The 44,741-nt window shown below is 46.4% G+C and carries 46 protein-coding genes and 2 CRISPR repeat arrays; of the genes, 27 read left to right on the forward strand and 19 right to left on the reverse strand.

The features are described 5' to 3' along the window. Positions 1–710: 710 nt before the first annotated feature. On the forward strand, positions 711–3,383 hold the full coding sequence (locus tag RIC07_RS36915; RefSeq protein WP_446398847.1) for a DUF4114 domain-containing protein: 2,673 nt from the start codon (positions 711–713) through the stop codon (positions 3,381–3,383). A 41-nt stretch (positions 3,384–3,424) separates the two neighbouring features. Here RIC07_RS36915 and RIC07_RS36920 read toward each other — a convergent pair whose 3' ends face one another. Beyond that, positions 3,425–4,072 carry a LuxR C-terminal-related transcriptional regulator gene (locus RIC07_RS36920; protein WP_446398848.1) on the reverse strand — a complete coding sequence of 216 codons (648 nt, stop codon included), beginning with the start codon at positions 4,070–4,072 and terminating at the stop codon, positions 3,425–3,427. A gap of 135 nt (positions 4,073–4,207) precedes the next feature. Beyond that, on the reverse strand, positions 4,208–4,366 hold the full coding sequence (locus RIC07_RS36925) for a hypothetical protein (protein ID WP_446398849.1): 159 nt from the start codon (positions 4,364–4,366) through the stop codon (positions 4,208–4,210). A 1,043-nt stretch (positions 4,367–5,409) separates the two neighbouring features. On the opposite strand from RIC07_RS36925, the gene RIC07_RS36930 reads away from it, so the two are divergent. The 5 genes from RIC07_RS36930 (at position 5,410) to RIC07_RS36950 (ending at position 8,022) form a co-directional block, all read left to right on the forward strand. After that, on the forward strand, positions 5,410–5,808 hold the full coding sequence (locus RIC07_RS36930) for a plasmid mobilization protein (RefSeq protein ID WP_446398850.1): 399 nt from the start codon (positions 5,410–5,412) through the stop codon (positions 5,806–5,808). Beyond that, positions 5,783–6,679, forward strand: coding sequence for a relaxase/mobilization nuclease domain-containing protein (locus RIC07_RS36935; protein WP_446398851.1), 897 nt, complete (start codon positions 5,783–5,785; stop codon positions 6,677–6,679). Before RIC07_RS36930 ends, RIC07_RS36935 begins: the two co-directional genes overlap by 26 nt. 565 nt (positions 6,680–7,244) lie before the next feature. Continuing rightward, a complete protein-coding gene (locus tag RIC07_RS36940) occupies positions 7,245–7,496 on the forward strand; it encodes a hypothetical protein (protein WP_446398852.1) in 252 nt (83 codons plus the stop codon). 29 nt (positions 7,497–7,525) lie between these two features. Continuing rightward, positions 7,526–7,720: a hypothetical protein gene (locus tag RIC07_RS36945; protein ID WP_446398853.1), complete on the forward strand. Its 195-nt coding sequence runs from the start codon at positions 7,526–7,528 to the stop codon at positions 7,718–7,720. Between the two features lie 53 nt (positions 7,721–7,773). After that, on the forward strand, positions 7,774–8,022 hold the full coding sequence (locus tag RIC07_RS36950) for a hypothetical protein (protein WP_446398854.1): 249 nt from the start codon (positions 7,774–7,776) through the stop codon (positions 8,020–8,022). 118 nt (positions 8,023–8,140) lie between these two features. On the opposite strand, the gene RIC07_RS36955 is transcribed toward RIC07_RS36950, so the two are convergent. The 5 genes from RIC07_RS36955 to RIC07_RS36975 form a co-directional block, all read right to left on the reverse strand. Continuing rightward, positions 8,141–9,031 carry a hypothetical protein gene (locus tag RIC07_RS36955; RefSeq protein WP_446398855.1) on the reverse strand — a complete coding sequence of 297 codons (891 nt, stop codon included), beginning with the start codon at positions 9,029–9,031 and terminating at the stop codon, positions 8,141–8,143. Next, positions 9,031–9,630, reverse strand: a complete 600-nt coding sequence (locus RIC07_RS36960) for a hypothetical protein (protein WP_446398856.1) — start codon at positions 9,628–9,630, stop codon at positions 9,031–9,033. The genes RIC07_RS36955 and RIC07_RS36960 overlap by 1 nt, the downstream gene beginning before the upstream one ends. Positions 9,631–9,639: 9 nt before the next feature. Next, positions 9,640–10,377 (reverse strand): hypothetical protein, encoded by a 738-nt coding sequence (locus tag RIC07_RS36965; protein WP_446398857.1) that lies wholly within the window; start codon positions 10,375–10,377, stop codon positions 9,640–9,642. Between the two features lie 205 nt (positions 10,378–10,582). After that, a complete protein-coding gene (locus RIC07_RS36970; protein ID WP_446398858.1) occupies positions 10,583–13,243 on the reverse strand; it encodes a DUF3987 domain-containing protein in 2,661 nt (886 codons plus the stop codon). Between the two features lie 166 nt (positions 13,244–13,409). Beyond that, a complete protein-coding gene (locus RIC07_RS36975) occupies positions 13,410–13,790 on the reverse strand; it encodes a hypothetical protein (RefSeq protein ID WP_446398859.1) in 381 nt (126 codons plus the stop codon). A gap of 201 nt (positions 13,791–13,991) precedes the next feature. Here RIC07_RS36975 and RIC07_RS36980 point away from each other — a divergent pair, with 201 nt between their 5' ends. Further along, complete coding sequence (locus RIC07_RS36980) at positions 13,992–14,294, forward strand: hypothetical protein (protein ID WP_446398860.1); 303 nt, start codon at positions 13,992–13,994, stop codon at positions 14,292–14,294. Here the strand turns inward: RIC07_RS36980 and RIC07_RS36985 are convergent. Genes RIC07_RS36985 through RIC07_RS37005 form a run of 5 tightly spaced genes read right to left on the reverse strand, consistent with a single transcriptional unit; the run spans position 14,286 to position 18,105 of the window. After that, positions 14,286–15,143, reverse strand: coding sequence for a hypothetical protein (locus tag RIC07_RS36985; RefSeq protein WP_446398861.1), 858 nt, complete (start codon positions 15,141–15,143; stop codon positions 14,286–14,288). The two genes, RIC07_RS36980 and RIC07_RS36985, sit on opposite strands and share 9 nt — an antisense overlap. An 8-nt stretch (positions 15,144–15,151) precedes the next feature. Further along, positions 15,152–15,841 (reverse strand): DUF6753 family protein, encoded by a 690-nt coding sequence (locus tag RIC07_RS36990; protein WP_446398862.1) that lies wholly within the window; start codon positions 15,839–15,841, stop codon positions 15,152–15,154. After that, positions 15,834–16,580 (reverse strand): mobilization protein, encoded by a 747-nt coding sequence (locus RIC07_RS36995; protein WP_446398863.1) that lies wholly within the window; start codon positions 16,578–16,580, stop codon positions 15,834–15,836. The genes RIC07_RS36990 and RIC07_RS36995 overlap by 8 nt, the downstream gene beginning before the upstream one ends. 18 nt (positions 16,581–16,598) lie before the next feature. Then, positions 16,599–16,988 (reverse strand): hypothetical protein, encoded by a 390-nt coding sequence (locus tag RIC07_RS37000; protein ID WP_446398864.1) that lies wholly within the window; start codon positions 16,986–16,988, stop codon positions 16,599–16,601. Then, the gene (locus RIC07_RS37005) at positions 16,975–18,105 is read right to left on the reverse strand and encodes a ParM/StbA family protein (RefSeq protein WP_446398865.1); all 1,131 of its coding nucleotides are present in this window, start codon (positions 18,103–18,105) and stop codon (positions 16,975–16,977) included. Before RIC07_RS37005 ends, RIC07_RS37000 begins: the two co-directional genes overlap by 14 nt. Positions 18,106–18,294: 189 nt before the next feature. Here RIC07_RS37005 and RIC07_RS37010 point away from each other — a divergent pair, with 189 nt between their 5' ends. The 17 genes from RIC07_RS37010 to RIC07_RS37090 all read left to right on the forward strand — a co-directional run bounded on the left by RIC07_RS37010 (position 18,295) and on the right by RIC07_RS37090 (position 36,344). Further along, positions 18,295–18,795 (forward strand): hypothetical protein, encoded by a 501-nt coding sequence (locus tag RIC07_RS37010; protein ID WP_446398866.1) that lies wholly within the window; start codon positions 18,295–18,297, stop codon positions 18,793–18,795. Beyond that, positions 18,788–19,084: a hypothetical protein gene (locus RIC07_RS37015; protein ID WP_446398867.1), complete on the forward strand. Its 297-nt coding sequence runs from the start codon at positions 18,788–18,790 to the stop codon at positions 19,082–19,084. Before RIC07_RS37010 ends, RIC07_RS37015 begins: the two co-directional genes overlap by 8 nt. A gap of 11 nt (positions 19,085–19,095) precedes the next feature. Continuing rightward, positions 19,096–21,816: a hypothetical protein gene (locus RIC07_RS37020; RefSeq protein ID WP_446398868.1), complete on the forward strand. Its 2,721-nt coding sequence runs from the start codon at positions 19,096–19,098 to the stop codon at positions 21,814–21,816. Positions 21,817–21,818: 2 nt separating this feature from the next. Continuing rightward, positions 21,819–22,517: a hypothetical protein gene (locus tag RIC07_RS37025; RefSeq protein WP_446398869.1), complete on the forward strand. Its 699-nt coding sequence runs from the start codon at positions 21,819–21,821 to the stop codon at positions 22,515–22,517. A 6-nt stretch (positions 22,518–22,523) separates the two neighbouring features. Then, positions 22,524–23,555 carry a hypothetical protein gene (locus RIC07_RS37030; RefSeq protein ID WP_446398870.1) on the forward strand — a complete coding sequence of 344 codons (1,032 nt, stop codon included), beginning with the start codon at positions 22,524–22,526 and terminating at the stop codon, positions 23,553–23,555. 2 nt (positions 23,556–23,557) lie between these two features. After that, positions 23,558–24,277: a hypothetical protein gene (locus RIC07_RS37035; RefSeq protein WP_446398871.1), complete on the forward strand. Its 720-nt coding sequence runs from the start codon at positions 23,558–23,560 to the stop codon at positions 24,275–24,277. 26 nt (positions 24,278–24,303) lie between these two features. Then, positions 24,304–25,770, forward strand: coding sequence for a TrbI/VirB10 family protein (locus RIC07_RS37040; protein ID WP_446398872.1), 1,467 nt, complete (start codon positions 24,304–24,306; stop codon positions 25,768–25,770). Further along, positions 25,767–26,234: a hypothetical protein gene (locus RIC07_RS37045; RefSeq protein WP_446398873.1), complete on the forward strand. Its 468-nt coding sequence runs from the start codon at positions 25,767–25,769 to the stop codon at positions 26,232–26,234. The genes RIC07_RS37040 and RIC07_RS37045 overlap by 4 nt, the downstream gene beginning before the upstream one ends. Before the next feature lie 2 nt (positions 26,235–26,236). Next, positions 26,237–27,997, forward strand: a complete 1,761-nt coding sequence (locus RIC07_RS37050) for a hypothetical protein (RefSeq protein ID WP_446398874.1) — start codon at positions 26,237–26,239, stop codon at positions 27,995–27,997. 67 nt (positions 27,998–28,064) lie between these two features. Beyond that, positions 28,065–28,556: a hypothetical protein gene (locus RIC07_RS37055; protein ID WP_446398875.1), complete on the forward strand. Its 492-nt coding sequence runs from the start codon at positions 28,065–28,067 to the stop codon at positions 28,554–28,556. Next, entirely contained in the window at positions 28,510–30,318 is a 1,809-nt protein-coding gene (locus RIC07_RS37060) for a type IV secretory system conjugative DNA transfer family protein (protein ID WP_446398876.1), read from the forward strand. Before RIC07_RS37055 ends, RIC07_RS37060 begins: the two co-directional genes overlap by 47 nt. A gap of 18 nt (positions 30,319–30,336) precedes the next feature. Beyond that, complete coding sequence (locus tag RIC07_RS37065) at positions 30,337–31,197, forward strand: hypothetical protein (protein WP_446398877.1); 861 nt, start codon at positions 30,337–30,339, stop codon at positions 31,195–31,197. 172 nt (positions 31,198–31,369) lie between these two features. Beyond that, positions 31,370–32,929, forward strand: coding sequence for an ATP-binding protein (locus RIC07_RS37070; protein WP_446398878.1), 1,560 nt, complete (start codon positions 31,370–31,372; stop codon positions 32,927–32,929). A gap of 125 nt (positions 32,930–33,054) precedes the next feature. Further along, entirely contained in the window at positions 33,055–34,008 is a 954-nt protein-coding gene (locus RIC07_RS37075) for a tyrosine-type recombinase/integrase (protein WP_446398879.1), read from the forward strand. A gap of 228 nt (positions 34,009–34,236) precedes the next feature. Next, entirely contained in the window at positions 34,237–34,452 is a 216-nt protein-coding gene (locus RIC07_RS37080) for a hypothetical protein (protein ID WP_446398880.1), read from the forward strand. Between the two features lie 339 nt (positions 34,453–34,791). Further along, positions 34,792–35,341: a CRISPR direct-repeat array (repeat unit 36 nt; unit sequence CTTTCCAAACACACTTCCCCGAGAGGGGATGGAAAC). A 550-nt stretch (positions 35,342–35,891) separates the two neighbouring features. After that, positions 35,892–36,068: a hypothetical protein gene (locus RIC07_RS37085; RefSeq protein WP_446398881.1), complete on the forward strand. Its 177-nt coding sequence runs from the start codon at positions 35,892–35,894 to the stop codon at positions 36,066–36,068. A gap of 120 nt (positions 36,069–36,188) precedes the next feature. Continuing rightward, positions 36,189–36,344, forward strand: coding sequence for a hypothetical protein (locus RIC07_RS37090; protein WP_446398882.1), 156 nt, complete (start codon positions 36,189–36,191; stop codon positions 36,342–36,344). A 264-nt stretch (positions 36,345–36,608) separates the two neighbouring features. On the opposite strand, the gene cas6 is transcribed toward RIC07_RS37090, so the two are convergent. From cas6 to crn3 (RIC07_RS37115), 5 genes are all read right to left on the reverse strand, one after another. Beyond that, entirely contained in the window at positions 36,609–37,766 is a 1,158-nt protein-coding gene (cas6, locus tag RIC07_RS37095; RefSeq protein WP_446398883.1) for a CRISPR-associated endoribonuclease Cas6, read from the reverse strand. A gap of 129 nt (positions 37,767–37,895) precedes the next feature. Continuing rightward, on the reverse strand, positions 37,896–38,471 hold the full coding sequence (locus RIC07_RS37100; protein ID WP_446398884.1) for an HD domain-containing protein: 576 nt from the start codon (positions 38,469–38,471) through the stop codon (positions 37,896–37,898). A 154-nt stretch (positions 38,472–38,625) separates the two neighbouring features. Further along, positions 38,626–38,832, reverse strand: a complete 207-nt coding sequence (locus tag RIC07_RS37105; RefSeq protein ID WP_446398885.1) for a hypothetical protein — start codon at positions 38,830–38,832, stop codon at positions 38,626–38,628. A 124-nt stretch (positions 38,833–38,956) separates the two neighbouring features. Beyond that, the gene (gene crn3 / locus RIC07_RS37110; RefSeq protein WP_446398886.1) at positions 38,957–39,856 is read right to left on the reverse strand and encodes a CRISPR-associated ring nuclease Crn3/Csx3; all 900 of its coding nucleotides are present in this window, start codon (positions 39,854–39,856) and stop codon (positions 38,957–38,959) included. Positions 39,857–39,977: 121 nt separating this feature from the next. After that, positions 39,978–40,304 carry a CRISPR-associated ring nuclease Crn3/Csx3 gene (crn3, locus tag RIC07_RS37115; protein ID WP_446398887.1) on the reverse strand — a complete coding sequence of 109 codons (327 nt, stop codon included), beginning with the start codon at positions 40,302–40,304 and terminating at the stop codon, positions 39,978–39,980. 88 nt (positions 40,305–40,392) lie between these two features. Between crn3 (RIC07_RS37115) and RIC07_RS37120 the strand changes: the two genes are divergently transcribed. Next, complete coding sequence (locus RIC07_RS37120; RefSeq protein ID WP_446398888.1) at positions 40,393–41,721, forward strand: TIGR03985 family CRISPR-associated protein; 1,329 nt, start codon at positions 40,393–40,395, stop codon at positions 41,719–41,721. Continuing rightward, positions 41,711–41,986, forward strand: coding sequence for a hypothetical protein (locus RIC07_RS37125; RefSeq protein ID WP_446398889.1), 276 nt, complete (start codon positions 41,711–41,713; stop codon positions 41,984–41,986). The genes RIC07_RS37120 and RIC07_RS37125 overlap by 11 nt, the downstream gene beginning before the upstream one ends. 131 nt (positions 41,987–42,117) lie before the next feature. On the opposite strand, the gene RIC07_RS37130 is transcribed toward RIC07_RS37125, so the two are convergent. Beyond that, on the reverse strand, positions 42,118–42,948 hold the full coding sequence (locus RIC07_RS37130; RefSeq protein ID WP_446398890.1) for a CRISPR-associated protein: 831 nt from the start codon (positions 42,946–42,948) through the stop codon (positions 42,118–42,120). Between the two features lie 153 nt (positions 42,949–43,101). Further along, a CRISPR array of direct repeats spans positions 43,102–43,796; the repeat unit is 36 nt; unit sequence GTTTCCATCCCCTGACGGGGAAGAGGTAAGTGTAAC. A gap of 194 nt (positions 43,797–43,990) precedes the next feature. Between RIC07_RS37130 and RIC07_RS37135 the strand changes: the two genes are divergently transcribed. After that, complete coding sequence (locus RIC07_RS37135) at positions 43,991–44,137, forward strand: hypothetical protein (protein ID WP_446398891.1); 147 nt, start codon at positions 43,991–43,993, stop codon at positions 44,135–44,137. A gap of 42 nt (positions 44,138–44,179) precedes the next feature. Here the strand turns inward: RIC07_RS37135 and RIC07_RS37140 are convergent, their stop codons facing one another. After that, positions 44,180–44,383, reverse strand: a complete 204-nt coding sequence (locus tag RIC07_RS37140) for a hypothetical protein (protein ID WP_446398892.1) — start codon at positions 44,381–44,383, stop codon at positions 44,180–44,182. Positions 44,384–44,741 lie beyond the last annotated feature (358 nt).

Raw genomic sequence — 44,741 nt, forward strand, 5'->3', positions numbered from 1 at the left:
GCGTATAAGCCTACCTTTCACTCTCACAAGCCCGGAAGAACATTCCTGTATAACCGTTTGCATCTCTATTATACTAAAACCGCCTTATATCCCACCGTCAAATTTAAAATTATGACGGGGGACTTACGGCGGACAAGTTAACAAACTTGGAATATCAAAAATCAGGTATCAGGGTTCTCGATGAAGCCTTCTACTCATTATATAGTGTTTACATTTGAGATTTAAACAAGCAACCCTTACCCAGTAAGGTTTTCAGTGCTTTGGCTGTACACGAATCATCTGAAAATACTATAGTCGAAGGCACTCAAGTTGATATTAGATGGAGCGATATCAAGTCCCTTTTTTTTTCTTCTGGGGGGTTCGCGGGTTTAAATGACTACGTTGTCAGATGTATCCCTTCGCCCTTCCCGCGACCGGGTGCTTTGCTGCAATTCTGTCGTCGGAGAGCCTAGCCATTCCTAGCTTAAGAACCCCCTTCTCACGGCGGTGGCTCTTAACGTCGCCTAATTGGGCGGTCATTCAGGTCATTCGTGCCTCATGTCCCTCGGTTCCTCGCCCTCTTTACGGCTTCTAGCAGGAATGGCTGGCTCCCGGCTCCGTCATTTCCGCGTCGCCCCCTACCCCATCACAAATATCCAATTGGGTGTAATTTTCCTTAAAAATAGTTCGCATAATCCGAGAGTCCAAAGTGACCCAAGGACCCACAAGTTATGCCGACACTAACAATACCCAACAACCAAGCTTCTGTAACAGAAGACGAAATTAAACTCAGTGGAATCCTCGATGACTTAATTGTCCCAGCTTCTGAACTGAGTCAGCCAGAATTCAACGGAATTGCCGTCGTCCCTGATCCAGTAACTCCTTACGTTCAATTATCCACAATTGTGGAGCATTTGTTCAACAACAACGGACTATTTACTCTAACCATACAAGTCCCTAGTGTTTTCAGTGCTACAAATGACGGAGTTGAAATCACCCCATTAACCATTGGAAACGAGAACTTTTACAACCTAAACCCGATCAAGTTTTCGGATGCCGACGATATCGAGTTCAAGTCCTTTGAAAATGACGATGGTGCTTTTAATACAACCGTAGCCTTCACCGTAACACAAGACCTAGGAGGAGGAGTAACCAACCCAATAGACTTTGGGCAGATTAATTTTACCACAGACATAGAATCAGTTCCTGATAATCCAGTTATCCAAAAAATCAACACTCCAGACGGAATACCATCAACATCCTCTCAAGTTCAATATATAGGGGAATTTACGATCGCTTCCACTGACGCTTCAGAATCGTTGTGGTTTGATGTAGTCGGAGTACCGGAAGGCGTTGACATCTACACACTTGACGAAAACGGGGAACCCGAATTCAAATTTGCCCCAGTTCCCACCAATAATTCTGGGGGGATAGAAAAGGGAAGTTTAACCAAGAGTATCAATGCACCAGCAGCGGCGAACTCTCCTCAGACAATCCGCCTAGGAATAGTCTACAACGAAATTACATTCCCCGATGATCTAGATTTAGCCATCCGAGGGCGCTCACTAGAAGGAGAAATAATTGATGAGGTTGGGTTAGAGGCAGCTACGGCTTACTCATCGGTGCAGCCGTTAAACATTAAACTATCACCCACACAAGTCGCGCTCGATATTCCCAACGATGCCGCGATTAATGAAAACGATTCACTGACGAACCTATTGACGGAGGTTTCAATCACCGGAGATCACAGTGATTACCCCGACATCGGAACACCCCAAAACCTATCGGACTTAATCGATAATCTAAACACTAAAAATCTACCCTTCACTGTAGAGATTACCCCCAGTAACGGAGCAATAAAAGACCAGAATGGGATGACGTTGCCAAACACTAACGGTGTTTACTCAATCGATGAACGTTCACCGTTAAACAATTTAACGGTAGAGATACCCGATAACGGGCAAGTTTCCATCAAAGTAACAGTTCCCGATTTAAGCAACACCAAGACTGGAGGCACAAACCCAGTTGTCTTTGGGGAAGTTTCTGGAGGTGTAGATGTTTTGCCCGTTGCCGATAAACCAACCCTGAACCTAACAGTAAACGATGACTTAACGATTAACCCCGATGACGACAACCCATTGGTGGAGATCGGTGACTATACCATACAACCGAATGACGACGAAACCATCTCGCTATTCGTTGACGCCATCCCACCGAATTCATCTTTAATCATCTTAGACGATGATGGGGAGACACAGGCAACATTTACGCCGACAGGGAATGGGTTTAGCACCAATCTCAACGCTGACACATTCCAGGGAACACTGGCAGTGCAATTCAACGATCCCCCTCGTGACTTGGAGGACTTTAACTTAAACTTATTTGCAACCGCGACTGAGCCTGGAACCAATCTAACCGCCTTCTCAGACACATTTAATCTCAATATTGATTTACCCGATTTGATTGAGACAGGTGATAATACTGAAACTGGGGATAGCAACGGAACAAAACAGTTACTGACCTATTCCCCAGGCAAAGGTGCCTTTACCTTTGAGAACGCCAAGGGTGCAATACTGGGACAAGAGTTATTGGACGACGGTGATGGCGGGTTAACAGAGGTTGGCTTTGTCATCACCGATGGCAACCCCCAGGACATAATCACAAACAGTAAGGCTGTGTTCTCCGTCTTACCAGACAGTACAATCATCGGGAATCAAGAGCGGCTAACAGAACTAACCCAAGACACAGGGAACATTCACTTCTTTAAAGTAAACGGTGGCTCAATCGATGACCTAATTGACGGACGGATCTCCAGTGACACGGTAGATTTTAACCTTGAAGTCACCGCCACTGATTCAGCATACATATTGAAATGGGCTGATGGGTTAGAGATTGGTATCGGCTTAAATGACAAAGGGCAATCCCCTCTCGCCCTATTCCAAGGGCAACATGAGGGCGAGATTTTAACCAATCAGTCCAATGAAGCAATTAACGTCGGTTTTAGCATTAAAAGCTGGGCGGATTATGAAAACACCGTTGGATTATTCGCGGTTAACGATGAAACCGGAGCCGTCACCGACCCACTCACCGGAGAAACTATACTTCCTGGAGAAAACGGTTACACCCAAATCGTCCTCTCCCACAACCTGCTATTTGAAGGGGAAGCAGGAGAGTCCGGCACAGTCGCGCTCGCGCCAAGTACTATCTATATGCCATTCATCGTGGCAGATGGCTCAGTCTCAGACGGCTTGGAAGGAGAAGCCCAAGTCTATTTTTCTGCGATCGCCGCTAACTCAGATAATTTTGACCATGTTCGCCTGCTAGGAGATAACATCTTTGCTTTTGAGGATCTCCATGGTGGCGGAGACATGGACTTTAACGACATTATCATTGAGTTTGTTTGACCAGTGAAATTGGGGGAATAGCAGGACTCCCCCACTATACCTCAAGACACAATGCCACAGCGCAAAGCTTGAACAACCGCAGCCACTCGGTTATTCACCGCCAGCTTGCTATAGATACTTTTCAACTGAGTTTTAACCGTCGCTTCGCTGATATAGAGCTTCTGAGCAATTTGGCGATTATGATACCCCAAAGAAACCAAATTTAAGATCTGTAACTCGCAATTACTCAAAGGGTGAGCCTTGACTAAACGTCGTTGTTCTCTTGGGAGAGCCTCTATGGAAACAACATCCTCCTCTACGGGCAAGGCAGTAGGTGGAGCGACAAAAATTCTCCCAGAGTACGCCGCCAGAAAAACAAGCAGTAGCTCCTCTGGGGAAGCTTCACTGAGACAATAGCCATCGGACATAGATAAGGCACGACTAACAAAATGCCGACTCTTGTGCCGCCCCAAAAGAACTAAAACCGCTCTTGAGAACCGACGAATAGTCCGAGTCAAACTGAACCCCTGCTCTCCCTTATTTTCGACATTAATCAAAAAGATATCAACCCTCATACGAGCAAGGTTTTTAGTCGCACTCAGGCAAAAAAGGCTAGACGCATCCACAGGGTAAACACTAAAAAACTGACTACTCTCAAGGCGTCTGATGTACTGGGAAGAGCAACCGATCGCTGCCGCCTTAATTAACATAATCTTTGTTTTTAACGACCATTCGATTAGTTTAGGCTCCAGAGATTGAACGGTGGCTGATTGTGTTGATTGAAGAAAATTGATAAGTTTTTCTAATTGATGATTCTGTTGATTTTTTATTGAAGAATCTGTTTTCTATTCATCATCGGGCAGATTGTCCGCACGAACACGTAATTCTTGCGCTTGGTCTAATAGCTCCTGTTTTTTGGTTTTATCATGCTCTTTATCAGCCGCTTCCTCTAATTCTTCAGCCGCCCTGACGAGCATTTCGTAATCTTTTCGATTTTGACCCATAGTTCTTTTCCTGATAGACGACACCCTACAATAATCTACCTTTTCAAGTGGAATGCCAAGAGAAAGGAACAAGGTGCGGATAGTCCGCAGGTTGACGGGCTTCTCTCCCTGTAAAGCTTTGGTTATGGTCGCTCGGTCTAGACAGGTCTCTAGACTGATTTGTCTTCGGGATAGCTTGTTTTCAACGGAGATGAAATTTTCCACTTTTTCAAGTCCCACTTGACTTAAAACGTAGCCACGCATTTTGCTTTTCACCCTCAAACAATCAACAAAATCATCAATCGCTAAATATCGATAAAATATACAGATATTATAGTGTGACTCGTTAAGGACAGTAAAACCCTAAGCGCATAAGGATATTTTATTCAAAGTGGGTGCTTTGAACAGCCAGCCTCTCGTCGGGAGATCCTCCCCCAGCGGGCGCGTCAATTCATTCTTCTGTAGAGGTAGTAGCCCAAAGAAGAAGCGCCTTCAGGAGTGGCTATCTTCTTAGTCTGACTTGGGAATTCCTCAGTTAGGATAAACCAAGTACAGAACTACCTTGAACTATTCTTACCCTTGAATATGGGGAATGGCTCACGCCCCCGTCAGCAAAAAACTGGAAGTCCATAAGCTCCAATTCGGCTCAACACGCATAGACCCAGATATTTATTGAGGAAAAAACAGAACATCCTGTTTTTTTCCCTCAATGAACCCTCAATGAACCCGAAATAAGCTCTCAATAAATCCAAGGAAAACCTCACTATTCCCTCGCCCAAGACTCAGCCCTTTTATCACAAGTTTATTCATCCACAAATTAGCGATAAAAATTTCATCATTTTTCCCTCATAAATCCCTCACGTTAACCTCGTTTTTGCATCATTTTATTTTCCGTCCTTGTGTTTGTTTTTTCAGCTAAAATAAAGGATAGGCTCTTCAGTTTGTACCCTAAGCAAGTTGTGTCGCCTGTATACGCTGAAGCGATACTTCGCTGCGCTCAAACGGCGACAAACTTGCCCCTGCGGGGGGCTGATTGAGTGGTTATGTCGTAAAAGGGAATCAGTATGCGCGGAGCTAAGACCAAGCGGGGTGATGGAGTTCCCAGGAAAATTGCCCACCCAGTTCGTTTTGCCGCAGATGAATATGAGGAATTGAGAAGGAAAGCCAACCAAGCACAGATCTCTATATCTGAATTTATTCGGAGGGCGGCAATCAACAAACAAATCCGTACCTATAAACCACCACCCCAAGTGAACCGAAAATTCTATCAGGAATTAAGTGCCATAGGGGTCAACCTGAATCAGTTGGTTCGAGCAGTAAATACAGCAAACAAGGCGGGGAAACTGGTGGAGGTTGATGCTAATGCGATCGCGGATTTAGTAGGCAGCATAATTCCGGTAATAAAGCAAGCCCAGCGAGATACTTTGGTCTGTTTCAATGATCGGGAAGATAATCAAGAGTGAGAATTTTCGGGCGACGTTAAAATACGTCCTGCAAAAGGAAAAAGGGGAACTGATCGGCGGTAATATGGGCGGCAGAAGCGTCAACGAACTATCTGATGAGTTTCTTCTAATCCGAGGGCTTAGACCCAATCTAAAGAAAGCTTGTAGCCACATCATCCTCTCCATCCCCCACCGGGACGATTACCATGAACACCTAGATGATGAACGATTCACCGAAATCGCCGAGCGCTGGCTAGAGGAAATGGGATATTCAGGCTCCCAATACGCGATCGCACGCCACCACGATACAAACCATGAACACCTCCACATCATCGCCAATCGAATCAGACCAGACGGATCGGTTGTGCCAGATTCCTTTGACCACACGCGATCGCAGGTGGTGACACGGAAACTGGAGCATGAGTTTGAATTAGAACCAACCCCCTGTGCAAACGAGAAGATCGCTCAAAGACTTAGGGCTGAGGGGATTGAGGTAACGGTGAGCGATCGCAAGTCACCAACCCAGCGCCAAACACATCATGAAAGCGGGAAGCCCTCGGTAAAGGAACAGTTACAAGAAGCGATTGACCGAGCCAGCCGGGACAAACCAACCATGACTCAACTGATTGGGCGACTCCAGCGCCAGGGGGTAAAAGTTCATCCTACGTTCAGCACCAAAGGTTTATTCCGGGAAGCGATCGCCTTTGAGCTAGATGGGGTGAAAATCGCAGGAAACAAGTTAGGGAAAGCATATAGTTTTCCCGGACTACAGCGAAAACGCGGGGTGAGTTATGAGTGCGATCGCGATATGAAAGCCATTAAAAAAGCCGCAGTGGGTGAACTAATACCACAGCGGCAAAGGAAGAAAAAACCACAAATTGAGCTAGACTGAGCTTTTCTCTATTTCTGCCTGACTTGTTTATGCGGTTTCTTCCATCCCGGTAGGTAGGTTTGTCGAAATCGCGATCGCACCTCCCACGCTTACCAGCCAATCACGTCCTTTTTCTCAATGTCTGCGAAAGGTTTCTTAGCCAATCTTTAGGGAAGTTTACGAAGGTTAATCAATAATGTAAGCACCGCCAGGGGTGCGATGGAGGTTTGGCGATCGCTCAGTTGAGCGGGGGTTAATTTTCCTCTCTATTCTGAACAGGTCTTCGTATGTGGTGTTGGTTTGATCTGCTAGTAGCTCAGTGTGGAGGGTTTCGGCTTCTGTGTCACCGTGGCTGGAGAGAGCGCTTCAGGTAGGTGAGTATTTGATGGACGATTTCATTCCTTGTACAGACGCCCCGGCGGGGCGTCTCTACCATGGCTGAGTTATTAGGGCGATAGGGGATTTTATTCGATGTTATCGTTATCATGTCTCAAGGTTTTCTTAATATTTGGTGGAAGGGTTGGGCGCAAGCTAGCCAGGAGGGAGAATGGATTAAGATGTTAAAGCAAGTGCGTAAATCCCCTCAATGCCAACATCTGTAAGAGTTCAACCCCAAGGTTTTCAGGTACAGTACCCCAAAACGTCCTGGCGCGTGTCCTATGTGGAGGAGTTGTCGGGGAAGTTTCGCTTTGTTCTCAGTGGTCAGGATTTCCAGTTTGAACCCAGAGATAAGTATCGCTACCCGACTCACGATGACGCTAAACGCGCGGCGTTCTGTTTTCTGGAGTTGATGAAACGCTTGGAACGTTCTCTCTTCTCGGTTGGGGATTTTAGCTGAGATTGGGGTGAGTAGCGTTTTTCCAGCAGATGTACCGTTCCTATCAGGTTTGGCTTTTGGTTGACCGGGTTCGGTATAGTTGGGAGGCGGTTCGAGGGGATGGCGTGTGCATTCGGTCACAGCGTTGGTATAAGCGACCGGAGAATGCGTTGAGTAAGGCTTTTGCCCATGTTGATTGGGAAATCGCTAGAACCCAGATTAAGGATGTGATTGGCTGGGTTTAGGAGGTGCGATCGCATTACTTCGTCCCAATTCTGAGGCGGCGCGAGTTGTGTCTATGGTTGACCCTTCGGCTCCGCTCAGGGTCAACACCGAGCGAAGCCGAGGTGTTGAGGGGAAACCGTCTCAGGCTCATCAAAGTGTTAGCGCTAGTCTCTGTGAGATGATTAGGGTGGCGGATGAGGAAGAACTGGAAGCCGCCATGCTGCAAATTGTCCGTCGTATGTTCGGGCGTCAAACAGAGGTTGAACGGGTTAAACGGCTATTCTATGTGTCTTCCGCTATAGCAATCCTAAATAGGATGTAACAAGTGAACGGCTTTAAACCCAGGTATGGCAAGGATTTAATTTTTGAAAATTGCCACAACCCAAATAGGATTGCTATAGTTATAAAAATTAATTTGTTTTGCAAAAAATTACTGTTTGCTATTGTCCTGTAGTGTTGGGGAAAAATACTTCTACATTCAAAGTGAACTTCTCAATTTTTTTTACATGCTTCTTCAGGCTTGCGTTCAAGGATGAAAGATACTGAGGTATCTTTATTTGGGCTGCGAGACTTAAGCTTGTTGTGACCTGACTAAATAAATCTACTGTGTAGCTTTCACTTGTTGTCGGATTTGTAAATTCGCTAAACCTTTTCAAGGCTACTTTACGAGCATTGATTAGGTTCTTAATGTCTTGATCCTCTTGCAATAATTCATCTTCAACATACTCTTCAGCTTCTTTAATGTTCGGTAAACTACCACCCATTTCCCGTGTTCTTGAACGATAATCTTTAATTATCTCATCACAAGAAGAACCTCCACCAAGTTTTATTGGAAAATTTCCAAGATTAAATTCCCAATTCTTTTGTGCAGCACTTCGTTTTTCATCAATGATGTTTACAGAAACTTTTTTTGCTCCCAGAAGAGTACAGACTTGAAGATAGTGGTTATACTTTCTATCTATTGCATTCATCCGCAGTTCAGATGCGTGTAAATAATATGGAAGGTGAAATCTTTTATGAACCCTCTCTGAAAGCTTTTTATTTTTCTCATTTGGATACTGATACCCATACTTACTTTGAAGAAGAATATTGCCTACTCTGAGGAGACCCTGACTCTTCAAAATTTTTAAAAAAGCTTGACTATTCTCATCATAAAAATCAATATCATCTCTTACAAAACAAACTCCTCCCACTTGCTCAATGTTTTCTTTGCTTGCTAAACCTGGATACTTAAGCCTTTCTCTATGAACATTCGATACAACTATAATAATCTCTCTCTCGTCTGGGTTATTAAGAGGGATTGTCTCAATACGATTTTGAATCTCTGACATTAGACTTTCTCTTGTATTAATAGGATTATAAAAATATTGTTAACGGAAGTAAAAAAACTTAATAACAAAGTTGTATCAAAATTGAAGACAGGGGAAAGTTGCAATAATAAACCTAGCAAAATAGGAATTATAAAACCTATAATAACCTTCACTATGATCAAAAACATAGAACGTTTTTTTTGCTTGTAGTGAATAGATTTTAGCCCTAATCGTATAACTTGTAACTGTTCTTGTGTAACTGAACGGTCAATTTTAATTGAAAACTCCTTAACTCTATCAAATACATCAAAAACCCAGTCTTCAAAACTATATTCCCAAGATAAACTAGGTTTCCTACCATAAATACCAATTTTGGCAGGACGGTTAGATGTATCTAGTTTATCTGTGATTAATTCAATATAAAATTCTGCGTTTTTTTTGTATATTATACGTACATTTGATTTGTCAATTAACTCAAAACCATATAGAGCGAGGTTATCAATTTTTCGTATTATTTCTTGACCTTCTACCTCAGAAGCCCCAATACTTCTTGATTTTTTTACAATTAAAGTTGAAATATCCTTTGAAAAATTTTGAATAAGAAAGACTAGATAAACCATATTATTCTCCTAGATTAGTTTATGAAAAATGCTTATCACCAATTGGTTTCCAAGTTTGTTTGAGGCAAGACTTCCAACTACGAATTGTACATCATTAAGTAGTTGCCCCCCTATTATTTCTGATACAATTTTCTTGAATGTTCTAGAGTAATTTTGTTTGACTTCTCCATCTAAAAAATTAGGTACAAAAAAATCCTTGGTTTTTTCGTCGGGTATGGGTATTACTATCTCCCCATCTGTGCTGTGGGCAAAGTGATTAGCGACAACAATAATCTGCCTTCTCTTCTTAAAAAGAAAATCATCATTTGCCCAGGCTTTAAAGTTCATAAAATCTTGCCTTAAGGCAAGTCTAGCCGACAACCTGTCTTGATGCATCTCTCCTGTAACGATTATGTTTTTATTGAGAGGTACTATTAGGTCGCTTCTAATAAAATAGATAATATAATCCAGTGTTCTAAACACTTTTTTTCGTGTATTTGGTCTCTCCTTGTCCCCAGGAGTATCAATGATTTTCTTGATTAATATGGACTTCTTAGAACCTTTGTACTGAAAATTAGTTTTCAGTGTTTCACTTTTTATGGGAAGGTCAGTAGGACCGTTACTTGGTTTTATTTCTTTTTCCTGAATTAAATGAAATAGTACTGACTTACCACACTTATCATGTCCTAAAACTCCAACTTTCTTCCCGATAAAAGAGATGAAAAACTTATCAATGAAATTTTTGTCTATATCCCATTCCATTCCCATTTCATATTTAAGGTTAGTCTTATAAGAAAATCAAAAACCCATAATAATCAATACAGTAAACACATGATCAATCAGGATTATTTACAAATTCTTCTAATTTTATCCCAACTGGGATCGTCAATTTCTACCGATTCTATCGGAATATAGCAATCCTAAATAGGTCGCAACAGATATAATAGTAAGAATTTTTTCGCGATCGCACTCCCTACCCAAACCCGTCAAACTCCCAACCCGACAGCGTTTCAGGTTTCGGGTAAAGTAGCGATCGCACTCCACTCGCGTCCACTGTCACATCAGTTTCCGGGGAATTGTCACATATTTGGGGAACCTGGGGAATCGTTGGGGAATCGTTCCCCAGGTTGTCCTCAACTGCTGAAACGCTTTCTAGTTCTTGGCTCTCTTGCTCTTGGGTCGGAGTTGGGGAGGGTTGGGAAACTTCACCCCCCTCTAAATCAGATTGAGCTAAATCATTCCCACTATTCTCAGGGGGTAATTCTTTCTCCTCAAAACTTGGTGAATTATCAGAAGGTGTATTTTCTTCGTTCCCCAAATTATCCTCAACCCCTTGATAATTGGTTGTTTCAACTTGAGGAACACTATTCCCCAACTGTTCCCCAAGTTTCCTGGAGTTCCCCAAGTCAGGGGGAGAGTCAGAATCGGGATCATTGTCTCCGTCGTCTTTGCGCCAGTGATACTCCAGCCGATTACCTGAATTGCGGGTTTGACCATAGCCCATGTTTACAGCTTCATTCATCCAGTCCCTTACTGTTTGAGCCTGTGGGCGTTTTTTCTTGGCGAACATTTCCTGAACTTGCTTTGCCTTAATCCAGCCGCTTTTGCCGTTGGCTTCCAGTCGCTTGGATAGCTCAATCATTTTTAGGATGTGACTGGGTAGGCTATCATCATCTGAGTTGGCGTGGATGACCTTGACCTGCCCCATGTAAAAACGGGCAAGCTGGATCGCCATCTCCATAATATATAGTGGAATTTCTGCTGAGGGGCAGTCTTTACCCGCTGCCAATTCCCAGAGAACGTGCAGGTTGAGCGCCAATCGCCCAATATACCCTTCCATCTTTGAGTAAACTGCTGCCATGCCTGAGTGAGCATGAGTTACTCGCAACCGCTCAAGCTGTTTATATACTGCCTGATAACGCTTGAAAGCCTTACTGGATAAGTGATACTCCATCTCTGGCAGTCGGTCGATCTGGCGGTAAAACTGGGTAATGCGATCGCTGATTTGAACTGCCATCCCATCATCATCATGAAGCACAGAGGCTTGTAAGGGCTGATTGACAAATAGGAATCTTGCCCAATTTCCATCGGGGTCTGAGCAGTCTTCCATGTATTTCTTTAATATTTCCGGCTGAATCGTTCCGAAGATGCTGAGGTAAAGATTTTTGACATTAACCTTTACTCCACTTGCTCTCAAGATGGTTTGACCCGAACCATCAAAGTAGGATAGTAAATCCTGCTTATCGCTTCCCCGTCCATTACGATAGGCGTTGCTGGAATTGAAATATCCGGCTAACTCATCAATCAGCGCTAATAGGCATTTTTGCGGGTCTTTCTGTGCCTGTATTGGGATAGCTTCCCCGGTGGCATTGGTGAAGTAGTAGAGCGTGGGGTCTTTGGGTTTCTCTGGCTTTTGCCCTTTTTTCTCTTCCTCCCACTGTTCCAGGGCGACCTCATAATCTTCCAGCGCTGCTTGGTAAGCGTCTTGTTTTTCCTTTTCTAGTTGGTTCAGCGGCTGACGGACGATGTTGTTGAAGATTGGGGATTTCTTCTGCCCACTGGGAGAAACGATTGCACTATAGATAGTAGATGGTACTCGGAAGTTTTGATTGCGGTGTAGTACCAACCCGGTACCCGTTTTATGCAAGCTGGATGCTCCGGTGAGTAAAGCTGTAAGGGCAACCGTTTCCCGGATATTAAGCCATTCACACCACTGTTTTAGGGGAGTGGCTAAATCATCTGGAAGATAATCTGATAATTCCAGTTGGGCATCTACTTTTTTGAGTAGCTCCGCAACCTGGGAGTGATTATCTGTTCGTTCAGCTTCTGTGTCCGCTTCTCCTAAACGTTCGTGGTAAAGCTTTCGTAGCTCGGTTATAGGGTATTGATACTCTCGTGCGATTACGTTGAGTTGTTTGGTTAACCCCGACCCTGTGAATCCGAGCTTGATTAAGCGGTCGATTATTCTCTCAAGCTTGGGTAATTCAGATGATTTTGAGAGCGCCCGCTCTAAGCTGGCTCGAATTTCTGCTATGTACTTCTTATCCCAGGTGTACTCATTCACGCCTGCCCGTCTCCTTAATAGATCTAAGGCAATCGTAGCTTGGACGGGATCACAAGGCTCTAAGACGGCGATGATTAGCTGAATGATTTTTGCCGCTTCCCTGAGTGAAAGTCCGTAGCTTCGGTAGGTTAGATCGTCTTCCCAATCGGTAAAGGGTCGTGGTGCGATGATTGATTCGACGGGCAGCAGCATCAACCCGATCTCGTTCAGCTTTTCGTCATCCTGGGTATATTCGAGAAGTGATCCATCAATCCCTAGTACCCTGATTTGAGAAAAGGGAACACCTTTGGCTCGAAGTGCATAGGCGGTTTCCCTGATGTAGTATTCGTCCGACTCTTTCACCCAGCATTCATTGGCGTTTATTTCCTGAATGATTATGTGTTCGTCTCCTGGGTTGAGGGTTAAGAGCGCTTCTGCTGTTCCAAGCTTGTGATACAGTCCGCCTTTCTCTAGGAGATTGCAGAGTGCGAAGGTGTCCCGTGTCCATAGATAGGATTTTGAATTTTCCTGAGACTCGGAAAAATCTTGCGATCCAGCTACAATAGGGTTGTTAGTGCCATTTAATGGCATGATGACCTCTGTGTTTGATAATCCTTCAGCTTTGGAATTGGAACTTCGCTGGGCTGAAGGGTGTACATGGAATTAGAGGTAATGAAGGAGGGCTAGTAAAAAAGCTAGCCCCTTCTCCTCTAATCTTTTGGGTTTATCAGTTTAATATACTGCTTATTAAATCCCATTAAGAATCAGTCGATCCTTTTTCAAACCTCTGTTTTCTGCGTCTCCCAGCATCCTTGAAGCAGCCGAAGACTTTACTCGCTACTTCACTTTCTGAGACGTTATGCTGCTGGGCTTTACGCTTGAGAAAGTTTTCCTTGGCGGCTTGGTTGCCTTCCGAAGCAACCCACTGAGACACCGCCTCGGTCAATCCCTGTGACTTGTTGTAACCCTTCGAGCCGCAAATAAGCAAAAACTCGTTGTAGAGGGTTCGGGGAATGCTACCTGATAAGTCCTTGGAGTCAAACCGAACAACAGGCTCTCCATCCAGCTTGCCTCTGTCTGGGTGGTTCTCAATATCCTTTTGCAACTCTTCGGCTGTTTGAGGTTGCTTTTTCTTCATGTATGATAGCGCGAATGTACTTCACTCTCATATTACGCCTATTAGGGTATTTAGCAGAAATCCTGTTAGAGGAGTATGATTATTTTAAATAGAGAGAGCGACCACTCCCGAAGGAGCGATCGCACCACGCCTAGCAACTGGTACCAACAGAAACTAGGCGCTACCACTCCACTGTGATTGCCAATGGAGGGCAAATTTATCATGCCATATTCTCACCGAGGCGGAGGACGCTCACCAGCTTCCCTGTCTCCCGTACCCCAAATTGCTGCTTATTCCAATAAACCCTGGGCGATCGTTCACAGTCCCCCAGGACAAAAGCCGAGAATTACCCAGGCTTACGTTAACCGCCAAGACGCCGAGGACGCCTTACGCTTCCTCAAGCGCTGGGTGAAAAACCCAAACAATTTCTCGGTTGCGTTCATGGGAGAAACTGATACATCGATTGACCCTTCGACTTCGCTCGATGTTGACCCTGAGCGAAGTCGAGATGTTGAGCTAGATTGAGGATTTTCTCTGTTTTCGCTTGACTTGTTTACGCGGTTTCTTCCTATTGTGGTTCCATCCCGGCAGATAGGTTTGTCGAAACCGCGATCGCGCCATCTTCTTCGCCTGTGAGATCGTCCACAGCTTAACTGGGGGCAAGGGTTTATGAATGGACAACCTGGGCTTACTTCCTGCAATTTCGGACAACACTCGCTCAATAACCGCCGCACACTCGTAAGGATACTTAACTACCTGAATTTCAGCAAACCGCACCACAATCCAGTTCCCTTTCAAGAAAAACTCGTTGCGCCGCTGATCCTTCCCTTGATCTAAGCAATGGTGCGGCTGTAAGGAGCGCCCATCGTAAGGTTCGTCCACTTCGATATCAATCGCGATTCCGCATCCGTAAATAATTTGAAGATCGGCACTATAGACATATTGAGAGTCAGGAATCGGGAACTCTCCCCCAAACGTCACTGGGAAAAATTTTCGCAATGTGTCATAAAATTTCTGCTCACTCACCCCACGTTGAGCGGAGCTTACACCAATCGGACGCATCACTTTTCCTACTAACAATTGTTTGAGTCGCCTCATCCGCTCACCTCCATCGACTTTCGGTTGCTGTGGCGGCGGCTGTTGTGGTGATTGACGCCGTTGCTGTCGCGGTTGAGGTTCTCCCCAAAACCGACTCCAAACACTCTTAATCCACACTAAAATCCGAGCCAATAGACTAGGTTCTGAAGATGGTTGATGTGGACGCGGCGGTTGAGGCTTGATGGAATATCTACTTTTTAATACCTCCTCTCGTTTTGACTCGGAGGCGATAAACTCTCGAATCAAGGGAGGGTAAAGAACAACTGGATAATACATTGGCTTTATCACTGCTTTTCCTTAAACTCACGCTGATCCGGTGACACAACCCAGAGAACACAGTACCCAGAAGTAGCAACGCGATCGCCAACGGTTAACTCAACTCCTAAGTCTTGAACCTCTTTCGTACAGCGACGATTTTTCAAATAATCAGAATTCCACTCAACTAAATTCTCTGCCAACCTCCCCTCTTTACTCTTTGCCCACTTTAAAACTTGGGTATCTTGAGCGCTCAACCCTGCATTTCCCGACTCCCCTAGTAACCAACTCCCAACACCCCCTCCAATCAGAGCCGCTACCGCCGCAGCGACAACAACCCTTAAAATAGGTGCTGACCATAAAGATACTGTGGTGTCTGTCGTTGGTATTGGTTTTGGGGCATCCTCAATTAGCGCCTGAGCAGCACGGGCGATCGCATCTTTTTGACGCTCCACCACCACCGATTCCGTCAGTTCAACCGTCCTCCAAAACTCAGATGCCCAAGTTTTCAGTAATTTTTCTAGAGACTTAGGGGCATCCTCCAACATCACCTCCAGTCTGCCTGTTGCCACCAGCAGAAGGAAAACTGGATCGGTGGGGTCTATACCTGTGGAAAGAACAAGGTGTAAAATCCTGGCACGGTAGGCGTCATCTTTGTCTTCTAATAACCGTTCCAAAAAGCCATCTTCCTGGAGGACTTTCTCTTCAATTTCAGGCACTTTGCACCTCTACATTTCGACTTCGCTCAACGTTTACCCGTTCTTTTTGGAGCAATTCAGTAGATGCGATCGCGGCATAAGCTTTCTTTAGATAGATCGCAATCCGTTGTTTGGACATCATTTTGAGTTTTGACGACGCCATAGCGAACGTGCATTGACTTTTCTTGATATAATCACGCTCAAGCGGAGGAAGTTTAGGTAAGTCAATCACAGGAACACGATATTTATCCACAACCCGGTCTAATATCTCAAATTCCCCAGTTTCCCACTTAGCCCCAGATGCACCAAAATTTCGGACTAGGACATGAGGAAGGCGATTCCCAAAGTGTTTTAAAGACTCTAGAAACAGATCAACTGAGTCATTCTCGCCAGTACAAACGAACCATTTATAAAGCCGAACGCCACACTCACCACCTAATTCCAACAGCTCGTTACGCTCAATCCAGTCTGTCACCACTGGGAAGATTTGAGCAGGCAGATTCACCAAAACCATCTGTTCCATTGCCGTCTCAAAGATAATATCAGCCTTGGCGTCATTGTCTTCCCGTTCACTAAAAAAGGTCTGCTCTTGCTCGGTTGCTTTCGGGGCATAAACCCGTCCCACATCAGGATTAGTCCTGTCAGTATCAATCAAAGCAAACTCAATCTTTTCCGACTGACAATACTCGGCTAACGTCCGAGCAAACATTGACTTACCAATCCCACCCTTCTCTCCATCAATCAAGTGAATGTTTGGCATATTTACCTCCTAAGCAACTTAAAAAAACTCGATAAACTCCCCTGTTTCACTCTTATCTCCGTTCACTTCTGGTGATAAGGATGTATCCGATTTTGAAGTTTTCTGAGAGACAGTAGGAGGGATGTAATGCTCTCTGTGTCTAGGCTTAACTCTCTTATCAACTTCAACACCAAACTGTGAACGTAAATAGTCGGCGTGCTTTTCCAATGCATAAATAGCCTCAGCAGCCAAGCGTTTTCCTTCTGGCTGATCCATATAGGCAAAAGGCATCCAAAATGCACGAAGTGCTTGTAATATCTTCTCTCGCAATGGAATAATAGCGACATTTTCTCGAAGATAACTCAATAATCGTGCATCATAAGAGTGTTCAACAGGTTGACAACGCCACAAAAAATCAACTCGCTTCATGAACCACATTTGTTAAGGGTACATTAGACAATTTCAGTACAGACTGGCGGAAATAAATCAGTAACGAATAGACATCAACTAAGCGTGACCCAAGTCCCTGGCTCAACTCATCAGGGACAACAATATTCCCGTGCCATTGGATTGGCGTAAACTGAAAAAATTCCTTGAACTCAGGAACTAGATAATCAACGGTTCCACCGCAAAGAACAACTTCATCTAATTCACGGGGTAGATGCTCTCTTAGCCAGTTATCAAGCTTGAGGAAATACTCTTTTCGGGAAATCGCGATCGCGTCTCGAATTTGTTCCAATTCGGCACGGCGACATTCTTCATCAGTGGAGCGAACCAAGCGGCGTAGATGCTTGGCTTCAATATTTTCACCAGCCCGAAAAATAGCGGGTACAAGTAAATCCGCTGTCTGTCCGCTAGTCTTTTGAATAACTGCATCAACCATTTGGACAAACCCAAGGTCACTTGTCTTAAATGACCCGATTTCTCCCCGATTAGAAATCAGGATCGATGCATTACGGTATCCTACCATAATCACCGCCAGAACCTCATTCAACAGAGTAGGCTTTTGATTTCGGAAAACCATCATATAAGTAGCACCCCCCTCTGGCTTACAGTTGAAATGAGTTAGCTTAACTCGCAACTCTCCCGAAGGAGTTTGATAGCACTGGAGGGCTTCTCGCAACTGAGACTCCACATTGGCGGCATCTACATATTCTCCCGGTGGCAAGACACAAGCAATCGCAGCATTGAATTTTTTACCAAGATTGAAGCGCCCAGCTGCAACCCAAACCGCCGCTAATGCCTTGGGTATCGCTCTCTCGTACTTTAATTCAGACAATCCAGGCGTTGCGGAAAACCTGTATTGAGCCAGGTATCCAACCGCGTAGTAACGATCACTGTAGCCAACCCAGGCTCTATTCCGTTCTTCTGCTTGCCCCAATCTCTCATTTTCATAAGAGCTTATAAGTCCCTTATCGATGACAACAACCTCTGGCTCCATGCACAGAGTTAAAGGATTCCACTCAGCAGGACTGACCAGGGCTTTTGTTGCCGAACCTCCAAAGTCTATGGCGATGGTCAAATCGGGTAGTGATTTTTTTGCCATTCTTATATGCAAGAATTACAGCACATCAATCGTGCCTCCTCAAACCACTGCAAATATCATCCAAATGGATAAACATTCCTCAATTTCCCTCAAATCCTCCTCAACTCAACTCCTCAAATAACCAAACGGGTGATAATCCGGAGGGTAATCAGAGATATAAACAGGATGTTCAGCACTTCTACAGAAACAATGAACATAGTTTCTTCTAAGTCATTAATAGAGAAAATTCCCTTTAACTTGCTAGCAACAGCAGGAATCGCTGGATTGATAGCAGACGCAATGGTCAACTCATCTATACATCAAATCGCCATACTTGGCGCTACTGGCTTAATCGTAGCCATTCCCTCTGTCCTACCATTACGCCAAAAGTGGACAGTTACCTCAATCGCCTATTTACTTACATCAGGCGTGTTATTTTTTGACACGCTTTCAACACCAGCCAGCGCTCAATTTATGCTTAAGGCTGAAAACTGGATGAAGTCAAATTTTGGTGAAGCCGCCGAAATAATTCCACTAATATTCAACGTTCTAAGAGCCGTATTTGTCATCTATATTGGCTATTCCTTATTCCAGGTAATTAATGCTGGGAGACAAGACGAGGATTGGAAATCGATGGCGAGACAACCCTTGATGGTATTGGTCTCTGTGACCATCGCCGATGTGCTTACCGGGATGATTATTGGTGGATAATAAACCCAGAAAAGTCAATCAATCCCTCGACCAACAGCCCAAACTTTTTGGCTTACCATCAGAGCAAATAATTCCCTGGGCAGTTATCGCCGGAGTTTCTTATTACCTGTTCAAGATTTTGCTCAAGCTATCTTGGATTTGGGTAATAGTTGCAGCAGGTTGGGGAATTAGCACCTTCTGGATATTAACAGGAAGTAAAGCTTGGCGATTCTTGTCTAAATTCCAAAAAACTCCTAACTGGATTCGGGTTGTAGTTTGTTATCGCAGCATAAAAAATGTGAAACACTGAGCGAAGTCGAAATGTCAAACGCCAACACAAAACGAAAAACCGTTAACAACGGTGTCAAGAAACAGAAACTAACCCCTGTTGAAGGGGAATTTCAGTTACTTTCCCTATTAAAAATAAACTTACAGGGCAAAGAAGTAGGAGCTTGCATTCTGAAAAAAGGAGAAGCCAATTATACAATCCAGTTTGCCTTTACAACAAAGGGAATTCACACAACCCTAAGGCAAGAGGCAATTGACCCCATATTTGATGCTATTGAAGCTGGATTGAAAGACCTACCTGATGGTGAATCTCTAACCATTCAACTTGGTTCCTTCACGGATGATAGTTCCCGACAGCGCGACTTAGACCAGCTCATCAGTAAAGTTAACTCATCCGAATTAAAGTTTCTCCTAATGGGGGAAAAAGCCCGAATTCAGGAACTTACCCGCACTGGAATCCGTAAACCCAAACGATTACTGCTATTTTGCACTTATACCATTGAGCAAGGAGGGGAGGGAACCAAAGACATTATTGAGAAGGCGATCGCCAAATTAGAACGGTACTGGAAAACCTTCACCGGGGAGATAGAGCAAGTCCAGTTTATGCAGATAGAGCAACTGTTAAATTCTGCATTTACCGATGGATATCAAAACTGGGAACAGTTAATCTCAAACAAGATGGGATTGGACATTCGCCCTCTCAAAGTCGAGGAAATCTGGCAGGTTTTGTGGCAGAGATTCAATTACACCCAGCCCCGCGACTTACCGTCCTACGCCATCCTAGATGAAAACGGACTTAGCGAACAAATCAACTCTGACATTCACCCACTGTCCTTATTAATGGAATCCGAATCCTCCATCCCTGTTGCAGATAGGCGCTGGATTCACGTTAATGGCAAATACATTGGTATTCTGACCTTCATCGACAAGCCCGGTGGTTGGGCTTCTAAAAACGCTCAGATGCGGTATCTATGGGAAATTGTCGCCCGCGATCGCATCTTCGACACTGAGATTTACTGCCAACTCAGCAAAGCCAATCCCACACTGATCAAAGACAAAATGCAGTCACTGACCAAGCAAGCAAATGTGGCGGCACGGTTAGCGGGACAGAACAATTCTATCGATGTCAAATCCCAGCTCAACATCAAAAAGACTGTCGAAGCACAAGCAGAACTGTATGAGGGCGCAGTTCCCCTGCACCTAGGACTAACCTTTCTTATCTACCGCGACACGGTAGAGGAGTTAGACGATGCCTGCCGTTACCTGTCCTCTTTATTCATGCGTCCCGCGTGGGTTGATAGAGAAATTGAATACCCGTGGCGGATATGGTTACAAACCTTCCCACTGCGATGGGAAAAACTACTAGCGAAACCCTATGAAAGAAGGAAGATTTACCTATCTGGGGAAGCTCCAGGATTTATGCCGTTGGTTATTCCCCGACCTTGCGATAAGACGGGATTCGAGCTAATCGCCGCCGAGGGTGGAACCCCCATTTTCCTAGACTTGTTCACCCGACATAAGAACTTAGCCCTATTCGGCACAACCCGGTCAGGAAAATCAGTGATCGCCGCTGGCATTCTCACTCAAGCCCTTGCCCACGGAATGCCCATCTCATCCATGGACTATCCCAAAGCCGACGGCTCATCAACGTTCAGCGATTATACCCGATTTATGGACGGGGCATATTTTGACATCGGGAAAGAATCATCCAACCTGTTTGAGTTACCCAACCTCAAAGGATTAGACCCGAAACTCCAATCTGAGCGCTTCGATGACTATAAAGATTTCCTGCTAGAGGCACTCATGACCATGGTGCTAGGAGCCAAACAGTCTGGGGTTGAGCGCACTTATGCCGATACCGTAAGGTCTATCCTTACTTTGGCAATGGAAGCATTCTTTAGTGATGTACAGATTCGCGATCGCTATGCCAAAGCTAATGTCGCTGGAATCAACACCCCGGAATGGGCATTAATGCCCATTCTAGCCGATTTCGTAGACTACTGCTCAATTGAACGGTTGCGAATAGCATCAGCCTCTCCTGACATTCTCAAAGCGTTAGAACAGGTCAAATTACGCCTACGATTTTGGCTTAATTCCAGGGTTGGGAAAGCCATATCCCAGCCATCCACATTCCGTGCCGATGCTCAGTTATTAGTGTTTGCCCTACGGAACCTATCCAATGATGAAGATGCCGCCATTCTATCACTAGCCGTTTACTCAGCGGCATTACGGCGTTCCTTAGCCGCACCCTCGTCCATCTTTTTCATTGATGAAAGCCCCATCTTATTTGAATATGAAACCATCGCTGCACTGGTAGGCAGACTCTGCGCCAACGGTGCTAAATCGGGCATCCGGGTAATCCTTTCAGCTCAAGATCCGGACACCATTTCCAAATCCCCCAGCGCCGCCAAAATTTTCCAAAATATGTCCACGCGGTTAGTGGGACGCATCCAACCCACTGCCATCGACAGCTTTGTCAATATCTTGAAATACCCCAGGGAGGTGATATCCCATAATGCCACCGAAGCCTTTTTTCCCAAGAAAGAAGGAATCTACAGCCAATGGTTACTAGACGACGGCGGGACTTACACCTACTGTCGCTTCTATCCCGGCTATCCCCTACTGGCGGCGGTGGCTAACAATCCAGACGAATCACAGCAACGTTCTGAAGCTCTAGCCAAATACCCAGACAACCAACTTAGGGGAATGGCAGAGTTTTCCAGGCAACTCGTTCAATCTATTAAGGCATCCTAGTCATGAAAAAGAAACTATCAGTCATTGCAATCGCATTATCACTTACATTTTCTGGCTCTCCCGCTTTAGCTACATCCGATTCCAACCCACTCAGTAACTTACTCTTACAGCTCAATCAACAAATCGAAAACGTCACCTCATTTATAGAGGAACAGGTTTCAGCCGTTAGTGACGGGTTCTCAGAACTCCTGGAAAACGCCGGGACTGACTTACAAGCCGCCATTGACGGAGCCATTGGACAGATGGGTATCCCGGATCTTGAGGAAGTCCGCACCGAAATAGAGGGATCGGTTGGTGCTGAACTTAACGCCTCTGACATTGGCAATGAGATAGATCGCCAAGTCACCCGTGCGATCGCATCTGGCACACTCAGCAGTGAAGGACAAGACCAGACTTTACGAAAACTACAACAGACTCAAGCCTCTGTCCAGCAGGTTGAGCAAGCTAACCAAACCGCCCAAACCGCCGTCGCGTCCCAAGATGTATTAAAGCAAATCGCTGCCCAAAATGCTCAAAATGCCGCCATTCTGGGAACGCTGCAAGCTGAAACCACTCAGAACGCGATGAGAGCCGACATTGCTAACACCAACTTGGCGAACATCTCCAGTTCGGTGGATGAGCAAAAAGCGGCACAGCAAAAGGAACGCTCTGGAGCCGGATTATCAACTTTGAGAACCACATCACTTGCAGGGTTGTTTTAACTCATCATGTTAATTCTTGCCGACACATCCCAAGCTGCATCCCAAATCTTACAGGAAGGACAGAATGCTCAATCTGCAATCGCCGCCGCGATGGACGGGCTGTGGGATGAGGTTTTAGGCGGCGGACTTTATCTGGCATTGGTTCAACTTAGTCTATTGTTTGCAGTCGGAACCTTGGTTCTGTTCATGGTGCAATGGAGCCAAGCCGTTCTTAATGATGACGAGCGCAAACCCATGACTGATTTAATCTTTCCGGTCATTGTAGTCGTCTTACTGGCAAACAATGGGGCGGTACTGGCAGATACTACAAAAGCGTTTCGGGGCATCATTAACCAAACCAACGAAACCCTACTATCAAGTGTGTCGGCATCAGTATCCTTGCAAGAAGCTTATCAATCAGTAGTCGGAGAGATAGGAGCGCAATCCGCTATTGAGTCATTAGCGAGTAACTGCCAAACAATTGCCGAACCCACCGCCCAACAGAACTGCTTAACAGACGCCGCAGCCCAGGCGCAAAGTTTAGCCGATCAGATGCAAGCTCCCCCATCGAATTGGTTTAGTCGATTTATGGACGGGGTTAAAGATCCAGTTGGTGCTGGAGTAAGTGCGATCGCCTCCACCATTCAATTAGCCATAAGAGGCTGGATCATCGCCTTTGGTATCGCCTTCCAGTGGACAGTAGAAATCAGTCTTTTACTAACTGGCTTAATCGGTCCGGTTGCGGTAGGTCTTTCCCTTCTCCCCGTACAAGCCAAAGCCATTTATAGCTGGCTAATTGGGTTTTTCAGTGTGGGCATGGTCAAGATTTACTTTAACGTCATCGTCGGTTTGGTGGCAACGATGGTGGTTAACGCTGGGGAAAATGACCCGATGATTTTCGCCTTTGCCACCGGACTACTCTCACCCATCCTGGCAATGATTTTAGCGGCTGGTGGGGGTATGGCGGTGTTCAACTCCATCCCCAAAATTACTCAAACTATTGCCAATCGAATACCAGACGCAAACTTCATGCCTGACGAAATCAAAATCAAGATATAGCCATGCAAATCCTCAAACTTAAGCATACACAAAGAGATACTCTTGGAATTTTCGTCATCATTTCCATTGGGTTGCAAGGGTTAGTTTTGCTCGTCGCCATCCTGCTTTACGGCAACTATAATCGACTCGCGAATAAACCCCCACCTTCCTTAGTGCAGTTAGCCGATGGGCAAACCGTTGCGGCTGCACCATTGGCAAATAAAGAGCGATCGCCTGAAGTAATCAAACGCTTTACCAAGGATACCCTAACTTCATTGATGAGTTGGTCTGGGGAGCTACCGTCACCTGATGGCACAGCTAAAACCATACCCGATGAAGGAATACAACTAAAAACAGCAAGGGGAAAAATTACCACTCCTGCATACAATACCAGCTTTGCCCTATCTGAAGACTTCCGCAAAGAATTCCTCATAAAACTTGCCGAACTAACACCTCAAAGTGTTTTTGGCGGCACAACCAAAGTCGTATTAGTCCCATTAGAGATACAATCCCCCACCAAAATTGATGAGGGCAAGTGGAAGGTCGTTATTGTCGCAAACTTAGCGGTGTTTTCCCAAAACAGCCTAGGCGACGTTATCCCCTTCAATAAAGAGGTTTATTTACAAGCGGTAGAAGCCCCTAGTTACAAAGACTTTCACAGTTCGGATCGTACCGCCACTCGCATCGCCCAAGCCAGGGCAAGCGGCTTAGAAATTTACACAATTCGCGATTTAACGGAGTAACCACAAATAGTGAGCGAAGTCGAACTATGAACACCAGCGATGAAAACCAATTCACAGAGTTGAGAGAACTTGAGTCAGAACCCACCGATAACCCTACTGATCAATCTGAACTTGCTTTTCTTGCCGGATTTGAACCGGAACCTACCCCCACTGATAATCCTATTGACCAAGCCGAGTTATTTGACCCAATCCCCGACCCTCACGAGGTTAAAACCAAACCCACCCTAGCTGGCAACCCTTACGCCAAAGCCGGGTTAGTGGGAGCAGCCTTAATGGTGGTATTTGGTATTGGCGGATTCTTTGCGGCTCAATTAGCCGGGGTAGACATCAAAAAAGCTCCATCACTGGTACAGGAGAAAGCTCCCGAAACAACCCAATTAGTCAAAAAAGCGGAAGCTACAGAGGTTGGTGAACTCAAGACACAACTAGCGATCGCGTCCCAAGAACGCCAGCTAAAGGCAGTAGAAGAGTCCAAAAAACCGAGGGTTAGTGCCACTAAGCCGACACCAAAACCTGAACCCGAACCACCCAGACCTACCCCCAAGTCCACACCATCACCACCACCGCCACCGCCGCCATCACCACCTAGAAAAACCGTTTATGTTCCACCACCAAGACAGGTTACACCACCGCCGCCACCAACGGTTAAACCGTTACCCAAACCGTTGCCCGAACCACCCCCCATAAGGGTAGTTCCTCCAAGCCCACCTCCAAGCCCGCCAGAACCCGACCCGGAAACCAAGCCGGAGCCAGAGACCGATTCAGAGACCGATTGGCAGACTCTAGCGATGGTTGGTAGTTACGGAAGCGGTTTAACTATCTCCACCACACCCTCAACCCTAATAGCTCAAGCCGATGTAAGTACAAAGTCAAGCATTACATTCCAAACAGGTCAAATGGCGTCAGCCGAAACTGTCACACCAATAATCTGCATTTCTAACCAACGATTTATCGCTGAACTAACCGAACCGATGACCAACCGCAACGGTTGGGAACTCTTACCAGCGGGAACCCAAATAACCATGACCTGTGAATCGGTAGAGGAAAACGGCATGGTGACGTTAAACGCGATCGCGATTTCCAACAACGAAGCTGAATATCCTATTCCAGAAGGAGCTGTCAGTATCCGAGGTGAGGATGGACAACCGCTTATTGCCGAAAGCTACAACAACCACAGGGGTGAAATAGCTAAGCGAGATCGCACTCTTTTCATCACTGGTGCATTGTCTAGAGTTGGTGAAGTTTTGAACGAACCCGAATCCTCGTCATCCGTAGTTACAAACGGTGGAACTTCTCAAACCAGTAGCACGGTAACCTCCTCTGATCCTGATATTTTAGGTGCAATTTTAGAGGGCGGATTTGAACCGTTAACTGAGCAAATTGCCGCCAGGAATGAACAACGGCTAGAGGCGTTACTCTCTCAAGAAACCATCTGGTATCTTTCCGCCAAAACCCAACTCCAGATATTTATCAACCAATCCTTTAGTTTATGATCACAAATCCCAAAATCAACGCAATAGTAGCAGCTATTCTTATTCTGGCTGGACTGTCTCAACCGAACGCTATTGCCGAAGAGTTGCCCAAAATTACCGAAAACAACACAAACACTCCAATCACTGATATTGAATTAGCTTATGGCTATGGTGTCACCATTAATTTCACGCCAGTCGGTGAAACGATTACCAATATCTGGATTGACAATCCCTCATTTGTCACAGTCACCGTAGATGGGTGTTTAACGGGACTATCTGTAGATGAATGTGGTGAAAACGAAGGAGCAAGCCTACTGCATTTACGGCGCATTCAAGACCTTGATCTACCTCAACTACCCAAAACTCAAGGAACGTTAATGACCGTTGTCACCACATCAACAGAAGGCGTCAGGGTTTATCTATTCAATATCACCAAAGCTGACCGAGTTTCAACAGTAAACCTAATCATCGACATTGTAGAATAACCATGAAAAATCCAATCGTACTCGCTATTATCTCCATCGTTGCAACCAGTTCAACAGCCTTTGCTATTCCCACAACCGAATGGGGAGGAGCAAAAATCCCCGACTGGACTCAAGTATCATTCTCTGAATTACCACCCATTCATAAAGATGGAGCCTTTCAATCCACAGCCGAAATTGACAACATGGCAGGATATGAAATGGGGCGAACCTGGAGCCAAGGAAATACCCCCGATGAATTTCTGAAGCTAGGGGATTTTAGTACATCATTCAAACTACAAAACTTTTCTATTGACGAGATCGCCTCTCTTACCGGAATTGACCTAAAATCCATAGTCTTAGAGGAGTTCGGCACAATCGCTGACCAGTCCATTGAAGCGTTAGCAAGTGCCATCCCCGAACTAAAGAACATGACCATCGGTTCAATCCTACCGATTAACGACCTTTTAACCGCCACACTTGGGGCAACCTTTGACCCTAACCAAACTATCGGGGAACTGCTAACCAAATCACCAATGGCGGGTGAACTTAAACTGGGAGAAATTGACTTATCCGCTTATGACCTGGAAAGCATTCCCGGCATCACCGAAACCCCCATCGGTAATTTTGAGAACTGGGAAAACTCATTTATAGAGGAAATTCCTGGCTTGAGTGAGGTTCCCTTCTCCGAATTTCCCGGAGGTATAGCAGGTACGGGAACCGATGTTGGTACGGCTGATTTAATCCTCAAAAACGTTGAGGGTAATCGCACCCGCACTATCTCTGGCAGTGACAAAGAAGGGTTCACCGTTCCTTGTAAGGAAAATTGCGCTCATGTTGAACTCAATGGGAGTCAGAAGCTGGCGGGGCGGCAATGGATATCCGGTCAATTTCAAGAAGTCCGGGGCGGATTTGGCATTTTAGGTCAAACCAACGGAGGAAAAGAACCGACAGGAATTCACCCCTTTGGTGAGGGTTTCAAGGTCGTGTTGTGGGAGGTGAACGATACTGAAAACTCGGTCAGCACCATGCTGTTCTTTCGAGTATGCAAACGAGGGACACCTGATCTGGGTTGTACCCCCTACTTTATCGGTGGGGTTCCCTTCATGACCTTTGATGAAACCATGCCCATGTTCTTGGGAAAAGTTGAGGAACTACCCAACAATCCCCTACAAACTCCTACAAACCTAACATCAACCAACAATCCCCTACAAACTCCTACAAACCTAACATCAACCAACAATCCCCTACAAACTCCTACAAGCACATTCATTCAGCCCACAGGAGATTATGCAGCTCCTATAAACACAGATGCCATGTTTGCCGCTTTAGAAAGCATCGAGGGAAAGTACAATTCCGTTGGAAAATGGACGTGTGACAGCAAAGGAAACTGCGGACGGGGATTGGGAGCTTTCCAGTACATGAGTTATCGCCCTGACGTGCAATCGCTTATCAGTGGAAAACCGGGTGGAGCAGAATTCCTCACTAAAATTGACAGCCAAAAAGCAGTAACAGGAGACGAGCTTCTACTATATTTCTCTCCAGAAGACCAACACACCTTGTTTGAGAATGATATCAACAATCTAGCCAATATTGCATCCCAGCAGATAGATCCGATTACGGGTTTACCGTTTGAGGGAGACAGGTTAGTGGAGCGTATCGCCCAGATGCATTTTGGCGGAATCAACATTCCCATCGACTCCAACGCTAGCGATATCAATGGAACTTACACCGTTAAGACTTACGGGGAACAAGTTCGTCAAGTTTACCGCACCTACGAAGATTAAGCCGAAGTTCAAAAGCTCAGGCTTCTACTAAGTAAGCCTGAGTAGTTGACAAACATATCTAGTCGAAATGAAAAGTAAACTCGCCCTTTATAATAAAATTCCCATCTACATTCAAGTTACTATAGGCATTTTCCTCCTTACTGGAATAGGATTAGCCGAAAGACTTTTACGCCACCCACAGCCACAGCAATGGAAAAACGCTTCCAAAATCATTGATTCTGGACTATTAACGAAGATCGCCCAAGATAACACGACGGATAACATAAACCCAGAAACCATCAAGGCAATGAGTTTGGGTGATGGCATTTATCTAATTGACTTTAATACTCCCCAATTGTGTGGACGGGCTGGGTGTTTGTACGTGGCGTACACAAAACAGGGCGATCGCATCTTCAACCTCATTCTTCAACCCCAGTCCGATTTATTCAGACTCAACTCATCTGATCCAACCCGCACCTGCCTAAACATCCGGCAACCCAAAGGAAACCAAACCCTAATTCATACCTATTGCCATGAAGGTGACAAATTCATCAAAACCATCACTTCAGCTACGAACTGAAATCGCCCAAGCCCCTATCCCTCAAATTGACACCAAGCAGATTATTGAATTTGCCAGAAGCCCTAACGGAACCCTGCTGATTATCGCAGCCATTGGATTCGGCATAATGCAGATTATGTCAGGCAATGACAGCAAAAAAGGTAAAATTGCTACCTCGTTCTGGGGTGGAGCCAAAGAAAAAACCACCGCTAAAAAGAAAGCCCTTAAGCAGATTAAATCACCCCAGCGCAATGACGCAGCGCTTTACATCGGGATGCCCCCTGATATCCGTAAAAAGCTTAATACCCAATGGCTTACCCAGGGACTAATCAGCGCCAAAGAAGCCAAGAAGAAACCACCCAAAACGCCCACACTTTACCTCCCTGATGTGCAGCGGGGGACAGCGGTGATTGGGGCGGCGGGTTCGGGCAAAACCTTTTCGGTAATTGACCCGATGATTCGGTCAGCGCTAGACCAAGGTTTCCCCGCGTGCATCTATGATTTTAAGTATCCCGCCCAAGCCAAACGTGCCGTCCCTTATGCCCTCAAACGCGGCTACACAGTCAGGATTTTTGCCCCTGGATTCCCGGAGTCCGACACCTGTAACCCATTGGATCTGATTCGCAATGAGGAAGATGCCATCGCCGCCGGACAACTGGCACAGGTGATCAACCGTAACATCGGTGGAGCCAGGGACGGGGGATTCTTTGAAGATGCCGGGGACGCACTCACCGAGGGCATATTCCTGCTAACTAAGGCAGTAGAGACATTAACTGGAAGTCGGGAATATTGTGACTTAATGATGGCACAGGCAATCCTTTCTCTGCCCGGTTTACCCGCCCGGTTAGAAGCCGCCCTCCCAAGGCTTAACGTTTGGACAACTCGACCCCTCACCCAGCTTATCAGCGTTAAGGACTCTGAGAAAACCGCCGCCAGTATTATTGGCACAGCCCAGAAAACCTTTGGACGGTTCCTTAAAAAAGACTTTGTTGGTGCATTTTGCGGTCAAACATCTCTACCGTTAGACCTTGACGGCAAACAGTTAATTATATTCGGATTAGACCGAAATAATCGAGATATTGTTAGTCCATTACTGGCGGCAATATTACACATGGTGGTTACCCGTAACGTCTCCCGGACTACCCCTCGCCACGACCCATTAGTAACAATATTAGATGAGCTTCCTACAATGTATTTACCCCAGTTAGTTAACTGGTTAAATGAGAATAGAGAGGACGGGTTTTGTGGTATTTTGGGCTTTCAAAATATCAGCCAACTTGAGCATAAATACGGCAAAGAAATCGCCCGTGCCGTCTTTGGTGGCTGTGCCACTAAATTTATTTTTAACCCACAAGATCCGGAGTCAGCTAAAATATTTTCTGACCTGTTAGGAGAAGTTGAAGTTGAGTATAAGTCAAAATCGAAATCCACCAGCAAAGGTAGCACAACTAAATCGATATCAGACCAAAAACAGAAGAAAGAATTAATGGAAGCCGCTGCATTTGGCAAGCTGGGAACGGGACGGGCGGTCATTCTTAACCCAGCCCATAAGCGCTCTGACGAAAGTTACATCCCTTTACTACAACAAGTCAAAGTCCCCAAGGCTGACATCACCGAGCAGAAATGGGCAGAGGGACAATGGGACAGAATCAGAGAACGGTTTATCCAAGCCAATAACAATTTAATTTCTGATGAGGAGCGCTCGCGCCAGCTAGAAGAGCGGCGTAATTTAGCAGAGGAATTATTTCCTCTGCCAGAAGGTTCAGATAGCGAAATGTTTTAACATAGAGAATGAATTAAAATGGCAATTCCATTACATGAAAGCCCTGAACAAAAAAGAGCCGTTGGTCAAATGATTGATCAAACTCTAGACTTTATCAATTCAATTGAACAAATCAAACTACCACGTATAGTGATCGAGCGGGATAAGGGGATAACCTATGATTCCCAAGACCCAGATAAGCAAACCATTGATGATCAGACCTTCAAAGACTTGGCTAAGGTTAGACGCGCACCCCAAGGGTCACAAGTTGAAGGTGTCAGCAATATCAAGGTTTCCGTCAATGCCCAAGTAAAATTAGAGTGCAAAGATGGTCAAGTTACCACCAACCAAGAGGTTAAAATTCAACTTGATGTTACGGCAACCGTTGGCACACCTGAACGAGCTGAACATACCCCCAGTCACACACCTGAACAATCTAAACACATTCCTAATCGTACAACCGAACAATCCAAGCACACCTCTAATCGCACACCTAAGCCTGAACAAACCAACGCCCCAAAATTAAGCTCAAAGGAAGCCTCTACGCCTACAAAACCTTCCTCACGATCTAGCCCTCGCAGTACCCAATCAACTAAAGAAAATACTGCCAGTGCTGGTGTTGGTAATAAAAAGGAAAAAACCGTAGATGAGCGCGTTGAGAAGTTAACGAAAAGCATTCAAGAATATGCCCACAGAGCAGGCAAAGATGTTGGGGTTAAAGGCAAAGTCTACAACTGGTCAGCAACTCCAGACGGCAAAATCAAGATTGAGAAAAATGGCGAAACAGTTTTAGAGCGTACCGACGGCAAGACCACACACAAACTATCTAAGAGCGACCTTGACCACTTTGAAAAAGCCATGAAGAGAGTAGTTAAAAGAGAGAGGCAGTCGGGACGCTAATTGGGTCAGTTTTAAGCGCAATTTAACCCCTGGAATTTTGACCGCTTCGCTCGATTTCCCGCTACCAGAACGCGCCACAAAGTAAACGGTTGCGATAGTAGGTTAACCCAGGCGCGTCTGGCAGTCCGCAAAAGCCGGGAAATCGCAAAATTCCTTCATTTTCATTTGGCTCATGTTTAAGTTAACCATTCATTCACAACTCAAAATCCATAAATCTCTTGCCGTCTCCTTGCCTGTCATTGAAAGAGCCAACGTAATCAAAGCTATTGATGCACAATACTTTTGGAATTTGACCACTCCTGGCATTATCCAGTTAGAATCAGGGAAAACAATTCAGGATCTCGCCGGGACACCCCTGCAAAGAGCTAAGAATGCGATCGCATTTATTTGTGATTGTCCCAATCCAGGCTTATTCATTCTAGAAAATATTCCGGAACTCATAGCCTCCCAAGCCAATGCTCCTGAACAAGAGGAACTCATCGCCCATTTAATCAACACAGCTTGTAGCCTTCTCAACCAAGACGACAAGTTTATGGTCATTCTGGACATCCATGAAATCGGATTGCCTGAGACCTTGCGATCGCTTATTCCTTCCTTCACTTATCCCTTACCTGACGCCAAAGAGATTGGCGAAATTTTACCCCAAAACACACCCGAATTACAACTTATCTGTGCTGGTTTAACTGTAGAAGAAATTAAAACCGGGCTACGACGCATTACCCAGGTGGCTGAGCGGCGTCGAAGCCAGGACGACGACCCAGCTACCGTTCTGCTCGATTACAAGATAGAACGCCTCAAAGCATTAGGACTTGATTTTATCCCCAAACCCACCATTGGTGAATTTGGGGGACTCGATAGAATCAAAACCGGGATTGAACAAGTACGGGTAGAATTTCTGGAAGTAGCCCGAAACTACAACATCCCCTATCCTAAAGGCTGGTTGCTAGCGGGTGTACCGGGGACGGGTAAAACCTTCTGCTCCCAGATATGTGCGAGGGAGCTGGGATTCCCCCTTATCAGTGTTGGGGCAGACGTAGTCAAGGGCGGCGGCGCTGCATTTCTCAAACGGTTACTGACCCGGATTGAAGCCTGCTCACCAGCGGTGTGTTTTTTTGATGAGTTCGATAAGTTTTTTGCCGCCGATTCAAAGAGTGGGGAAGATAAACAGTCCAAGCAGATATTGGGTATTTTACTAACCTGGCTCCAGGAAAAACGGACACCCACGTTCGTGATTGCCACCCTTAACCGCCTAGACGCACTGCCACCGGAGTTAACCCGTGCCGGACGTTTTGATAAAATCTACTATGTGGGATTCCCTCAGTCCAACGAACGCAAAGAAATCTTTCAGCTTCACGCCTCCCGATTTGACCCCCGCTTCCAATCCGATGAGACTTGTCCTTTGACCCACTCCGACTGGATGATACTATTGGGGAAAACTCAAAACTGCACCGGGGCAGAAATCCGCGCCATCGTCGAAGGCGCCGCCAGAGAAGTCTTTCACCGCCTTTACCAAGACATTGGCTCGGATTTAGAGTACCACGACTCACTACCCCCGATTGAATTAAGTCTTGAGCAGTTGTTGCATTCTCGCTCTGAAATCACCTCATTATTTAGCCGTGACCCTGAGCGGGTGTTGGCGATGGAGAATCGGGCAAAATATGTAGCCGTTGAAGCCAGTTCACCGGATACTTCTAGTTTTGCGCCACCCCTGACATCCTATTGGGGGGATTAAGGGAAATCCCCTAGAACCAGAACCCCACTCACTCAGTTCTAGGGGAAAGTAGAAAATCCCCTAGAACTAAAATCCGACCTTTGTGGGCGATAATTAGTTTCTAGAACCTCCCTTTGGATAAGTAAATGAGCCATGAGAGCCAGAGGACGATTGCGACTGACAACCTGATCCTTGACCAACCGCTGCCCCTGACGATTCACCCGGCGGCGGTGTATCTGTCGAGTCTGTCTGAGGGGTCAAGGGCGACGATGAAGCAGTCTCTGGATGCGATCGCTTCTTTGTTAACTAATGGTTCGGGTGATGCTTATACTCTAAATTGGGCAGGGTTGAGATATCAGCACACAGCGGCGGTGAGGGCGGCGCTTTTGGAGCGGTATTCTCCGGCGACGGCTCAAAAGATGATGTGTGCGTTAAGACGGGTGTTGAGGGAGGCGCGGAAGTTGGGACTTATGGATGCTGAAGGTTATGCACAGGCGGTGGAATTGCCGTCGATAAAATCGAGTAAGAATCTTCGGGGTCGCGCTTTGACGGGTGATGAGATTGCGGCGCTGATGGGTGTTTGTGAGAGGGATGGGACGGCTCAAGGGGTGAGGGATGCGGCGCTGATTGCGATTTTGCGCGGGGCTGGATTGCGTCGGGCTGAGGCGGTGAATCTGGATTTGAGGGATTTTAGTCGGGAGACGGGGCGTCTGGAGGTGAGGAGGGGGAAGGGGGAGAAGGATCGGTTGGTGTATTTGCCGGAAGGGGCGATTGGGTTTGTGGAGCGTTGGCTGACAATTAGGGGACGGAAACCGGGAGCGCTGCTGTGTCCGATTCGTAAGGGGGGAATGGTGCAGCTGCGGCGGATGACTCCCCAGGCGGTGTTGTTGATTGTGCAGAAACGAGCAACGGAGGCGGGGGTGAAATCCTTTAGTCCTCATGATTTTAGGCGCACGTTTTGCTCGGATTTGTTGGATGCTGGGGTGGATATTGTTACGGTGCAGAAGTTGGCGGGTCATGCGTCCCCGGTGACGACGGCGAAGTATGACCGACGCGGGGAGGATGTGAAGCGACGGGCGGTGCAACGTTTGGAGTTTTGATATATTATTAAATCCTTATTAGATTAATGCTGTAGCTGCGATCGCGATTTTACTCAAAACCTGAAACGCTGTCGGGGGTAAAGGCGACAGATTCACCAGCGGGGAAGAATTGGCACATTCAGAATCCGAGTCAGATGAAAGTTCTGAGGATATGGGAGAAGTTGCTCAAACGACCATTTACCTGCGAATCGGAAAAACCTCGACAAGCCAAGATACTCGTTCTATGATGTGGATAAGCTGATTTTTGACGGGACGAAGCGGGGGCGAAAAACCCGGTTTGCCGTCAAAACGCTAGGAACCTTGAAAATTAAAGATTTCAGCCGTTTTTTGGAAAGGGCAAAAAAAGCAAAAAGTCCATTCCAGCGCTTGGATTTCGTCAGCCGTCAAAATTGGCTGTGGGAGTCCCGGCTAGAAAGGGTTTCAGAGGACAGGGTTTCCTACTAATGACTCCCCGCAAGGGGATTGAAACTGGTGCGAAGTTCTAATCCAGCAATATGAGGCACTCCCCCAAGTGCTTGAAAAACTACGTCCATAGCAGTAAAATGAGGCGATTAACAGCAGAACCTAGAAAACTGCATAGTAAAATACTGTAATCCACGTTATCGACACCAGTCGGCAAATCGCTGAAACCCTATAATTTCCGTTAGGTGGTGTCGATGCCTTACAGGGAGGGAGTTTGAGCGATGTATCTCAAAGGACTTTGGGTAAGATATAGCCGAGTTTTATCGGTGGTGTCAATTTGGCGGCTGAAACCCAGTCCCCGTAAGGTCTCCTGAGCGAACTCTTTCCAAACACACTTCCCCGAGAGGGGATGGAAACACTCTATTTTCCCTTTCGAAAGTTTTTGCAATTTTTCCTTTCCAAACACACTTCCCCGAGAGGGGATGGAAACTTTAAGATGACGGGCTATAGCCCCTTCTTGCATTTTTCTTTCCAAACACACTTCCCCGAGAGGGGATGGAAACCAACCTTGAGGTACTTCAAGCCAAAACTGTCCGTCCTTTCCAAACACACTTCCCCGAGAGGGGATGGAAACCGCAACTCCAACCTGCAGATTCTGCAGATTCGATCTGACTTTCCAAACACACTTCCCCGAGAGGGGATGGAAACCTCGCATCGAGAAAGTATTTCTGTAGCCAAAATGACGCTTTCCAAACACACTTCCCCGAGAGGGGATGGAAACGTTGACCAGGACATCAGAGGTTCCTTGAAGCTGATAATGCTCCTTCCAAACACACTTCCCCGAGAGGGGATGGAAACGCTGCGATAAGCCCCAGCAAAGAACAAACGGAAGCTTCTTTCCAAACACACTTCCCCGAGAGGGGATGGAAACCCATACACTTCCCCAAAAGGGGACGAGAACTTTTTCGTGATCCATAAAAGGGGACGGAAACTTTTTTCGTGATCTATTCGGAGGAAGTCTTTCACTAACTTTCCAAAAACTTCCCCGAAAGGGGACGGAAACTCTACACCGAGCCAAAGTCTTACAGTTCAACTAATGACCAACTGCCGATCGCCCTTTAAAAACCAGTGTCAAAAAACTAACAAGCAGTAAGCAGACCCAATATCAAATTGTTGTCACAGTGACATAAGAACAGATTATCGAGAAATTCGGCGATCGCGGGAAATCTACCCAAGCAAAACTTATAAATCTCAATAATCCCAAAGCGATAAACCAGGCTACGCGGTGCCCTGGTATGACGCTGGACTGAAAAGGCGGAAAGTGTTGTTAAACCGTTGTTTCGTGGTTAAAAGTAGCCGTCACCGGGAAAAGATTACTCAAAAGTGATAACCCGTGAAAAATCCGAGGGCGATCGCAGTCTATCATTGAATCGTCCCTAAGTAAAACTACTAACTGGTAAGGGTTACGGTAGCGCCAGGGCTTGAAGCTATCACCTGCAAGTTATCAGCCGCGAGAGGAAAGAATTGAACAGGGGGAACGCGATCGCTACTTTACCCGAAACCTGAAACGCTGTCGGGTTGGGGTTTTTACGGGTTGCGGGAAGGAGTGCGCGATGGTTTTAGGGAGGTTGACGGCGATTAAACCTCAAATCGGATGAGTTGGAAACGATACCCTCGACACCACAAAGAACAAGCAGTATAATGAGGCGATTAACGGCAGAACCTAGAAAACTGCATAGTAGAGTACGTTAATTCAGCGTATCTACACACCTCGCCCAATGGCTGAAACCCCTATTTTTCCGTTGAGGTGTGTCGATAGCCCTCTGGGTAAGGGTTTTGAGCGATGGAATCCTGAGATTTTTGTCAATAAGCGTCAATTAATTGAGAATCGAAAAAGGTGTGTCGATTCGACGGCTGAAACCCAGTCTCCGTAAGGCTTCCTGAGCGAACTCTTTCCAAACACACTTCCCCGCGAGGGGATGGAAACCAAAATAACACCATTTTTGACTAATACTGTGAAAGTCCTTTCCAAACACACTTCCCCGAAAGGGGACGGAAACGATACAAGACAATCAACTCCTGTCACTTGAACCATAAGGTGTCCAAACTGGAAGCATAAGTTGTCCGTTTTCTTTAGCTGTAACCCTCATTCCTTCGTAGGAGAGAAAGCAACAATCAGACTTGACACCTGCTGAGTCCTAATCCTTAACTTTCAGCCTTGCCCGTTTAGCATAAGTTTTCACCGTTTCATAAGGCATTTGCAACTCATCAGCTATTGCAACCAAAGACTCTCCTGTCTCCTGCCTTGCTAAAATAGTGGCTTGAGTCAGGCAAACCTTAGCCGCCCGTTCCCCCCCAGTTCGCTTTTGACACTGCATCAAGCGTTCCATTAACTGGTCAATACGCTTTGCCAGTAGGGTTTGTACCAGCAACGTTTCAATCGAATTCGGCTGTGATAACCACCCCAAGCGGGTTTGTCCGAGACCAAACGTCGTTTTATGACCCGTCCCGCAGTACGGCGCAAGTTGACCCAGTGCCGTAAAAAGTCTGTGAAACTGCCGATTTTTGGTCGCTTCCGTGGGTAAGCCATACTCAATAGACCCCAAAAACCCCGTCACCTTTCCCTGCTTCCCCGCCGCCACTTTCACAGACTCTAATTGATGGCGGTTAATCAGTACCGACTCATTCACCCATTCCAGAAACGCTTCATCGTCAACGGGTATCCCAGAAAACTCATTCCAGCGGCGCAGGTAACTCTGAAATACATTAAAGGGTAATGGTAAAGGGAGATGATGACCCTTGCGGCGAAAACTCGTTGGGGTGACAAAGCTAAGGGAGAGGGTTTTGGCAAGTGGAGTTTGGTACAGTTTACGGTAAGTCGTTGGCGGCAGCGCAAAGGAAACCGACTGAATCTGCAAGGGTGCATAGCGCAGTTTAATCATGGGGGGTAACGTTTGCAGCCAGTCTGCCAACCACCCGACAAGAGTGGGAGAAAAAGCAGTCAGATACCAGCGATAGGTTTGGTCACAAAGAAGCTGGAGTTTCTGACCCTGAGTATCCATTTTCCCCTCTAATCCAGAAAGGGTGAATGGCTTTTTCGATTGGTCATCGTGAAGGGAGGCTGATAAGGCTGGGTCAAGGGTACGCACTTGGTCGAGAAACCAGGCGTGGAGGGTTTTTGTATAGTGCGGGAACAGAATAGCACTTTTTTTAGGGATGAGTTCAAAGACTAAGCCAACCAGTTCAGAGGATGAATTGAAGGATGAGGGATGAGAGATGAGGGATGAAGGGTGAGAATGTCCTTTTTCCGTTCTCCGTCCTCCTGATAAATGGGGGTAAAGTTCATTGATTGACATTGAGATGGAACTAGAGTATTTTGCTGATACTATGGTAAAGTCTTATTTTCTTTCAGAAACAGTAACCAATTGAGTGGAGAACAGATAAGCTGTTATAGTTCCTTTCCCAGAGTAACAATAGAGCGTTAATCACTCCAAAGTGCTGACAACTTGTGCTAATTCTGCGACCATTGGACTAGGATTAGGGGTGCGATACAAGTCTAAGAATGCATGGTAAAACCATAATGTCCCCTGCTTCCCTGCACTAAAGACTGACCAAATTTCTTCGCCCTGACACCGGGTTTCCATAACGAGCGATCGCGCGTTGTGCAATTTGTCGGCTAAAGCCACTCGCCGCACGGCATCTGACCCTTGGCGCAATTGGTCTAAATACCGCTGTTTCCGTTCTCGCCACGGGGGTTTGATGTCTGTGTCGGATTCGGTACAACCATCAACAATTGCCACGACTTGTTCACCAAACCGATGCAAGATGTCCTGGCGGGTTGCTGCACCCCCTTGGTCTTCTACGGCATCATGTAATAAGGCGGCAATGGCTTCTGCTTCGGAACCGCCATCCTCTAGCACTAAAGCCGCCACACTCAGTAAGTGAGAAATATAAGGAATACCGTTAGTTTTGCGCCGTTGTTTGGCGTGGAGGCGAGTGGCGTAAATTAGTGCTTGCTCAAATTTCTCGGTTAGTTGGGTGTTCATATCGTCATTTGTCATTTGTCATTTGTCATTTGTCATTTGTCATTCGTCATTTGTCATTCGTCATTTGTCATTTGTCATTTGTCATTCGTCATTTGTCATTTGTCATTTGTCATTCGTCATTTGTCATTTGTCATTCGTCATTCGTCATACTCGCTTCGCGAGAAGCAAACTACGTCATACTTGCTTCCCCTGCTTCCCTTGCTTCCCCTGCTTCCCTTGCTTCCCCTGCTTCCCTTGCTTCCCCTGCTTCCCTTGCTTCCCCTGCTTCCCCTGCTTCCCCTGCTTCCCCTGCTTCCCCTGCTTCCCCTGCTTCCCCTGCTTCCCCTGCTTCCCTTGCTTCCCCTGCTTCCCCTGCTTCCCCTGCTTCCCCCACCACAAAACGTATTCAGCAGTTCTAATTGTAGGGTGTGTTAGCGTAGCGTAACGCACCACCCCCATCCGGTGTGTTTGCGTAAGTCCTGTTAGGAAGGCAGGAGGCAGAAGTTTTATCTTTTGCCGTTTTATGTTTTACTTAATGCTAAGACTTTCTCCAGTAAAATATCGGGGACAGTAAAGGTTTTTCCCCGTTCCCAAGGTCCGGCAATGATTTCTAAATAGGGCTTTTCCTGCAACACGTCTAACCGCTCATCTAAAACACTGTGAATGACGGCTAAGGGTTTGAGTCCGCCTCGTTTTCTACAAAAATTGTGCCAGTGGGGAATATCGTCGGGCTGAGAACTGATAATAATGTAATGAGTGCAACGGTGCAACAGGATGATGTCTTCGGGTTTTGGCATTCCTCCAAAATCCACTAAAACTAATTCCATGTCTTGGCGAATATTGCTCACGGCGTCGCCATGAAAAAGGAAAAAACGGTCGCTTTTTTCTGCCCGATAACGCCGATTTAATTCGTCGGCTAAGGGTCGGTTTCTCATCTGAGCATACCAGTTTCCTTCGCCATCCCACTGCGCTCGATGTAGGTGAATTTGTTTGTCGGGTACGCTGTGGTTGAGGGTATAGTCTAGGGCATGACAGAGGACGCTTTTGCCGCTATTGGGGGAACCGCCAATTAAAATGGCTGCACATTGGTCGTGATTCATACGTTTGTAAAAAGCTCCTGGAACCCTGGCAGAATTGCGACTAGCTACGACGACGAATCCACCGAAAGTAATGTCGTAGCAACCTAACCAAGGGGCGGATTGACAACGTTTAATTAGGTGACTATAAAGCCAAGTTGGTGCTGAACCCCAGAGGACTATTCCTTGATTGAAGTCTAAGTTTTTGGGCAGTTCGAGATGGCTCAAGGCAGATGGCTGGAGTTCACCACAAATATCGATTTCTAAACATTGATAGGATTGACCTTGGGGGGAGTGGATTTGGGTGACGAAGAGTTGGAGTTGATGGCGAATGGAAGTAATCATGGTAAAGTCAAATATCAAAAGGCAAAAGGCAACAGTCAGTTAGCAAAATAATTGACTTTTTATGCATTTATCTCATTCCCTTCACGGCGTTCGAGGGAATGCTTTTTACTTGATTGATGTTTTATGGCAGAGTTAGTTTGAGGACTTGACCGACTGCCACTCCTTTGTGATGACTTTCGACAACGACAGCGCCTTCTAAACGGGGGTCGAAACAGCCTACCCAGGCGGTAGCATGACATTCGTGGACGAGGTAGCTGTATAGCCAGATGGGTCCTTTGCCTTCGATGACGACGCCTTGACTGGACTGGATATTGGCGGGGAGTTCTAATCCTTTTAAGTCCTGTGGCTCGATGATACCATCAGGACTGGTGAGGCGAATTCGCAGGTGTTGGTAGGCGAGTCCGTTCTCGGTTTGATGGGAATAGAGGTCTAATTGAATTGGTGACATTGGTGTTCGTTCAAAACTGTAGATTCAACCGTTGTTTGAGGTTGTGCTGCTACTTTAACACCCTTATGGAAGAGGTTATTTCCAACTTATGTTTAACCATCCACCCACTCTAGAACTGCTGCAATGGTTAACGCGGGGTTCCCTGAAGCAAAATTTAGCCAGGGCGGTGCGCCTGTGGGTGTGGCTGCGTTTGCTTTATGGTCAGGAGGGGGAACGGTTGGAGTTGCCAGAACCGTTTACTTATGCTAAGTGGCGGGATGTGTTTTTTACGGAGAGTCATCCGAAAGGGGAAAAGGTTCTCTATCATGCGGATTCCCGATGTCCCTGTCGGAAAACGGCAGCAAGTTGGCTATTTGCGGAGGGGACGGGGGTGGAGAAGCCAACGTGGATACGGATGATTGTGCGCCATACGGATTGGCGTCGGGATGCGGTTGAGGATTGGCTGAATCAACCGTTGTTTTCTCTGACTCGGCGTATGTTGGCGGGGGATTTACAAGCGTTGACGCAGTTGGGATGGTTGAGGTATCGAGGGCGACGATATTGGCGGGTGCAGCGGTTTCCTAGTTTCTCGATGGTGACATCGAATCAGGGTTCGGCGGAGGATTATAGTTTTTTGCCTCCGGATTTAGGGTTAATGGCTTGGAATCACCGCCAACAGGTGAATGGGGTGCAGCGGTTTTTTCTCCATGTGGATTATGTGGTGCCTCGGCGGTTGTTGGATAAGGTGGAGGATTTGCAGGATCAATTGAAGCAGTTGTGGGCGAAAACGCCGATACCGCCTGTGCTTTTACGGTATAGAAGTGCCAAGTTGGATGGGGAGGTGGATTGTGTGGTTTATCCGGTTTGTATCTATTATGTGCAACGGGCAATTTATTTGTGCGCTTGGGGGCGTGATCCTTATGGGGCGATGAATTGGTGTAATTATCGCTTAGACCGAATTGAGGTGATTGTGCCGTTGGAGTGGCAGGATGGACGGGTTCCGGAGTCGTTAGGACAACGGTATCAGCAGCAGGATTTACCGACTCCGGATTTCATTCAGGCGGAAATGGAGAAGGCGTGGGGGTTTGATTATTATCAACAGCCGTTGTTATTGTTGTTGCGGTTTGATGGGTTGCATAATCGGCGCTATATCCAGGGAACGGTACGCCATGAGACGTTTAAGCCGGTGAGTTATGAGGAGGCGATGAGGTTGGTGAAGCGGGAAGCGCCAGTGATGCATCGGCAGCGGTTGTTACAGGTGATTCAGTCTCGTCCTGGTGAGGATGCTTATTATCGGGCGATTTATCGGCAGGGTGATCCGAATGTGTTGATGCGGCTTCAGGCTTGGCGTCCGTTTGTTGAGGTGCTTTTGCCTTGGGAGTTGCGGGTTCGGGTGGCGGAGGATGTGCGGAAAGAGGCAAAGTTGTATGAGGATTGAAGGCAGAAGGCAGAAGGCAGAAGGCTTTTTTAAGGCAGAAGGCAGAAGGCAGAGGGCAGAAGGCTTTTTTAAGGCAGAAGGCAGAGGGCAGAGGGCAGAAGGCTTTTTTAAGGCAGAAGGCAGAGGGCAGAGGGCAGAAGGCTTTTTTAAGGCAGAAGGCAGAGGGCAGAGGGCAGAAGGCTTTTTTAAGGCAGAAGGCAGAGGGCAGAAGGCAGAAGGGCAGAGATTGACGGGTCAAGGTTTGGCGCATTTTGCTGTGTCCTAATCGCCTTGGCGACTGCTATAAAAACACACGCCATTTATGGTAAGGGCACGATAATATCGTGCCCCTACAGGTGGCTTGAAGAGTTAACCTCTTTCTCTTTCCCCATACCCGACACCCCACACCCCCATAATTCATGCTTCTTTGATTTTGTAGGAGACGTTGACTTCCATTAGTTGAGAATTATAAATCTGGCTGATGTATTGCAATTGCCTGGACGCTGTGGCACAGGCGAGAATGATTCCGGCTGTCATTCCTTTGGTTGCTCCGGTGTAGTCGGCGATGAGTTCGGATTCTTCTATGCCTTGGTTTTGGGCGTCGGCGTAGATGCCGTTGACGAGGCGGCGGATGTAGTTGGGGTCGTCAACAATGTCGTCTTCGACGAGTAAGTTGAGGTATTGTCCGGGATTGTCGGGGTCTTCGAGTTGATAGTTTCCGTAGTGAAATTCAACGGTTTGGGTGATGCCTTTGTCGGTGAGTTTTTTAATCATGTCTTGGGCGTAGGGTAAGGATTTGTGGGTGCAAATTAACCAGCAGTGTTTTAGGTGGGGAGTTTGACCGTTATTCCAGTGATGGAAGATGGCGACTTCTGCGGGGGAATTGGCTTTGGGACTCATGGCGGCGATGAGTCCGGGTCGGGTGGTGGTTAGGGGGATAACGTTGGTTTGGTCGGGGACTTTTATCCCTAGGAGGGGAATTTTGACCAGTTTTTGTTTTAGCCAGCGGGGGAATTTGGTGACGTATATGACTAACAGAAGTAAGAGGGTGAGGCTGGCGACGATTGAGGCTTTGAGTAAGGCAAGGTTGAGTCCGAGTTGGGTGTGTAACCATAAGCCGAAGACTTCCCAGAATAGGGCGGATATGCCATCGGATATTACGGTAAATAATAGGTTGCCGATGAGGAAAAAGGTGAGAAAGTTTTTGGTGGGGTCGGTGATGAGTTGGACTATCGAAGGGCGTTTCATGGGTGGTTTGATGAGTGATGGTTGATGCCTTCGATTTTAGTTGGGTGTGGAAGAGGGGATTTCCAAGTCGGCGGCGGTTTTTGAAGGGAAAGGGTTTTTTTAGGTAGATGGCAAAAATACTGATTTCTCTGAAGGGTTCTCTGATTTTTCAGAGTTTCCGTCCCCTGACGGGGAAGAGGTAAGTGTAACTTTAAACACATTGAAGGAGACAAACGAGGCAAACGCAAAGTTTCCATCCCCTGACGGGGAAGAGGTAAGTGTAACCTAGGCTACACCGCATCAACCGAAGCTGAAAAGGTGTTTCCATCCCCTGACGGGGAAGAGGTAAGTGTAACTGGAATGAATACAAGCAACAGCGCAAGCTTGAGCGTTTCCATCCCCTGACGGGGAAGAGGTAAGTGTAACTATGGAGCAAGCTAGGGGGATGTAGGAGATGCCTTGTTTCCATCCCCTGACGGGGAAGAGGTAAGTGTAACCGCAATGGCAACCCATACCGCTTGGGGTTGGTGTACAAGTTTCCATCCCCTGACGGGGAAGAGGTAAGTGTAACTTGGTTTATGCGTCCTTTTCTGGCGGGAGCTGATTTGAGGTTTCCATCCCCTGACGGGGAAGAGGTAAGTGTAACCAGGCAAAGCTTACCCGTGATGAAAATATCATCTTAGGTTTCCATCCCCTGACGGGGAAGAGGTAAGTGTAACCCGTTCATTTTTAACTATATACGTCAATCAAGACCACGCAGTTTCCATCCCCTGACGGGGAAGAGGTAAGTGTAACAGAGCAAAGCTGATCAACAACCCAATCAAGTTTGATATGTTTCCATCCCCTGACGGGGAAGAGGTAAGTGTAACCCCTCAATTTGAAACCCTTACCCTGTATGGGTTCTACAAGCCATTACCGAAGCTCACCAATTTTGACCCATTCAACGGGGTAAGATTTCCCGAAAAAACGGCTGAAAGCTTTACCAGATAAGGCGGCGAAGCTCACCACGAAAGAATCAGGGTTTCAGCCATTTTGCTTGAGCGTCGCTTTTTTGCCCTGATTGTTGGACATTAGCTATCTCTACTCATTTTATGAAGTTTTCAAGGTACTGTTTCCTACCAATACAAGCCAATCCCATATCCTGATTCAATCTCTGTGCGATCGCCAGAACATTTCTGCCCAATTGGTGACTACAGGTAATCTAACCTAATACAACAGGAACGTCAACTCCTTCTCCTATCGTTGATTGGAGTCATCGCCAGGAATCGTGCGATCGCGAAAACCCTGGATTTATTTTGCCTCGGTTGATGGGGGAGGGGTGAGTTAATCGCTGATTCTGTTTGGGGTCAAGAGTTACCGGATCGCGATCGCAGTGGGGGATGTTTTTGGCGATGTAACGGTACAATTCTCTAACTCGAAAGTAAGCCCGAACCACTGATTCCTCTGAAGGGTTCACTTATTTTTCTGAGTTTCCGTCCCCGTGAAGGGGAAGTTGTATGAAATACCAAGCAGAGTACATGAACCTGCCATCAGAAGAGGCGGAAAGGTTTCCGTCCCCGTGAAGGGGAAGTTGTATGAAACCCTATCGATTTGAAACCCTTACTAGGCAAGGCTTAGAGATAGGCAAATCTGGGGGGGTCTAAAATTACCCCGAATACTTGACACTTATTTTCAGTGACATCCTCCCGCACCAAATCAAAGATTATGGTGCAGGCTTCCCCAAATCACTTTGAGGATTTCCTGGTTACTCCCTTACGGGATTTCAACACTTGCCTAGATTGGCTTTCACCAATCCCCGGTAGATCGTCTGCACA

The sequence above is a fragment of the Coleofasciculus sp. E1-EBD-02 genome, from assembly GCF_040218245.1.
In the GTDB taxonomy this organism is placed as follows: domain Bacteria; phylum Cyanobacteriota; class Cyanobacteriia; order Cyanobacteriales; family Coleofasciculaceae; genus Coleofasciculus.

Excerpts from the sequence above, each read along its gene's own strand:
- RIC07_RS36975 (WP_446398859.1), bottom strand. The coding sequence starts at position 13,790 with ATGAAGAAAAAGCAACCTCAAACAGCCGAAGAGTTGCAAAAGGATATT.
- RIC07_RS36970 (WP_446398858.1), bottom strand. The coding sequence starts at position 13,243 with ATGCCATTAAATGGCACTAACAACCCTATTGTAGCTGGATCGCAAGAT.
- RIC07_RS37120 (WP_446398888.1), top strand. The coding sequence starts at position 40,393 with ATGTTTAACCATCCACCCACTCTAGAACTGCTGCAATGGTTAACGCGG.
- RIC07_RS36985 (WP_446398861.1), bottom strand. The coding sequence starts at position 15,143 with ATGTATTATCCAGTTGTTCTTTACCCTCCCTTGATTCGAGAGTTTATC.
- RIC07_RS37090 (WP_446398882.1), top strand. The coding sequence starts at position 36,189 with ATGGCTGAAACCCCTATTTTTCCGTTGAGGTGTGTCGATAGCCCTCTG.
- crn3 (WP_446398886.1), bottom strand. The coding sequence starts at position 39,856 with ATGATTACTTCCATTCGCCATCAACTCCAACTCTTCGTCACCCAAATC.
- RIC07_RS36960 (WP_446398856.1), bottom strand. The coding sequence starts at position 9,630 with ATGGTTTATCTAGTCTTTCTTATTCAAAATTTTTCAAAGGATATTTCA.
- RIC07_RS37075 (WP_446398879.1), top strand. The coding sequence starts at position 33,055 with ATGAGCCATGAGAGCCAGAGGACGATTGCGACTGACAACCTGATCCTT.
- cas6 (WP_446398883.1), bottom strand. The coding sequence starts at position 37,766 with ATGTCAATCAATGAACTTTACCCCCATTTATCAGGAGGACGGAGAACG.
- RIC07_RS37030 (WP_446398870.1), top strand. The coding sequence starts at position 22,524 with ATGTTAATTCTTGCCGACACATCCCAAGCTGCATCCCAAATCTTACAG.
- RIC07_RS37045 (WP_446398873.1), top strand. The coding sequence starts at position 25,767 with ATGATCACAAATCCCAAAATCAACGCAATAGTAGCAGCTATTCTTATT.
- RIC07_RS37100 (WP_446398884.1), bottom strand. The coding sequence starts at position 38,471 with ATGACAAATGACGATATGAACACCCAACTAACCGAGAAATTTGAGCAA.
- RIC07_RS37035 (WP_446398871.1), top strand. The coding sequence starts at position 23,558 with ATGCAAATCCTCAAACTTAAGCATACACAAAGAGATACTCTTGGAATT.
- RIC07_RS37020 (WP_446398868.1), top strand. The coding sequence starts at position 19,096 with ATGTCAAACGCCAACACAAAACGAAAAACCGTTAACAACGGTGTCAAG.
- RIC07_RS37055 (WP_446398875.1), top strand. The coding sequence starts at position 28,065 with ATGAAAAGTAAACTCGCCCTTTATAATAAAATTCCCATCTACATTCAA.
- RIC07_RS37050 (WP_446398874.1), top strand. The coding sequence starts at position 26,237 with ATGAAAAATCCAATCGTACTCGCTATTATCTCCATCGTTGCAACCAGT.
- RIC07_RS36920 (WP_446398848.1), bottom strand. The coding sequence starts at position 4,072 with ATGTTAATTAAGGCGGCAGCGATCGGTTGCTCTTCCCAGTACATCAGA.
- RIC07_RS37000 (WP_446398864.1), bottom strand. The coding sequence starts at position 16,988 with ATGAAGCGAGTTGATTTTTTGTGGCGTTGTCAACCTGTTGAACACTCT.
- RIC07_RS37040 (WP_446398872.1), top strand. The coding sequence starts at position 24,304 with ATGAACACCAGCGATGAAAACCAATTCACAGAGTTGAGAGAACTTGAG.
- RIC07_RS36930 (WP_446398850.1), top strand. The coding sequence starts at position 5,410 with ATGCGCGGAGCTAAGACCAAGCGGGGTGATGGAGTTCCCAGGAAAATT.
- RIC07_RS37060 (WP_446398876.1), top strand. The coding sequence starts at position 28,510 with ATGAAGGTGACAAATTCATCAAAACCATCACTTCAGCTACGAACTGAA.
- crn3 (WP_446398887.1), bottom strand. The coding sequence starts at position 40,304 with ATGTCACCAATTCAATTAGACCTCTATTCCCATCAAACCGAGAACGGA.
- RIC07_RS36950 (WP_446398854.1), top strand. The coding sequence starts at position 7,774 with ATGGTTGACCCTTCGGCTCCGCTCAGGGTCAACACCGAGCGAAGCCGA.
- RIC07_RS36940 (WP_446398852.1), top strand. The coding sequence starts at position 7,245 with ATGCCAACATCTGTAAGAGTTCAACCCCAAGGTTTTCAGGTACAGTAC.
- RIC07_RS36955 (WP_446398855.1), bottom strand. The coding sequence starts at position 9,031 with ATGTCAGAGATTCAAAATCGTATTGAGACAATCCCTCTTAATAACCCA.
- RIC07_RS36995 (WP_446398863.1), bottom strand. The coding sequence starts at position 16,580 with ATGCCAAACATTCACTTGATTGATGGAGAGAAGGGTGGGATTGGTAAG.
- RIC07_RS37005 (WP_446398865.1), bottom strand. The coding sequence starts at position 18,105 with ATGGCAAAAAAATCACTACCCGATTTGACCATCGCCATAGACTTTGGA.
- RIC07_RS36925 (WP_446398849.1), bottom strand. The coding sequence starts at position 4,366 with ATGGGTCAAAATCGAAAAGATTACGAAATGCTCGTCAGGGCGGCTGAA.
- RIC07_RS37025 (WP_446398869.1), top strand. The coding sequence starts at position 21,819 with ATGAAAAAGAAACTATCAGTCATTGCAATCGCATTATCACTTACATTT.
- RIC07_RS37010 (WP_446398866.1), top strand. The coding sequence starts at position 18,295 with ATGAACATAGTTTCTTCTAAGTCATTAATAGAGAAAATTCCCTTTAAC.
- RIC07_RS36935 (WP_446398851.1), top strand. The coding sequence starts at position 5,783 with ATGATCGGGAAGATAATCAAGAGTGAGAATTTTCGGGCGACGTTAAAA.
- RIC07_RS36945 (WP_446398853.1), top strand. The coding sequence starts at position 7,526 with ATGTACCGTTCCTATCAGGTTTGGCTTTTGGTTGACCGGGTTCGGTAT.
- RIC07_RS37065 (WP_446398877.1), top strand. The coding sequence starts at position 30,337 with ATGGCAATTCCATTACATGAAAGCCCTGAACAAAAAAGAGCCGTTGGT.
- RIC07_RS36965 (WP_446398857.1), bottom strand. The coding sequence starts at position 10,377 with ATGGGAATGGAATGGGATATAGACAAAAATTTCATTGATAAGTTTTTC.
- RIC07_RS37070 (WP_446398878.1), top strand. The coding sequence starts at position 31,370 with ATGTTTAAGTTAACCATTCATTCACAACTCAAAATCCATAAATCTCTT.
- RIC07_RS37125 (WP_446398889.1), top strand. The coding sequence starts at position 41,711 with ATGAGGATTGAAGGCAGAAGGCAGAAGGCAGAAGGCTTTTTTAAGGCA.
- RIC07_RS37130 (WP_446398890.1), bottom strand. The coding sequence starts at position 42,948 with ATGAAACGCCCTTCGATAGTCCAACTCATCACCGACCCCACCAAAAAC.
- RIC07_RS36915 (WP_446398847.1), top strand. The coding sequence starts at position 711 with ATGCCGACACTAACAATACCCAACAACCAAGCTTCTGTAACAGAAGAC.
- RIC07_RS36980 (WP_446398860.1), top strand. The coding sequence starts at position 13,992 with ATGCCATATTCTCACCGAGGCGGAGGACGCTCACCAGCTTCCCTGTCT.